Source organism: Umezawaea sp. (assembly GCF_036375055.1).
Lineage (GTDB): Bacteria > Actinomycetota > Actinomycetes > Mycobacteriales > Pseudonocardiaceae > Umezawaea.
Map to the genome: position 1 here is coordinate 1 of NZ_DASUSQ010000064.1, position 56,181 is coordinate 56,181.

At 71.8% G+C, this 56,181-nt stretch carries 55 protein-coding genes and 1 riboswitch (1 of these 56 only partly in view); of the genes, 32 read left to right on the top strand and 23 right to left on the bottom strand.

What is annotated here, in order from left to right:
- Positions 1-36: 36 nt before the first annotated feature.
- Positions 37-1,155: a hypothetical protein gene (locus VFZ92_RS17810; protein ID WP_330877066.1), complete on the bottom strand. Its 1,119-nt coding sequence runs from the start codon at positions 1,153-1,155 to the stop codon at positions 37-39.
- Between the two features lie 676 nt (positions 1,156-1,831).
- Between VFZ92_RS17810 and VFZ92_RS17815 the strand changes: the two genes are divergently transcribed.
- Together VFZ92_RS17815 and VFZ92_RS17820 are read left to right on the top strand one after the other, a co-directional pair.
- Entirely contained in the window at positions 1,832-3,151 is a 1,320-nt protein-coding gene (locus tag VFZ92_RS17815; RefSeq protein WP_330877067.1) for a cytochrome D1 domain-containing protein, read from the top strand.
- Between the two features lie 149 nt (positions 3,152-3,300).
- Positions 3,301-4,614: a UDP-glucose/GDP-mannose dehydrogenase family protein gene (locus VFZ92_RS17820; RefSeq protein ID WP_330877068.1), complete on the top strand. Its 1,314-nt coding sequence runs from the start codon at positions 3,301-3,303 to the stop codon at positions 4,612-4,614.
- A 144-nt stretch (positions 4,615-4,758) separates the two neighbouring features.
- Here the strand turns inward: VFZ92_RS17820 and VFZ92_RS17825 are convergent, their stop codons facing one another.
- Positions 4,759-5,940: a sugar efflux transporter gene (locus VFZ92_RS17825; protein WP_330877069.1), complete on the bottom strand. Its 1,182-nt coding sequence runs from the start codon at positions 5,938-5,940 to the stop codon at positions 4,759-4,761.
- Between the two features lie 230 nt (positions 5,941-6,170).
- Between VFZ92_RS17825 and VFZ92_RS17830 the strand changes: the two genes are divergently transcribed.
- On the top strand, positions 6,171-7,796 hold the full coding sequence (locus VFZ92_RS17830) for a serine/threonine-protein kinase (protein WP_330877070.1): 1,626 nt from the start codon (positions 6,171-6,173) through the stop codon (positions 7,794-7,796).
- Between the two features lie 30 nt (positions 7,797-7,826).
- On the opposite strand, the gene VFZ92_RS17835 is transcribed toward VFZ92_RS17830, so the two are convergent.
- A complete protein-coding gene (locus VFZ92_RS17835) occupies positions 7,827-8,600 on the bottom strand; it encodes an enoyl-CoA hydratase/isomerase family protein (RefSeq protein ID WP_414719925.1) in 774 nt (257 codons plus the stop codon).
- Positions 8,601-8,692: 92 nt separating this feature from the next.
- Between VFZ92_RS17835 and VFZ92_RS17840 the strand changes: the two genes are divergently transcribed.
- From VFZ92_RS17840 to VFZ92_RS17865, 6 genes are all read left to right on the top strand, one after another.
- A complete protein-coding gene (locus tag VFZ92_RS17840; RefSeq protein WP_330877071.1) occupies positions 8,693-9,454 on the top strand; it encodes a DeoR/GlpR family DNA-binding transcription regulator in 762 nt (253 codons plus the stop codon).
- A gap of 142 nt (positions 9,455-9,596) precedes the next feature.
- Entirely contained in the window at positions 9,597-10,547 is a 951-nt protein-coding gene (gene pfkB, locus VFZ92_RS17845; RefSeq protein WP_330877072.1) for a 1-phosphofructokinase, read from the top strand.
- Positions 10,532-10,984 carry a fructose PTS transporter subunit IIA gene (locus VFZ92_RS17850; protein ID WP_330877073.1) on the top strand — a complete coding sequence of 151 codons (453 nt, stop codon included), beginning with the start codon at positions 10,532-10,534 and terminating at the stop codon, positions 10,982-10,984. Before pfkB ends, VFZ92_RS17850 begins: the two co-directional genes overlap by 16 nt.
- Positions 10,981-12,432, top strand: coding sequence for a fructose-specific PTS transporter subunit EIIC (locus tag VFZ92_RS17855; RefSeq protein WP_330877075.1), 1,452 nt, complete (start codon positions 10,981-10,983; stop codon positions 12,430-12,432). Before VFZ92_RS17850 ends, VFZ92_RS17855 begins: the two co-directional genes overlap by 4 nt.
- A gap of 186 nt (positions 12,433-12,618) precedes the next feature.
- Positions 12,619-13,161, top strand: coding sequence for a helix-turn-helix transcriptional regulator (locus tag VFZ92_RS17860; protein WP_330877076.1), 543 nt, complete (start codon positions 12,619-12,621; stop codon positions 13,159-13,161).
- Positions 13,162-13,332: 171 nt separating this feature from the next.
- The gene (locus VFZ92_RS17865) at positions 13,333-14,559 is read left to right on the top strand and encodes an ABC transporter substrate-binding protein (protein WP_330877077.1); all 1,227 of its coding nucleotides are present in this window, start codon (positions 13,333-13,335) and stop codon (positions 14,557-14,559) included.
- Positions 14,560-14,599: 40 nt separating this feature from the next.
- Here the strand turns inward: VFZ92_RS17865 and VFZ92_RS17870 are convergent, their stop codons facing one another.
- The gene (locus VFZ92_RS17870; RefSeq protein ID WP_330877078.1) at positions 14,600-16,933 is read right to left on the bottom strand and encodes a Tex family protein; all 2,334 of its coding nucleotides are present in this window, start codon (positions 16,931-16,933) and stop codon (positions 14,600-14,602) included.
- Between the two features lie 191 nt (positions 16,934-17,124).
- Between VFZ92_RS17870 and VFZ92_RS17875 the strand changes: the two genes are divergently transcribed.
- The 3 genes from VFZ92_RS17875 (at position 17,125) to VFZ92_RS17885 (ending at position 20,382) form a co-directional block, all read left to right on the top strand.
- Positions 17,125-18,537 carry a hypothetical protein gene (locus tag VFZ92_RS17875; RefSeq protein WP_330877079.1) on the top strand — a complete coding sequence of 471 codons (1,413 nt, stop codon included), beginning with the start codon at positions 17,125-17,127 and terminating at the stop codon, positions 18,535-18,537.
- The gene (locus tag VFZ92_RS17880; protein ID WP_330877080.1) at positions 18,534-19,406 is read left to right on the top strand and encodes a patatin-like phospholipase family protein; all 873 of its coding nucleotides are present in this window, start codon (positions 18,534-18,536) and stop codon (positions 19,404-19,406) included. Before VFZ92_RS17875 ends, VFZ92_RS17880 begins: the two co-directional genes overlap by 4 nt.
- Before the next feature lie 67 nt (positions 19,407-19,473).
- Positions 19,474-20,382: an alpha/beta hydrolase gene (locus tag VFZ92_RS17885; RefSeq protein WP_330877081.1), complete on the top strand. Its 909-nt coding sequence runs from the start codon at positions 19,474-19,476 to the stop codon at positions 20,380-20,382.
- Here VFZ92_RS17885 and VFZ92_RS17890 read toward each other — a convergent pair.
- Positions 20,374-20,943 (bottom strand): hypothetical protein, encoded by a 570-nt coding sequence (locus tag VFZ92_RS17890; protein ID WP_330877082.1) that lies wholly within the window; start codon positions 20,941-20,943, stop codon positions 20,374-20,376. The genes VFZ92_RS17885 and VFZ92_RS17890 overlap by 9 nt on opposite strands.
- Positions 20,940-22,328, bottom strand: a complete 1,389-nt coding sequence (locus VFZ92_RS17895; RefSeq protein WP_330877083.1) for a wax ester/triacylglycerol synthase family O-acyltransferase — start codon at positions 22,326-22,328, stop codon at positions 20,940-20,942. The genes VFZ92_RS17890 and VFZ92_RS17895 overlap by 4 nt, the downstream gene beginning before the upstream one ends.
- 163 nt (positions 22,329-22,491) lie before the next feature.
- On the opposite strand from VFZ92_RS17895, the gene VFZ92_RS17900 reads away from it, so the two are divergent.
- The 7 genes from VFZ92_RS17900 to VFZ92_RS17930 all read left to right on the top strand — a co-directional run bounded on the left by VFZ92_RS17900 (position 22,492) and on the right by VFZ92_RS17930 (position 26,507).
- A complete protein-coding gene (locus tag VFZ92_RS17900; protein ID WP_330877084.1) occupies positions 22,492-23,304 on the top strand; it encodes an esterase/lipase family protein in 813 nt (270 codons plus the stop codon).
- Between the two features lie 93 nt (positions 23,305-23,397).
- Positions 23,398-24,075 (top strand): Crp/Fnr family transcriptional regulator, encoded by a 678-nt coding sequence (locus VFZ92_RS17905; protein ID WP_330877085.1) that lies wholly within the window; start codon positions 23,398-23,400, stop codon positions 24,073-24,075.
- A gap of 17 nt (positions 24,076-24,092) precedes the next feature.
- Positions 24,093-24,410, top strand: a complete 318-nt coding sequence (locus VFZ92_RS17910) for a hypothetical protein (RefSeq protein WP_330877086.1) — start codon at positions 24,093-24,095, stop codon at positions 24,408-24,410.
- Between the two features lie 2 nt (positions 24,411-24,412).
- Positions 24,413-24,841, top strand: coding sequence for a hypothetical protein (locus VFZ92_RS17915; RefSeq protein ID WP_330877087.1), 429 nt, complete (start codon positions 24,413-24,415; stop codon positions 24,839-24,841).
- Between the two features lie 60 nt (positions 24,842-24,901).
- Positions 24,902-25,330 (top strand): hypothetical protein, encoded by a 429-nt coding sequence (locus tag VFZ92_RS17920; protein WP_330877088.1) that lies wholly within the window; start codon positions 24,902-24,904, stop codon positions 25,328-25,330.
- Positions 25,324-25,551, top strand: a complete 228-nt coding sequence (locus VFZ92_RS17925) for a helix-turn-helix transcriptional regulator (protein WP_330877089.1) — start codon at positions 25,324-25,326, stop codon at positions 25,549-25,551. The genes VFZ92_RS17920 and VFZ92_RS17925 overlap by 7 nt, the downstream gene beginning before the upstream one ends.
- Entirely contained in the window at positions 25,548-26,507 is a 960-nt protein-coding gene (locus tag VFZ92_RS17930; protein WP_330877090.1) for an NAD(P)-dependent alcohol dehydrogenase, read from the top strand. The genes VFZ92_RS17925 and VFZ92_RS17930 overlap by 4 nt, the downstream gene beginning before the upstream one ends.
- Here the strand turns inward: VFZ92_RS17930 and VFZ92_RS17935 are convergent.
- A complete protein-coding gene (locus tag VFZ92_RS17935; RefSeq protein WP_330877091.1) occupies positions 26,497-26,721 on the bottom strand; it encodes a hypothetical protein in 225 nt (74 codons plus the stop codon). The genes VFZ92_RS17930 and VFZ92_RS17935 overlap by 11 nt on opposite strands.
- Before the next feature lie 370 nt (positions 26,722-27,091).
- Here VFZ92_RS17935 and VFZ92_RS17940 point away from each other — a divergent pair, with 370 nt between their 5' ends.
- Entirely contained in the window at positions 27,092-27,859 is a 768-nt protein-coding gene (locus tag VFZ92_RS17940; RefSeq protein ID WP_330877092.1) for an enoyl-CoA hydratase/isomerase family protein, read from the top strand.
- Positions 27,860-27,866: 7 nt separating this feature from the next.
- On the opposite strand, the gene VFZ92_RS17945 is transcribed toward VFZ92_RS17940, so the two are convergent.
- From VFZ92_RS17945 to VFZ92_RS17970, 6 genes are all read right to left on the bottom strand, one after another.
- Positions 27,867-28,466: an MBL fold metallo-hydrolase gene (locus VFZ92_RS17945; protein ID WP_330877093.1), complete on the bottom strand. Its 600-nt coding sequence runs from the start codon at positions 28,464-28,466 to the stop codon at positions 27,867-27,869.
- The gene (locus VFZ92_RS17950) at positions 28,466-29,551 is read right to left on the bottom strand and encodes an S-(hydroxymethyl)mycothiol dehydrogenase (protein ID WP_330877094.1); all 1,086 of its coding nucleotides are present in this window, start codon (positions 29,549-29,551) and stop codon (positions 28,466-28,468) included. The genes VFZ92_RS17945 and VFZ92_RS17950 overlap by 1 nt, the downstream gene beginning before the upstream one ends.
- A 43-nt stretch (positions 29,552-29,594) precedes the next feature.
- The gene (locus tag VFZ92_RS17955; protein WP_330877095.1) at positions 29,595-30,113 is read right to left on the bottom strand and encodes a VOC family protein; all 519 of its coding nucleotides are present in this window, start codon (positions 30,111-30,113) and stop codon (positions 29,595-29,597) included.
- A gap of 233 nt (positions 30,114-30,346) precedes the next feature.
- Positions 30,347-30,625 (bottom strand): DUF4235 domain-containing protein, encoded by a 279-nt coding sequence (locus VFZ92_RS17960; protein WP_330877096.1) that lies wholly within the window; start codon positions 30,623-30,625, stop codon positions 30,347-30,349.
- A complete protein-coding gene (locus VFZ92_RS17965) occupies positions 30,625-31,176 on the bottom strand; it encodes a DUF3618 domain-containing protein (protein ID WP_330877097.1) in 552 nt (183 codons plus the stop codon). Before VFZ92_RS17965 ends, VFZ92_RS17960 begins: the two co-directional genes overlap by 1 nt.
- Positions 31,173-31,571 carry a phage holin family protein gene (locus tag VFZ92_RS17970; protein ID WP_330877098.1) on the bottom strand — a complete coding sequence of 133 codons (399 nt, stop codon included), beginning with the start codon at positions 31,569-31,571 and terminating at the stop codon, positions 31,173-31,175. Before VFZ92_RS17970 ends, VFZ92_RS17965 begins: the two co-directional genes overlap by 4 nt.
- A 92-nt stretch (positions 31,572-31,663) precedes the next feature.
- Here VFZ92_RS17970 and VFZ92_RS17975 point away from each other — a divergent pair, with 92 nt between their 5' ends.
- Positions 31,664-32,620, top strand: a complete 957-nt coding sequence (locus VFZ92_RS17975; RefSeq protein ID WP_330877099.1) for a YihY/virulence factor BrkB family protein — start codon at positions 31,664-31,666, stop codon at positions 32,618-32,620.
- Between the two features lie 21 nt (positions 32,621-32,641).
- Here VFZ92_RS17975 and trxA read toward each other — a convergent pair whose 3' ends face one another.
- Positions 32,642-33,013, bottom strand: coding sequence for a thioredoxin (gene trxA / locus VFZ92_RS17980; protein WP_330877100.1), 372 nt, complete (start codon positions 33,011-33,013; stop codon positions 32,642-32,644).
- 140 nt (positions 33,014-33,153) lie between these two features.
- Here trxA and VFZ92_RS17985 point away from each other — a divergent pair, with 140 nt between their 5' ends.
- The 4 genes from VFZ92_RS17985 to VFZ92_RS18000 are packed head-to-tail and all read left to right on the top strand — an operon-like array spanning position 33,154 to position 37,386.
- Complete coding sequence (locus VFZ92_RS17985; RefSeq protein WP_414719928.1) at positions 33,154-34,074, top strand: ABC transporter substrate-binding protein; 921 nt, start codon at positions 33,154-33,156, stop codon at positions 34,072-34,074.
- Positions 34,064-34,894 carry an amino acid ABC transporter permease gene (locus tag VFZ92_RS17990; protein WP_330877101.1) on the top strand — a complete coding sequence of 277 codons (831 nt, stop codon included), beginning with the start codon at positions 34,064-34,066 and terminating at the stop codon, positions 34,892-34,894. Before VFZ92_RS17985 ends, VFZ92_RS17990 begins: the two co-directional genes overlap by 11 nt.
- The gene (locus VFZ92_RS17995; RefSeq protein ID WP_330877102.1) at positions 34,891-35,649 is read left to right on the top strand and encodes an amino acid ABC transporter ATP-binding protein; all 759 of its coding nucleotides are present in this window, start codon (positions 34,891-34,893) and stop codon (positions 35,647-35,649) included. The genes VFZ92_RS17990 and VFZ92_RS17995 overlap by 4 nt, the downstream gene beginning before the upstream one ends.
- Positions 35,650-37,386, top strand: coding sequence for an aminotransferase class V-fold PLP-dependent enzyme (locus VFZ92_RS18000; protein ID WP_330877103.1), 1,737 nt, complete (start codon positions 35,650-35,652; stop codon positions 37,384-37,386).
- On the opposite strand, the gene VFZ92_RS18005 is transcribed toward VFZ92_RS18000, so the two are convergent.
- Entirely contained in the window at positions 37,349-38,176 is an 828-nt protein-coding gene (locus VFZ92_RS18005; protein ID WP_330877104.1) for an AfsR/SARP family transcriptional regulator, read from the bottom strand. The genes VFZ92_RS18000 and VFZ92_RS18005 overlap by 38 nt on opposite strands.
- A gap of 287 nt (positions 38,177-38,463) precedes the next feature.
- On the bottom strand, positions 38,464-38,931 hold the full coding sequence (locus tag VFZ92_RS18010; protein ID WP_330877105.1) for a hypothetical protein: 468 nt from the start codon (positions 38,929-38,931) through the stop codon (positions 38,464-38,466).
- 479 nt (positions 38,932-39,410) lie between these two features.
- Here VFZ92_RS18010 and VFZ92_RS18015 point away from each other — a divergent pair, with 479 nt between their 5' ends.
- Positions 39,411-40,250 (top strand): hypothetical protein, encoded by an 840-nt coding sequence (locus VFZ92_RS18015; protein WP_330877106.1) that lies wholly within the window; start codon positions 39,411-39,413, stop codon positions 40,248-40,250.
- 54 nt (positions 40,251-40,304) lie between these two features.
- Here the strand turns inward: VFZ92_RS18015 and VFZ92_RS18020 are convergent, their stop codons facing one another.
- The gene (locus tag VFZ92_RS18020; protein ID WP_330877107.1) at positions 40,305-41,360 is read right to left on the bottom strand and encodes a hypothetical protein; all 1,056 of its coding nucleotides are present in this window, start codon (positions 41,358-41,360) and stop codon (positions 40,305-40,307) included.
- A gap of 178 nt (positions 41,361-41,538) precedes the next feature.
- On the opposite strand from VFZ92_RS18020, the gene VFZ92_RS18025 reads away from it, so the two are divergent.
- From VFZ92_RS18025 to cobM, 3 genes are read left to right on the top strand one after another with little or no spacing between them, the layout of a single operon-like run.
- On the top strand, positions 41,539-41,931 hold the full coding sequence (locus VFZ92_RS18025) for a pyridoxamine 5'-phosphate oxidase family protein (RefSeq protein ID WP_330877108.1): 393 nt from the start codon (positions 41,539-41,541) through the stop codon (positions 41,929-41,931).
- A complete protein-coding gene (cbiE, locus tag VFZ92_RS18030) occupies positions 41,928-43,094 on the top strand; it encodes a precorrin-6y C5,15-methyltransferase (decarboxylating) subunit CbiE (protein WP_330877109.1) in 1,167 nt (388 codons plus the stop codon). The genes VFZ92_RS18025 and cbiE overlap by 4 nt, the downstream gene beginning before the upstream one ends.
- Positions 43,091-43,834, top strand: a complete 744-nt coding sequence (gene cobM / locus VFZ92_RS18035; RefSeq protein ID WP_330877110.1) for a precorrin-4 C(11)-methyltransferase — start codon at positions 43,091-43,093, stop codon at positions 43,832-43,834. Before cbiE ends, cobM begins: the two co-directional genes overlap by 4 nt.
- 586 nt (positions 43,835-44,420) lie before the next feature.
- Here the strand turns inward: cobM and VFZ92_RS18040 are convergent.
- A complete protein-coding gene (locus tag VFZ92_RS18040; RefSeq protein ID WP_330877111.1) occupies positions 44,421-44,741 on the bottom strand; it encodes an SH3 domain-containing protein in 321 nt (106 codons plus the stop codon).
- Between the two features lie 230 nt (positions 44,742-44,971).
- On the opposite strand from VFZ92_RS18040, the gene VFZ92_RS18045 reads away from it, so the two are divergent.
- Positions 44,972-45,682, top strand: coding sequence for a cobalt-precorrin-6A reductase (locus tag VFZ92_RS18045; RefSeq protein WP_330877168.1), 711 nt, complete (start codon positions 44,972-44,974; stop codon positions 45,680-45,682).
- Here the strand turns inward: VFZ92_RS18045 and VFZ92_RS18050 are convergent.
- The 3 genes from VFZ92_RS18050 to VFZ92_RS18060 are packed head-to-tail and all read right to left on the bottom strand — an operon-like array spanning position 45,657 to position 48,771.
- A complete protein-coding gene (locus tag VFZ92_RS18050; RefSeq protein ID WP_330877112.1) occupies positions 45,657-47,120 on the bottom strand; it encodes a precorrin-2 C(20)-methyltransferase in 1,464 nt (487 codons plus the stop codon). The genes VFZ92_RS18045 and VFZ92_RS18050 overlap by 26 nt on opposite strands.
- Positions 47,117-47,743, bottom strand: coding sequence for a precorrin-8X methylmutase (locus VFZ92_RS18055; protein WP_330877113.1), 627 nt, complete (start codon positions 47,741-47,743; stop codon positions 47,117-47,119). Before VFZ92_RS18055 ends, VFZ92_RS18050 begins: the two co-directional genes overlap by 4 nt.
- Entirely contained in the window at positions 47,740-48,771 is a 1,032-nt protein-coding gene (locus VFZ92_RS18060; RefSeq protein ID WP_330877114.1) for a hypothetical protein, read from the bottom strand. The genes VFZ92_RS18055 and VFZ92_RS18060 overlap by 4 nt, the downstream gene beginning before the upstream one ends.
- 119 nt (positions 48,772-48,890) lie before the next feature.
- Positions 48,891-48,958: riboswitch (cobalamin riboswitch) on the top strand.
- 54 nt (positions 48,959-49,012) lie between these two features.
- Here VFZ92_RS18060 and cobN point away from each other — a divergent pair.
- Both cobN and VFZ92_RS18070 read left to right on the top strand, forming a co-directional pair.
- Positions 49,013-52,588 (top strand): cobaltochelatase subunit CobN, encoded by a 3,576-nt coding sequence (gene cobN, locus VFZ92_RS18065; RefSeq protein ID WP_330877115.1) that lies wholly within the window; start codon positions 49,013-49,015, stop codon positions 52,586-52,588.
- A gap of 428 nt (positions 52,589-53,016) precedes the next feature.
- Positions 53,017-54,039, top strand: coding sequence for a LacI family DNA-binding transcriptional regulator (locus VFZ92_RS18070; RefSeq protein WP_330877116.1), 1,023 nt, complete (start codon positions 53,017-53,019; stop codon positions 54,037-54,039).
- Positions 54,040-54,166: 127 nt separating this feature from the next.
- Here VFZ92_RS18070 and VFZ92_RS18075 read toward each other — a convergent pair whose 3' ends face one another.
- Together VFZ92_RS18075 and VFZ92_RS18080 are read right to left on the bottom strand one after the other, a co-directional pair.
- Positions 54,167-54,586, bottom strand: a complete 420-nt coding sequence (locus VFZ92_RS18075; RefSeq protein WP_414719930.1) for a LapA family protein — start codon at positions 54,584-54,586, stop codon at positions 54,167-54,169.
- 42 nt (positions 54,587-54,628) lie between these two features.
- A protein-coding gene (locus tag VFZ92_RS18080) for an XRE family transcriptional regulator (protein ID WP_330877117.1) crosses the window boundary here: on the bottom strand, positions 54,629-56,181 show its 3' portion. It continues 1,192 nt past the right edge of the window; only the last 1,553 of its 2,745 coding nucleotides appear in the window; its start codon lies beyond the right edge, outside the window; its stop codon occupies positions 54,629-54,631.

The window sequence follows — 56,181 nt, forward strand, 5'->3', positions numbered from 1 at the left end:
CCGGCGCCGGGTGCGGGCCCGTCGCGCGAGCAGCGGTCAGGGGGAGACGGCCTGGCCCTCGTTCTCGGCGACGCCGGGGTTGTTCGCGAAGTTGTCGCGCCACTCGGCCCACTTGTAGCCGAGGCCCTTGTCGGTCACGTACGACGCGCCCCAGCCGGTGCTGTTGAACCGGTTGTCGACGGCCCGCATGTTGCGGCCGTACTTGTTGCCGAAGCCCGCTTCCAGGCCGAGATTGTAGCCGCCGCCCTCCAGCAGGTTGCCCTCCAGGGTGACGTTGTCGATGTCGCCGCCGTAGGTCTGGATGAACATGGCGCCGGTGTCGTTCCCGGTGGAGCAGTCGATCCGGTTGTTGCGGAAGACCAGCCGGCGCTCGGGGTTCGAGCCGGTGGGGAAGTCGCGGACCGTGGCGCCGTCGTTGTGCGAGTCGCCGCCCGCGCGCAGCTTGGTCACGTAGTTGCCCTCGGCGACCGCGTCGAGCGTCTTGCCGGTGTTGAAGAAGCAGATGCCGGAGCCCATGCCGTGCACGTAGTTGCGCTGGAGCGTGGCGACGCCGAGGAACGCGCACGACTTCGCGATCGTCGTGGCGGACAGCTTCGAGCCGTCGATCTCGGAGTCGCGGATGGTGACGGGGCTGCCGGTGACCTGGCAGCTGTCCTCGCACGGCCCGTTGGTCGTGACGATGTGGGAGCCCTCGTTGAGCTGGTTCGGTCGGACGCAGGACTTCTCGATCGTGATGTCGCCCGCGAACAGGGTCAGCGACGTCTCGATCCGGACGCCGGAGATGACCGCGCCCGCCGGGGGAGCGTCACCGCCCTTGTAGAGCGGGAGGGAGTCGCACGAGAGCCCGTGGGCCGCGAGGCCGGTGTTGCCCGCCGTCAGCAGCCAGCCGGGGGTTCCGGCGGGGGCGGGGGTCCCGGTGGCCGGTGGGGGCTGCACGGCCGGGGGCTTCACGAGCGAGGTCGGCTGGGGGGTGGTGGGGGGTGCGGCGGAGCTGGGACCCGGTTCGGAGCCGCTCGACGACGCGCTGGTTGATGTGCTGGTCGAGGGCGCGCCGGAATCGCCCGCGACCAGGCTGGGTCTGGCACCGTGCCCCGGCGAGCACGCCGCCAGGACCACCGCACCTCCGGACAACAGCACGGCAAGTCTCTTCTTCACTGCTCTGGACCTCCAGGCGCGTTCCCGTCGGAGTAGTTCGTGGAGCGCGCTCACGTGTATTCCGGCGACCCGCTGCAATGCCTCGCGGAACTCGGGACGTCCGCGTACACGGGTCGTTCACCGGGCCACACACTGCACGCAGGGCAGGCGCCCGTCAAGCCGTGACCACCCGGTTTCCGTTGTGGGACAACGTCATGATCGTGTTCGCGCGGGTGTGAATCCCGAGGTGGGCAGCCATATCACGGAACAATCAAGGCCGGTGCGGGATTGTGGCGCGACTTCGGATTCGGAAGATCGGTGCCCGATGAATCCCGGTAGGCGGGAACACTGCGTGAACAGCGGTTTCACGGCGAGTGGCAATTCCACGTGACGACAAAGCGCACCGACGCCGATTCGAGGTGGGGTGATGACCGTCGGGACCGTCGATTCCGCCCCGGTGCCCGCCGATCCGCTCCCGCTGTTCCCGCGCCGTTCTCCCCGGTGATCGGCCGCCGTTCCCGAGCGGTCGCGGAGTTCGTACACGATCGGCGCGGACAAGGTCGGGTCGCCACGCAGCGTGACGAGATCGGCGGTCCCGGTCGGCCGGGAGGTGGACGACGGCCGGACGGGCTAACGCCGCTCCGCCCGCGCGCGATGTCCGCTCTGGGTCGGGTTCTCGCGCCAGGAGGCAGCACACATGCAGCTACTCGATCGACTTCGTCCACAGTCGACGGTCGTCGGCGTCGCCGCGCTCGCCGCGGCGCTGCTCGTCGCACCCGTCACGGCGTCCGCCGCGCCCGCGGGCCGGGTGCTCGGCTACGTCGCCAACAACGGCGGCGGCGTGTCCGTCATCGACACGGCCACCAACGAGGTGACCACGACGGTCGCCGACGGCGGCGGTGGTTCGCCCTACACGGTCGACGTCGCGTTCGACGGCACGCGCGGGTACGTGACCAACGTCCGGGACAACACCCTGACGGTCGTCGACGCGCCGACCAACACCGTCGACGCGACCGTCGCGGTCGGGGCGCACCCCGCGGGCGTCGCGGTCTCACCGGACGGCGGCCACGTCTACGTCACCAACTACGGCGACGGCACCGTCTCGGTCGTGGACGTCGCGACGCTCACCGTCGCCGCCACCATCGCGGTGGGCCCCAACCCCGACGGCGTCACCTTCACGCCCAACGGCAGGACCGCCTACGTGGCGCACGACGTCGCCGGGCCGGGCACCGTGTCCGTCATCGACACCGCCACGAACACCGTCGTCGCGAGCATCGCCACGGGCAGCACCCCGACGGCCGTGGACGTCACGCCCGACGGCACCCGGCTGGTCGTCGTCAACAAGGCGTCCGACAACGTCGCCGTCGTCGACACGGCGACCAACGCGGTGCTGGGCACCGTCGCCGTCGGCTTCACCCCGCACGGCGTGTCCATCACGCCGGACGGCGCGCGGGCCTACGTGACCAACAGCGAGTTCGACACGGTGTCCGTTGTGGACGTCGCGGCGCGCGTGCTCGTCGGCTCGGTGCCGGTGGGCGACCGGCCGATCGGCGTATCGCTCACCCCCGACGGCACCAGGGCCTACGTGACCAACAACGGCAGCGGCACGGTGTCGGTGATCGACACCGCGACCCTCGCCGTCACCGCCACGATCCCCGTCGGCGCTCGGCCGGTGGGCGTCGACGTCCACCGCGTGCCGCCCGCGGGCAGCACGCTCAGGGCGGGCTCGGCCACGCTGACGCTCCGGATCCTCGGCTTCACCGTGCGCAGCCTCGACGCGAAGCTCACCCAGACCCGCACCGGTGCCCCGGTGGCGGGCCGCAAGATCGTGTTCCGCACCGTCGGCGGCCTGCTGCTGTGCGGCGCCACCACCGATTCGACGGGCGTGGCGAAGTGCGACGCCTCGGTGTACCCGCTGGTCGGGGTCGGTGTGCTGCTCCAGGGCTACACGGCGAGCTTCGCCGGTGACGACGAGCTGGCGACGGCGGCCTCGCACGGCGCCATCACGCTGCTCTAGCGGGCTGGTCGCCCCGGTCCCGGCCGGGGCGACGAAGTTCACCGTCCGACCGCGTAACGGTTTCCCCGTGGTCGGACGACAAGGAGGTGTCGGCTCGATACGCGGCGGCGGTCGGCGCGCCCGGCCATCGGACAGGGGAGTGTCGCAAGGTGTTCATCCGACGGATCGCAGTGATCGGGACGGGCTACGTCGGTCTCACCACGGGCGCCTGCCTGGCTTCCCTCGGTCACCGCGTGGTGTGCGCCGACGTGGACGTGGAGAAGGTCGAGCGGCTCACGCGCGGCGAGGTCGACATCCTCGAACCCGGACTGCCCGAGCTGGTCGCCGAGGGCATCGCGTCGGGCCGCCTGTCGTTCGTGGTGGGCGCGTCCACCGCGGTGGTGGCGCACGACGGCGGTGCGGAGGTCGTGTTCCTCTGCGTCCCCACGCCGATGGGCGTCGGCGGGCTGGCCGACCTGAAGGCCGTCGAGTCCGTCGTGGACGAATGCCGCTCGCTGTTCGCCGAGGGCTGCGTCATCGTGAACAAGTCCACCGTGCCGGTCGGCACGACGGTCCTCACCTCGGAGCTGTTGGGACGTCCGGACATCTCGGTCGTCTCGAACCCGGAGTTCCTCCGCGAGGGCTCCGCCGTCAAGGACTTCCTGAACCCCGACCGGATCGTGGTCGGCTGCGACGACCAGGACGCGGCCGAGCGGGTCGCCGCGCTGTACTCCCGGCTCGGAGCGCCGACGGTGCTCACCGACGCGGCGAGCGCCGAGATGGTCAAGTACGCGGCGAACTGCTTCCTCGCGATGAAGCTGTCCTACGTCAACGCGGTCGCCGAGCTGTGCGAGCGCCTGGGTGCCAACATCTCCGACGTGACCGAGGGCATGGGCTACGACCGCCGCATCGGCCAGTCGTTCCTGTCGCCCGGTCCCGGCTGGGGCGGTTCCTGCCTGCCGAAGGACACCCACGCGATGCTCCAGGTGGCGGACGCGGCCGACTTCGAGTTCCGGCTGCTGCGCGCCACGATCGACACCAACGACCGGCAGCGCCAGCGCATGGTGGACAAGATCCGGCTCGCCGTCACGGGCAAGCGCACGGGATCGCTGTCGCACGTGCGGATCGGCGTGCTGGGCCTGACGTTCAAGGCGGGCACGGACGACCTGCGCGACTCGCCTGCCCTCGCGGTGGCCGCGCTGCTCAAGCAGGCGGGCGCCGAACTGGTCGGCTACGACCCGGCGATGGGCGCAGGCTCCTCGGTCGCGGTGGGCATGGACGTCGTGGACGACCCGTACCTGGCGGCCAAGGACGTCGAGGCGCTGGTCGTGCTCACCGAGTGGCCGGAGTTCCGCACGCTCGACTGGGCGAGGGTCGCCGGGCTGGTGCGCAAGCCGGTCGTCGTCGACACCCGCAACCTGCTCGACCCGGACGTGCTCAGCCGGGCGGGCCTGAAGTGGACCGGACTGGGCGGTCACCGCTAGGTCCCACCGAACTCGGAGGGGTTCGCGCCGCGGCAGGGGTGGCGTGAGTCCCACCGATATCCGGAGGGGGTTTTCGTCGCGGCAGGGGCGACGGAAACCCCCTCCGACCCCTTGAGGCCCTCCCGCGACGACGCGGACCCGGTGTCAGTCCGCGCGGGGGCGGACCGCCAGCAGCAGCGCGAGGCCGAGCACGGACATCACCAGGCTCATGCCGTAGGCCGTGCGGTAGGTCAGCACCTGCGCGAGGGCGAGCAGCGGGCCCGCGAGCATGGTGGCGACCGTGGCCGAGTTGGTGAACATCGTCGTGGCGTGGCCGGGCCGCTCCGGCGACAGGCTCTGGAAGTACGAGATGCCGATGCCCATCACCGCCGAGATGACGACGGCGCTGAGCACCTGGGCCGCGGCGACGTGCCACGTGCTGCCGGTCAGCAGCATCGCGGCGTGGTAGCCCACGCCGACGACGGCGCCGGCGAGCACCAGCGTGCGCTGGTCCACCCGCGTGGCCAGGACGCCGAAGCCGATCATCAGCGGGATCTCCAGCGCGGCGCACAGGCCCATGATCAGGCCGACGTCGGTCGTCGTGCCGCCCAGCTGCTCGGTGACGAACAGCGGCAGCGTGACCACGCCGAGGGAGATCGCGCCCTGGAGGAGCACGAAGGCGAGCACGGGCAGGGCGAAGCGCGGCGGCGGGCCGGGCACGACCGGCTCGGCGTCCTCCTCGACCGGCGGCGCCGCGGCGACCTCCGGCAGGCGGAGGGCGAGCAGCGCGACCACGGCGAACACCAGCCCGGTCGCGGCGAACAGGCCGGTGAACCCGGTCCGCGCGACGAGCAGCGCGGCCAGCGGCGGACCCGCGACCCAGGCCAGCGAGATCAGCGTGCGCAGGCCGGTGATGATCAGCGGTGCCCTGGTCGAGCCGCCGCGCTCCAGCACCTGGCGGGCGTAGGCGAACATCTGCGGCAGCAGCGACGACGCCACGGCCACCAGAGTCGCCGACACCGCCAGCAGCACCCAGTAGTTCCGCAGCACCGCGAACAGGCCGTACCCGACCGCACCCGTGACCGCGCCGACGATCAGCAGGGTGCGGCGCACCGCCCGAGCGTCGGACAGGCGGCCGAGCAGCGTGCTGGCCACCAGCGACGCCAGCGGCGTGACCAGCAGGAACGTGCCGAGCGCGAGCGGGCTCGCGCCGACCTCCTGGCTGAGGAACACCGACATGAAGGGGAACGCGAGCGCGGCGCCCAGACCGACGGCCGCGCTGACGAGGGACAGGGGGACGAGCGACCGCACCCGGAAGGGCGCGGGACGCTCGGTCGTGACAGCCACCCGTCCATCCTCCCAACCCTCACGGCCCTGGTGAAATCGATTTAGCCCAGGACGTGAGCCATCTCTCGCACTTGATCACTATAACTTCAGTGTTGACCGAAATAAGTGCTCACAGCCGTGGTCACGTGCGTGAACGGTCACCGAACGATCGCGGAAAGTCGCAGGTCACCACGAACAGGTGGTCGATCCCTCTACTCTGGAAGGGCCGACGGCATGAGGAGGAAGTACAGGTGCAGCCACTGCCCGTGGACGGGCCGCAGCGCATCGGTGACTACGTGCTGCTCAGAGGGTTGGGCAAGGGCGCGATGGGGGCCGTGTACCTCGGTCGCTCGCGCGGCGGGCGTCCGGTCGCGGTGAAGGTGGCCCGCGCCGAACTCGCCGAGAGCCCGGCCTTCCGCGAGCGCTTCCGCCGCGAGGTGGACATGGCGCGGTCGGTCGGCGGCTTCTGGACCGCCGCCGTCGTGGACGCCGACCCGGACGCCGACCGCCCGTGGATGGCCACGGAGTACGTGGTCGGACCGAACCTCCAGCAGGCCGTCGAGACGCACGGGCCGCTGCCCGAGCAGTCGGTGCGCAGGCTGGCCGCCGGACTGGCCGAGGCGCTGGTCGCGATCCACGGCGCAGGCCTGGTGCACCGCGACCTCAAGCCGTCCAACGTGCTGCTCGCCTCCGACGGTCCCCGTGTGATCGACTTCGGCATCGCGCGGGCGCTGGAGCACTCCGCCCTGACCGAGGCGGGCGTCGTGTTCGGCACCCCCGGCTTCCTGTCGCCCGAACAGGTCACCGGCACCCGGATCGGTCCGCAGAGCGACGTGTTCGCGCTCGGCGCCGTGCTGGTCTACGCCGCGACCGGCCGAGGCCCGTTCGGCGACGGCTCCACGGCCTCGCTGGTCTACCGCGTGGTGCACCAGGAACCCGACCTGGCGCACGTGCCGCCCGCGCTCGTGCCGCTGATCGTGCCCTGCCTCGTCCGCGACCCGGACCACCGCCCGACCCCGGCCAGGCTGCTCGCCACGATCGACGTGCCGCACCTGGACGACACGTGGCTGCCCGCGCCCGTGCGGACGCTCGTGGAGCAGCGGCACACCGAGCTGAGCGCCCTGCCCGTGCCGAACGGCGCACCGCCGCCGAGCGGCAAGCCCGCGACGCGGATGATGGCCGAGGCCGCGCCGGTGATCGCGGGCGCCGCCGCCAAGCAGGTGCAGCGGGCCGTGCAGGCGGTCGTGGACAAGGCCAAGGCCATCGAGGCGAAGGCCGTGGTGGCCAAGGCGATGGAGCCCAGGGCCGTCGACCGGGCGCCGAAGGTCGAGAAGAAGGCCAAGCCCGCGCCGGTCGCGCAGCCGAAGAAGCCCGTCGGCGTCCGGTTCAAGGAGTCGCGGACGTCGGACATCGGGTGGGGGCTGGTGACCGGGTTCATCACCCTGGTCGCGCTCGCCTTCCAGGGGTCCGGCCAGGTGCAGCAGGACGTCCAGTACGTCGCGCTGATCACCGCGCTGGTGTTCTCGCTGTGGTCGATCAGGATGCTCGTCGGCGCGCTGCGCCCGCGCCTCGGCCTGGAGGTGGGGCCGGACGGGCTCACCGTGTCGAGCGGCAGCCAGGAGCGGAAGCTGCCCTGGTACGCGATCTCCAGGGTCAAGGTCGTGTACCGGCGCGGCAAGCCGTGGCTGGTCGTGTGGCTCGTCAGCGCGGCGGCTGAACCGGCGACGGTGGGGCACGGGACGTTCAAGCCGTACAAGGGCGGCTACCGCGCCTACCCGATCTCCCACGAGAAGGCCAAGACGAGGCAGGGGCAGGACGTGGGCGAGCTGCGCTCCGCGCTGGCCTGGTACGCGGCGTCGTCGTTCGACCCCCGCTAGAGCCGGGCCCGCTGCCCGGTCCTGCCCGGTTCAGCGGCCGGTGAAGGTGGCCTTGCCCGGACCGTCGGCGAGGAACGAGCGGACCGCGTTCGGCAGGTCCTCGGTGGCGAAGAGGGCGGCGGCGATCGTGGTGACGTGGGCGTTCGCCTCGGGCACGCCGCCGTTCTCGAAGTGCGCCAGCACCTCCTTGGTCGCCGCGTGCGCCCGCGTCGGGCCCGCGGCGAGGGTCGCGGCGAACTGGCGGGCCGCGTCGTCGAAGCCGTCGTCGGCCAGGACGCGGTTGACCACGTTCCACCGCTCCAGCGTCGCCGCGTCGTAGCGCTCGCCGGTCATCACGAACTCCTTGGCGCGGCCCACGCCCGCGCGGGCCGCCAGGCGCTGGGTGCCGCCCATCGTGGGGGTGAGGCCGATGACCTTCTCGACCAGGCCGAACTTCGCGCGTGCGGCGGCGAGGATGATGTCGCACGCCACCGCGACCTCGAACGCCCAGGTCAGCGTGAGGCCGTGCGCGGCGAACACGGTCGGGAACGGCAGGGCGGCGATCCGGTCCGGCAGGTCGAGCATCCGGTCGAACAGCACCTTGGCCTCGGCGGGCCCGTTCTGCGCCGAGAACAGCGACACGTCGACGCCACCGCTCACGACCTTCCCCTCGGCGCGGACCAGCAGTGCGCGGGGTGCGTCGTCCTCGACCTCGGAGATCGCCGAGATGAGCTGTTCGTGCAGCTCGGCGGTGTAGAGGTTCAGCGGGGGAGCGTCGATGGTCAGGACGGCCACGCCTGCCGCGTCGCGTTCGAGTTTCACCACCTCGCCACCCTCTCACGGCAATAGGGTCTTGACACTGTCGCAACAACGGTCACAATCGGTTCTCAACGGGCAGCAACCGGAGGGAACCGGGCATGTACGCGGCGGAACGGCACCAACTCCTGGCGCAGAGGTCCCGCCGCGACGGCCGGATCGACGTCGGCGACATGGCCGCGGAACTCGGCGTCGCCCCCGAGACGATCCGCCGCGACCTCGGGGTGCTGGAACGCCAGGGCATCGTCCGCCGCGTGTACGGCGGCGCGGTCACCGTCGAACGCCTCGACTTCGAACCCGGTGTGGCGCAGCGGGACCAGACCAACGCCGCCGAGAAGGACCGGATCGCCCGCGCGGCGCTCGACGAGATCCCCGAACGCGGCACGGTGCTCATCGACGCGGGCACCACCACCGCCCGCCTGGCCACGCTGCTCCCGGCCGACCGCGAGCTGACCGTCATCACCAACTCCGTGCCGGTCGCCGCGATCGTCGCGTCCAGGACCGCCATCACCCTGCACCTGCTGGGCGGACGGGTCCGCGGCACCACCCTCGCGGCCGTCGAGTCGTGGACGCTGAACGCCCTGGACGGCCTGCTGGTGGACGTCGCGTTCCTCGGTGCCAACGGCTTCTCCGCCACCCGCGGCTGCACCACCCCGGACATCGCGGAGGCGGCGGTGAAGGCGGCGATGGTGACGGCCGCCCGCCGCCGCGTCGTGCTCGCCGATTCGAGCAAGCACGGCGCCGACCAGCTGAGCCGCTTCGCCGCGTGGGCGGACATCGACGTGCTGATCACCGACACCGGCCTGGACGCCACGGCGATCCCGGAGCTGGAGGACGCCGGACCGCGGGTGGTGCTGACGTGACCGCCCGGAACTGCCGGACCACCGGCCCGGCCTGTCGATCCCTGGCCTGCCGGATCCGCCCGTTCGGGCCTCGGCGGTCCCGAACCCGGCGAACTCGCCTCCCCCGAACCCGCCCACCCCGCACCCGCGGGGCGGTGACCCGGTGATCGTCACCGTCACCCCCAACCCGAGCGTCGACCGGACCGCCACCCTGGAGCACTTCCGGCGCGGCGACGTCCTGCGGGCCACCTCCACGCGGCTCGACCCCGGCGGCAAGGGGGTCAACGTCGCCCGTGCCCTCGCCGCCGCGGGCACGCCCACCGTCGCCCTCCTCCCCGCGGGTGGTCCCGAGGGCGACCGGTTGGCGGCGCTCCTGGCCCCCGAGGGGGTTCCGGTGGTCGCGGTGCCGATCGCCGGGGCGACGCGGAGCAACATCGCGCTGGTCGAGCCGGACGGCACGACCACGAAGGTCAACGAGCCCGGCCCCGAGCTGTCGTCGTTCGAACTGGCGGCGCTGGAGGCCCGTGCGGCGCTCCTGGCCGCGCGCGCCGAGTGGCTGGTCTGCTGCGGCAGCCTCCCCCTCGGGGTGCCGTCGGACTTCTACGCGCGGCTGGTCCGGGTGGCCCGCGAGGCAGGGGCGAAGGTCGCGGTCGACGCGTCCGGGGAGGCCCTCGCGGCGGCGTGCGCGGCGGGGCCGGACCTGGTGAAGCCGAACCTGGACGAGCTGGTCGAGCTGGCCGGGCACCCGCTGCCGAGGCTGGGTGACGTGCTCGACTTCTGCCGCGCGCTGGTCGGCGGCGGGGTCGGCGCGGTGCTGGTCAGCCTGGGCGCCGACGGGGCGCTGCTGGTCGACCAGGTCGACGCGTGGCACGCGCGGGCCGAGCCGACCGAGGTCCGCAGCACCGTCGGCGCGGGGGACGCGGCGCTGGCCGGGTTCCTGCACGCCGGGGCGTGCGGGGAACGGGCGTTGCTGGCGGCGGTCGCGTTCGGGGCGGCGGCCGTGGCGCTGGAGGGCAGCCGGATGCCGAAGGACGTGCGGACCGACGGGGTGCGCCGCACCGACGTCGACGAATCACTCAACCTCAGTGGAGCCGCGGCATGGACGCCGAACTGATCACCACGGAACTGGTCGACCTCGACCTGGCCGAACGCGACCGCCGGGCCGCCGTGCGGTCCCTCGCCCAGCGGCTCGTGGACGCGGGCCGGGTGACCGACCTGGAGCTGTTCCTCGCCGACGTCGAGAAGCGCGAGGCGCGGATGGCGACCGGCCTCGAAGGCGGGATCGGCATCCCGCACTGCCGCTCCGCCGCGGTCACCGCGCCCACGCTGGCGTTCGGGCGCAGCACCGGCGGCGTCGACTTCGGCGCGGACGACGGGCCCGCGACGCTGATCTTCCTGATCGCCGCGCCGGAGGGCGGCGGCGCGGAGCACATGACGATCCTCGCCGCGCTGGCCCGCAGGCTCGTGCGGGCCGAGTTCAAGCAGACCCTGACCGCCGCGACCGACCCTGCCCTCGTCGCCGCGTACGTCCGCCAGGAGGTGGCCCCGTGAAGTTCGTCGCCGTCACCGCGTGCCCCACGGGCATCGCGCACACGTACATGGCCGCCGAGTCGCTGGAGCAGGCGGCGAGGGCCGGCGGGGACACCATCGAGGTGGAGACCCAGGGCTCGGCCGGATCGGCCCCGCTCGACCCGGCGGTCATCGCCGACGCCGACGCGGTGATCTTCGCCGTGGACGTGGCCGTGCGGGGCCGGGAGCGGTTCGAGGGCAAGCCGGTCGTCGAGGTCGGCGTGAAGCAGGCGATCAACGGCGCCGCGGCGCTGTTCGAGCAGGCCAAGGCAGCCGTGGCGGCCGGGCCGCCCAAGACCGGTGCCCCCGTGCCGACCTCCAGGGTCGGCGCGAGCGACCGCACCGGCGCGAAGGTCCGGCAGTGGTTGATGACCGGCGTCAGCTACCTGATCCCGTTCGTCGCCGCGGGCGGTCTGCTCATCGCGCTGAGCTTCGCGCTCGGCGGCTACGAGATCGTCGACGCCCCGAAGGTGACCGACCAGTTCGACGCGCTCTCGGTGCGGGGCTGGGCCGCGCTGATGTTCCAGATCGGGTCGGCGGCGTTCGGGTTCCTGGTGCCGGTGCTGGCGGGGTTCACCGCGTTCGCCATCGCCGACCGGCCCGCCATCGCGCCGGGGTTCGTCGGCGGCGCCATCGCCGTCACGGTCGGCGCGGGCTTCCTGGGCGGCCTGGTCGCGGGCCTGCTCGCGGGCGGGGTCGTCAGCGCGCTGACGCGGGTGAGGGTGCCGCGCTCGGTCGCGGGGATCATGCCGGTGGTGGTCTACCCGCTCCTCGGGTCGGTCGTGGTCGGCGTGCTGATGTACGTCGTGGTCGGCAAGCCCATCGCCGCCGCCACGACCGGGCTGACGAACTGGCTCAACGGGCTGAGCGGGACGAGCGCCCTGCTGCTGGGCGCGCTGCTCGGGCTGATGATGGCGTTCGACATGGGCGGGCCGGTCAACAAGGCGGCGTACGCGTTCGCCGTCGGCGGCCTCACCACCGGCACCGGGACCTCGCTCCAGATCATGGCCGCGGTGATGGCGGCGGGCATGGTGCCGCCGCTCGCGCTCGCGCTGGCGTCGACCGTTCGCAAGGCGTTGTTCACCGACGTGGAACGGGAGAACGGGCGGGCAGCGTGGTTGCTCGGCGCCTCGTTCATCACCGAGGGCGCGATTCCGTCCGCCGCGGCCGATCCGCTGCGGGTCATCCCCTCCATCATGCTCGGCTCGGCCACGACGGGCGCGTTGTCGATGGTGTTCGGAGTGACCCTGCGCGCGCCGCACGGCGGTATCTTCGTGCTGCCCCTGATCGGGAAACCGCTGCTGTTCGTGGTCGCGCTGGTGATCGGAACGGTGATCTCCGCGGTCGCCGTGATCGTGCTGAAACATCTGAAGGCCGGCGCTCCCCGCGGTGCCGAGCCGGTGGTGAGCACCAGCGCCGCGAGCGCGTGATTGCCTGATCGGGAAGAGGGTCCGGCCGCCGATGATTAGTTCTCGCGGACCTACACCGACGCCATTGCTATAAGAGTCATATGGGTTTGGTATATGTCATGTGATCTGCATCACTTGACTAGACAAAATCACCACAGTTAAGTAGGGGAGTAGTTATCGGCCGCTGAATGAAATGGGGATCAACCAGTGGCTTTCATCATTGAGATGATTTTCCGAGACGCTGGCGACGTGCGCAGATCGATTCACGTGGCACATCGTGATTACTGGAAGCGTCTTGCCGATCAGGGAGTCCTGATCGGCGGCGGGTTGGTGGGTGACGGTTCGGCGGCGATGCTGCTGTGCCAGGCCGCGGACGAGCAGGCGGTCCGCGAGCTCATCCGAGCCGACCCGTACATCAGGTCGCACGTGATCGCGGAGCTGCGCGTTCGCCAGTGGCACGTCCTCATGGGCGTCCCGCAGGTGGAACGTCCGGAGCCCGCGTTGGTGCGCCCGCGTGACGGGCAGGCGGTCGACGCGATCGACCACGACCCGCTCACGCCGCACGAGCGGCGGATCGCGCTGATGATGTTGGAGGGCAAGACCAACCGGCAGATCGCCGAGCACTTCTCGGTGTCCACCCGTGCGGTCGAACTCCACATCACCCGCATCTACCGCAAACTGGAGATCGGTCGCCGCGCGCAGCTCGCCGCGGCGATGTCCTGGGGGCAGGGTCAACGGTCCTACCTGTAGGCACGACGGCGTCCTTCGCTCTGGAAGGGCGCCGTTCGGCCATTCCGCGCGGGGTACGGGCGGGCACGTCAATGGTTCACGCCGGTGGGTCATGTCACAGTGGGCCCCACTGTCGCCATATGAGATGAATAGACTGCTACCAGTTGGTAACTTCTCTGGTAGGAGCCTGTCGTGCGCCGTCCTGTCCTGGCCGCGGTCCTCTCGGCCGCCCTGGCCGCGTCGGCCTGCGCCTCCACCGGGTCAACCGCCGTGAAGTCCGGTCCGGGGGTCACCGAGGACGCGATCTCGTTGGGCGTCCTGACGGACATGAGCGGTCCGTTCGCGCCGACCGCGCTCGTCCGGATCAAGGGCTACGAGCTGTTCATCGGGGAGCTGAACGCCCGCGGCGGCATCTGCGGCCGCCAGGTGCGGCTGACGACGAAGGACCACGGGTTCACCGTCCAGCGCGCCCTCGACGGCTACTTCGAGCTGGAGCCGGAGGTCCTCGGCTTCCTCGACATCACCGGCGCCGCCATGACCGCCGCCATCGCCCCCGACCTGATCCAGACCCGCGCGCTCGCCGCCCCGGTCTCCTGGTCGGCGGCACTGCTGGGCAACCCGCACATGATGATCGTCGGCGGCACGTACGACATCGACGTGATGAACGGCCTCGACCACCTCAAGCGCACCGGTGTGATCGCCGACGGCGACACCATCGGGCACGTCCACGTCGAGGGGGACTTCGGCAAGAACGCGCTGGAGGGCAGCACGTTCGCCGCCCAGCAGTGGGGCATGACCCTGGTCGAGAAGCCCGTCGCGGAGTCGGCGGGCGACCTGGGCACCCAGATCGCCGCGCTGAGGGCGCAGGGCGCCAAGGCCGTCGTGCTCAGCACCAGCCCGGCGCAGACGGCGCTGGCCGTCGCCGCCGCGGCCGGACTCGGCTGGAAGGTCCCGTTCCTGGTCAACGTCGCGGGCTTCGACCCGGCGATCCTCAAGTCGCCCGCCGCCGAGGCCGTGGTGGAGCAGGTGCGGGTCGTCTCGCCCATCGCGCCCTACGGCGCCGACGCGGCAGGGCCGCAGGCCGTGGCCAGGGCGTTCGAGGCCGAGAACCCCGGCATGGAGGCCAACGGCGCGGTGAACCACGGCTACGCGGTCGCCATGGCGTTCGCCGCGGTGCTGGAGAAGGCCTGCGCGGACAAGGACCTGACCCGCGACGGCGTGCTGCGCGCGTTCCAGGACACCAACGGCGTCGAGACCAGCGGCCTCACCGGCCAGCTGCGGTTCTCCCTGGCCGGCAGGCCGTCGGCGACGCAGTCCTACGTCGCCCGCCCCGACGCGAGCGTGAAGGGCGGCCTCGCGGTGAGCGAGAAGCTGTTCGAGTCCGACCTGGTGAAGGCCAAGGGCACGCGCGCCAAGTAGCGACCGCGCGGCGGGCCCGCCGGGCCCGCCGCGACCGCTCCTACTTGCCGAGCCCGGCGCGGCGCAGCGCGTCGGCCATCGCGCCACCAGCGGGAGCGCGGTCCTGGCGCTGCTTCTGCTGCCCGCCACCGCCGCCGCGCTGGCCCTGCCCGCCGCCGCGCTGGCCCTGCGGCCTGCCGCCACCGCCGCCGCGGTTCTGCTCCTTGGGCTTGCCAGGCTCGTCCTGCAACCTCAGCGTGAGGCCGATCCGCTTGCGCGGGATGTCGACCTCCATGACCTTCACCTTCACCACGTCACCGGACTTCACGACGTCGCGCGGGTCCTTCACGTAGTCGTTGGACAGGGCGGAGATGTGCACCAGGCCGTCCTGGTGCACGCCGATGTCGACGAACGCGCCGAACGCGGCCACGTTCGTCACGACGCCCTCCAGCACCATGCCGGGCTTGAGGTCGCCGAGCTTCTCGACGCCGTCGGCGAAGGTCGCGGTCTTGAACGCCGGACGCGGGTCGCGGCCCGGCTTCTCCAGCTCCCGCAGGATGTCCGAGATCGTGGGCAGGCCGAACTTGTCGTCCACGAACTCCTCCGGCCGCAACGACTTCAGCAGCGCCACGTTGCCCACGACGGACTCGCCGCCGACGGACTCCTGCATCCGCCGCACCACCGGGTACGCCTCGGGGTGCACGGTCGAGCCGTCCAGCGGGTCGTCGGCGTTCGGGATGCGCAGGAAGCCCGCGCACTGCTCGAAGGCCTTGGGGCCCAACCGGGCCACGTCCTTGAGCGCCTTGCGCGAGCGGAACGGGCCGTTGGAGTCGCGGTGCAGCACGATGTTCTCCGCCAGCCCGGACGTGATGCCCGAGACGCGGGTCAGCAGCGGCGCGGACGCGGTGTTCAGGTCGACGCCGACCGCGTTCACGCAGTCCTCGACCACCGCGTCGAGCGACTTCGACAGCTTCGTCTCCGCCAGGTCGTGCTGGTACTGGCCGACGCCGATGGACTTCGGGTCGATCTTCACCAGCTCCGCCAACGGGTCCTGCAACCGGCGGGCGATGGAGACCGCGCCGCGGATCGACACGTCCAGGCCGGGCAGCTCCTGCGAGGCGAACGCCGACGCGGAGTACACCGACGCGCCCGCCTCGGACACCATCACCTTGGTGAGCTTGAGGTCCGGGTGCCGGGAGATCAGGTCGGCGGCCAGCTTGTCGGTCTCGCGCGAGGCGGTGCCGTTGCCGATCGCGATCAGCTCGACGTCGTGCTTCCTCGCCAGCCCCGCGAGGGTGTGGATCGACTGGTCCCACTTGTTCGCGGGCACGTGCGGGTAGATCGTCTCGTGCGCCACGACCTTGCCGGTCGCGTCGACCACGGCGACCTTCACACCGGTGCGGAAACCGGGGTCCAGGCCCATCGTGGCGCGGGTGCCCGCCGGGGCGGCCAGCAGCAGGTCGCGCAGGTTCGACGCGAACACGCGCACGGCCTCGTCCTCGGCGAACTGGCGCAGCCGCGACCGCAGGTCGATGCCGAGGTGGACGAGGATGCGGGTCCGCCACGCCCAGCGCACGGTGTCGTTCAGCCAGCGGTCGGCGGGACGGCCGCGGTCCGCGACGCCGAAGCGCTGCGCGATGGCGGTCTCGTAGCTGCTCGGGCCCTCCTCCGGTGCCTCCTCCGGCTCCAGCACCAGGTCGAGCACCTCCTCCTTCTCGCCGCGGAACATCGCGAGGATCCGGTGCGACGGCAGCTTCGTGAACGGCTCGGAGAAGTCGAAGTAGTCGGAGAACTTCGAGCCGTCCTCCTCCTTGCCGTCGCGCAGCTTCGAGACCAGGCGCCCGCGCGACCACATCCGCTCGCGCAGCTCGCCGATCAGGTCGCCGTCCTCGCCGAACCGCTCGACCAGGATCGCCCGCGCGCCCGCCAGCGCCGCCGCCGCGTCCGCGACCTCCTCGGTCACGAAGCCCGCCGCCAGCTCCTGCGGGTTGTGCGACGGGTCGCCGATCAGCTGGTCCGCCAGCGGTTCGAGGCCCTGCTCGCGCGCGATCTGCGCCTTCGTGCGCCGCTTCGGCTTGAACGGCAGGTAGAGGTCCTCCAGCCGCGCCTTGGAGTCCGCGGCGAGCAGCTGCGCGTGCAGCGCGTCGTCCAGCTTGCCCTGGGTGCGGACCGAGTCGATGACCGCGGCCCGCCGCTCCTCCAGCTCGCGCAGGTAGCCGAGGCGCTCCTCCAGCGTGCGCAGCTGGGTGTCGTCGAGCGTCCCGGTCACCTCCTTGCGGTAGCGGGCGATGAACGGCACGGTGGCTCCGCCGTCGAGCAGCTCGACGGCCGCTGTGACCTGCCCCGCGCGTACCCCGAGCTCGTCGGCGATCCTCTGGTCAATGGAAGTCGTCACGGTCAGGCATTGTGCCCGGCTTCACGCCCCCGCGGTCGTGCGGGTGCCGCGACCCGCGCGTCGTCCCGCTGGGCCGTTGGGCCCAATCGGTACCGCCGTCGGGCGACCCCGGACGCCAGGAGTTGACGGAACGCCGCACCAGGCCCCATAACCGGAGTCGTTCTCACGTTCATTCATCCGAGGAGTCGCGCGTGCCGTCCACATCCGCCCGGAAGTTCGCCGAGATCAGCACCCCGCACCCGCCCGCCCGCACGGACGTGGTGGTGCGGAGGGCCGTCGTGCTCGGCGCGAGCATCGCGGGGCTGCTGGCGGCGCGGGTGCTCAGCGACCACGCCGAGGAGGTCCTGGTCGTCGAGCGCGACGCGGGCGGCGCCGACGGCGAGCCGCGCGCGGGCGTCCCGCAGGGCGGCCACGTGCACGCCCTCCTCGCCGCGGGCAACGTGCAGCTCGACCGCTGGTTCCCCGGCTTCACCGAGGCCGCCGTCGCACTGGGCGCGGTGCTGCCGCCCCGCGACGGCGTGAGGTTCTACCGCAACGGCGCGCTCCGGCTCGGTCCGCCGCCCGCGCACGCCCCGGCGCTGGTCAGCACCCGCCCGTTCCTCGAACGGCTGGTGCGCGAGCGGACCGCGGCCGTGAGCGGCGTCGAGTTCGCCACGGGGCGCGCGAGCGGCCTGGTGTTCGACGGCGACCGGGTCGCGGGCGTCCGCTACGTGCCGGAGGGCTCCACCGAGGAGGTGGTGGCGACCGCGGACCTCGTGGTCGACGGGATGGGCCGGTCCAGCAAGCTCGGCGACTGGCTGGCGGAGGGCGGCTGGCAGCGCCCGCCGATGCGGCGGATGCCCATCAGGCTCAACTACGCCACGGCGCTGTTCCGGCGCGACGAGGCGGTCAGCGACACCTGCGTGGCCGTGTCCACGTCGGACTCCGCGCCGAGGGAGGGGAGGGTGGCGCGGATCGCGGGCATCAACAGCGTCGAGGGCGACCGGTGGATCATGCTGATCTCCGGCTACGACGACGACCGCCCGACCCGCGACCCCGAGGACTTCCGGACCCGCTGCCGCCGCGACTTCCCCGTGCCCTTCGGCGACATCGCCGAGCGCTGCGAGATGATCGGCGACGTCGCCACCTACCACCAGGCCGACAGCAGGCGCCGCGACTACCACCTCCTGGACCGCCTGCCCGCGGGCGTCGTGGCCGCGGGCGACGCCGTCGCGTCGTTCAACCCGGTCTACGGTCAGGGCATGGCGTCAGCGGCCCTGCACGCCTCCTGCCTCTCCGCCTACCTGCGCTCCGGCCCTGACCCGTGCGCACCCGCGAGGTCCTACTTCGACGACGTGAAGGTCGTCGTGGACGCGGCCTGGCGGGTCTCCACCCTCGCCGACCTCTCCCTCCCGCACGTGGACGGCCCGTACCCGCGCGGCTACCCCGTCATCAAGCGGGTGGCCGACCTGGTGTTCGAGGCCTCCGCCACCGACCCGGTGGTAGCCGCACGGATGTCCGAGGTCACCGCGATGCTCACCCCGCCGTCAGCACTGGCCAGTCCCGGCACGCTCCTGCGGGCGGTCCGGGTCGCCCTGCGCCCCGGAAAGCCCACCGCGCCGTGATCGCGCTCCCCGGCCCCGTCGGCTTCGTCCTCGGTGGCGGCGGCAGCCTCGGTGCCGGCCAGGTCGGCATGCTGACGGCGTTGGCCGAGCACGACATCGTCCCCGACCTCGTGGTCGGCACGTCGGTCGGCTCGGTCAACGGCTCGCTGCTCGCCCTCGACCCGGAGGGGGCGCCCGAACGGCTGGCGCTGATCTGGGCGCACATGACCCGTCCGCGCGTGTTCCCCGGCGGCCCGATCGCCCAGTTGCGGACGTTGCGCGCCCACAAGAAGTTCCTGTTCCCCAACACCGGTCTCGCCACCGTGGTCGAGCAGGGGTTGGGCGGTGCCGCCGACTTCACCGACCTGCGCCTGCCGTTCGGCGCGGTCGCGGTCGACTCCCTGACCGGCCAACCCGTGCTCATCCGCACCGGGCCGCTCGTCCCCGCGATCCTGGCCAGCAGCGCCATCCCCGGCGTCTACCCGCCGGTGCGCCTGGACGGCCGCGTCCTCTACGACGGCGGTGTCCTGGCCAACGTGCCGATCCGCCAGGCGCTCGCGATGGGCGCGAAGTCGTTGGTGGTGCTGGACTGCGCGTTCCCCGGCCACCTGCCCACGGTCCCGGAGACCCTCGCCGAGACGCTGCTGTTCTGGGCCACCCTGAGCATGCGCAACCAGGCCGTCCTGGAGGTCGAGCTGGCCTCCGCGGAGGTCCCGGTGCTCTACCTGCCCGGCCCGCCGGTCCAGCCGGTGACACCGCTCGACTTCAGCCACACGGCCGAGCTGATCGCCAGCTCGTACACGGCGTCGACCGCGTTCCTGGACACGGTGGCGGTCGACGGGCCGGGTCTGTACGGCGCTCCCGGCGGGCCGCCGGTGGAGACGGTCTAGGGGTTCCGCCGCCACTGTGCGCCAGCTCCACTACCGATCGGTAGCCTCAAGCGACATACTGGTCGGTATGACTGCGATGAGCGTGGCGAACTGGGGCGGGACCAGCCGTTATGCCGATCTCGACGGCCCGGTGCACTACGTCGACTTCGGTGGGCCGGACGACCGGGACGCCCCGACCGTCGTCCTGGTGCACGGGCTCGGCGGGTCGCACCTGAACTGGTGCCTGCTCGCGCCCCGGCTGGTCGAGCACGCCCACGTCGTGGCCGTGGACCTGGCCGGGTTCGGGCTCACGCACCCCGAGGGGCGGCGCACGACGGTCGCGGCGAACGCCCGGCTGCTCGACCGGTTCCTGCGCGAGGTCGTGGGGAAGCCGGTCGTGCTGGTCGGCAACTCGATGGGCGGGATGATCTCGATCCTGCACACCGCGGCCAACCCGGACACGGTGACCGCGCTGGCGCTGGTCGACCCGGCCCTGCCGCTGGTCTTCGGCGTGCGGCCGGACCCGCTGGTCGTGTCGACGTTCTTCCTCTACGCCCTGCCGGGGCTGGGGGAGCGGGTGCTGGCGAGGGCCAGGTCCGGCCAGACGCCGCGCCAGCAGGTGAAGCAGGTGATGAACCTGGTGTGCGCCGACTCGAAGGTCGTGCCGGAGGAGCTGGTCCTGGCGTCCATGAGCCTGATCGAGCAGCGCGCCGAGGTGCCCGGCCTCGACGAGGCGTTCCTCGCGGCGGCCAAGTCGATCGTCCTCGTCAACGCCCGCCGCGGCGGCTACTGGCGCGCGATGAGGAACATCCGGGTGCCCGTCTTCCTGATGTCGGGCGACAAGGACCGGCTGGTCCCCGTCGGATCGGCGAGGGCCACCGCGGCGCGCAACCCGAGCTGGCGGTTCGACGTGTTCGAGGGCGTCGGGCACGTGCCGCAGATCGAGGTCCCGGACGTCGTCGCGGACCGGCTGCTGGACTGGCTCGGCTCACGCTGAGCGCAGCAGCCGCGCCAGCCTGCTGAGCGGAACCCGTTCCCGCCACTGCTCGGACCGGGCCGTGACCACGACCTCGCCCGGCGCCGTCCCGACCCCGGTCAGCCGCAGACCGCCGGGCAGGTCGGGCACCGGGACCTGCCTGCGCAGCGGCAGGAACCCGGTGCGGACCCACAGCTCGCCGTCCCGCACGGACGGCACCAGCGGCACGACACCCCACCGCAGCACGCCGTCCGCGTCGACGTCGAGCCTGCCGATGTCCTGCGCGCCCAGCACCAGCTCGACGTCGACCGGTGCCGCCACCAGCGTCGGACCGGGGTTGACGTGGACGTTCGCGCAGCTCACGGCGACCTTCCTGGCGGTCCGCGCACCCCACTCGACGTCCTCCACGACGACCCGCACGTCGTCGAACCGGCCGAGCGCCACCCCGAGCGCGCCCAGCGTGCAGTCGACGTCGACGACCGTCATGGTCGCGTCGGCCTCGCCCACCCGAACGGTGACCCTCCGGTCCGTCAGGGGTCGGGTGGCGAGCTGGAGGACGGACTGGACCAGACCGGGGATCACCCTGCGGGCGTCGCCGCGACGGCCAGCAGCTCGTCGAAGCCCGCCCTGATGCCGTCGGCCAGCACCTGCACGTCCGGCACGCCGTCGAAGTCCGCGTTGATGCCGAACGTGATCCGGTCGAGGTAGGAGAAGATGCCGATGGAGATCCGCATCGTGCTGGCGATCGGCACGTAGGGGTAGATCTCCTTCAACGCCCGGCCGAGCATGAACAGCGGCACGCGCGGGCCGGGCACGTTCGTCGTCACGGTCTGGAGGAGCTGCTGCGGGAACCGCATCGCGGTGCGCGACCCCAGCGCCAGCAGCGTCGGCGCGGCGAAGTTGCCCGCCTTCGTCAGCACGTCCGCGCCCGCCGCCTGGCGGCTGCCCTTCAGGTCGTCCATCTGCTCGCGGATCGACGCCAGCCGCTCCAGCGGCCCCAGCGAGCTGACCGGCAGGTTCACCAGCACCGCGCTGACCCGGTTGTCCAGCCGGTCGTGCTCGTCCGCCGCGCGCATCGACACCGGCACCATCGTCCGCACGACCTGGCCGTCGACGAGTTCACCGCGCTTCGCCAGCAGCTCGTGGAAACCGTGCGTGATCGCCGTCAGGATGACGTCGTTGACCGTGCCGCCGACCGCCTTGCGGATCTGCTTGACCTCCGCGAGGTCCGCCTTCGCCCACACCCAGCGGCGGTGGGGGCCGATCGGGCCGTTCAGCGAGCCCGCCGTCGACGAGGTCAGCCGCTTCGCCGTGCCCGGCAGGCTGCCGAGGACCGCGCGGCCGATGTCCAGCAGCTCCGACCCGCTGCGCAGACCCCTGGCGAACGCCGGGATCGCGGCCAGGTGCTTGACCGGCGTCAGCACCGCGTCGCGCACGCCGTCCACCACGAGGTCGAGCTGCGACGGGCTGGGCTGCGGCGTCCACGCCTTCGGCTCCGGCAGCTCGGTCCTCTCGCGCCAGTCGAGCAGCAGCTGCATCAGGTCCGTGCCCGCCACGCCGTCGATCATGCAGTGGTGGACCTTGGAGATGATCGCCCAGCGCCCGTCCTCCAGGCCCTCGACCAGCCAGACCTCCCACAGCGGCTTGCTCAGGTCGAGCCGCTGCGCGAACAGCCTGCCCGCCAGGTTGCGGAGCTGGTCGTCGCCGCCGGGAGAGGGCACGGCGGTGTGGCGCACGTGGTAGAGGATCTGGAAGTGGTCGTCGTCGACCCAGACGGGGCGGCCGACGTGCAGCGGGAGGCTCCTCACGCGCTGCCGGTAGCGCGGCACGCTGTCCATCTTCGAGAGGAAGAGCCTGATCACGTCGCCGTACGACGGTGCGGGGCCCTCGAACACGAGCACCGATCCGACGTGCATCGGCACGTTCTCGTCCTCGATGAAGTAGAAGCTTGCGTCCATCGCGCTCATCCGGTCCACAGTGGAGACCGTAGGACTCGCGGTCCGGCGGAGTCCAGGACCACTGGGGTGAGAGCGCGCCCAACCGAGACGTTCTAGGGGTGGCGCAATTCACTTTCAGGAAACATCATGGACACATGCAGTGACGGATTTGCCGACGGAACGGGGGATGGCGATGACAGCCGTACCTTCAGACGCCTACTCCCCGCTGCCGGACGAGCCTCCTCTTCCCCTCGTCGAGGGTCAAGCCCCCGGTCTGCTCTGGTACCTGACGGAACCGACGAGGGCGGCCGTGGACATGGGCCAGTTCGCCGCCACCCGGCAGCTCCTGCGCGCCGCGCCGAGCGGCGACGGCCACCCCGTGATGGTGCTGCCCGGCCTCGGCGCCTCCGACGGCTCGACGTCCGTGCTCCGCCGCTTCCTCGCCAAGCTCGGCTACGACGTCCACGGCTGGGGTCTCGGCCGCAACATCGGCCCGACCGTCCCCGCCGTCCAGGGCATCCGCGCCCAGTTGCGCGCGCTCGGCAAGGTCGACAAGGTCAGCATCGTCGGCTGGAGCCTGGGCGGCATCTTCGCCCGCGAGATCGCGCGGGAGCACCCGGACCTGGTCCGCCAGGTCATCACGATGGGTAGCCCCTACGCGATGACCGACATGCGGCAGACCAGGGCGAACCCCGCCTACCAGCTGCTGTCCCGCTTCTACACCGCGGGCGCCGAGCACCCGCCGCCCGAGCGCGGCCGCCCGGCGTTCCCGGTGCCCGCGACGTCGATCTACTCCAAGACCGACGGCATCGTCCCGTGGCAGGGCTGCGTGTCCGACCCCGGTCCGAGGGCGGAGAACGTGGCGGTCTCGTGCAGCCACCTCGGGTTCGGCTACAACCCGTCCGTCATGTGGGTGGTGGCCGACCGCCTCTCCCAGCCCTACGGCTACTGGCGTCCGTTCACGCCCCCGCCGGGGATGGCGGGCATGTACCCCAGGGCCGCGTAGTCCCCACGACGAAGAAGCCTGCCCCGATCTGTCGGGACGGGCTTCTTCGTCGTGGGCCTTGCCCGCAGTTGAGTGTATCTTTACACTCAGGTCATGGCTGAATTATCCTCTTCTCCGGGTGATCCCCTCCTCACCGAGGAGGAGCTGCTGGCGCTCCGGTCGGTCGGCCGGGTCATCCACCGGCAGGAGGGGCACGTCTTCATCAGCCAGGGCGAGGAGACGGACTTCGCGCTCCTCATCCTGAAGGGGCACGTCAAGATCGTCGTCGGCAAGCCGCCGAGGATCGTCGCCATCCGCGGGCCCGGCGAGATCGTCGGGGAGATGGCCGCCATCCGGCAGAAGCCGCGGTCGGCCAGCATCATCGCGCTCGACGAGGTCGAGGTGCTCCACCTGCCCGCGACCGAATGGCTGAAGTTCCTCTACGACCACCCCCGCGCGATGCACGCGCAGCTCTACGCCGCCGACGAACGGCTGGAGCAGGCGACGCGCAAGATCGTGGAGTCGGACCTGGCCGTCGAGCAGCGCCTGGCGAAGGCCATCGTGGAACTGGTCGACAGCGGGGTCGGCACGCCGGGTGAGGGGGGCACGCTCCTGCGCTTCAGCCAGCAGGACCTGGCCACCCTGACCGGGGCCTCGCTCGACTCGGTCAAGAAGATCATCCGGACCTTCCGGGACGAGCGGCTGGTCGACACCGGGCGTCAGACCCTGCTGATCCGCGGGATCGGCGACCTGGCCCAGATCGCCGACGGCAACCGCACCGCTCTGCTGTGACCGCGGGGAGGTCGTCGATGATCGCGAACCTGCTGCTCGGGCCCGCGTCCGTGATCGCGTCCGTGGTCCTGGCCGTCGCGTCCGCCACGTGGGCGCTGGCGTCGGTGTGCAAGACGGTGGTGCGGGAGAGGTCGCGCACGGCCCGCTTCACCGTCGCGCTCAAGGACAGCGCGCCGGGGGAGCGGGCCGCGATCCTGCGCGCCTGGGTCCAGGTGGAGTCGGGGCGCGCCGACGACCCCGCCGAGGACGAGGAGCCGTCGCCCGACGGGACGCGGCTCGCGTGGGTCAGACGGCTGCTGCCGGGTGGACGCGGGACCGAACCGGGCAAGGAGTAGGGGTGCCGCGGCACGGCCCGGTGGCCGACCTCCTCGACCACCCCCTCATCGCCCGGCTCGTCGCCTTCGGCCTCGACCGCGACGACTTCGTGCTGTTCGGCAGCGCGCCCCTGCTGGCGAACGGCTTGCGCACCGAGATCCGCGACCTCGACGTGGTGGCGCGCGGCGACGCCTGGCGGTACGCGTGGCAGCACGGCTTCCGGGGCGTCGGGGGCATCAGCGGCGACGACGTCGCCCAGTTCTGGGGCGGGCGCATCCAGTTCTCCCGCCGGTGGATGTCGCCCGCCAGGGGGCCGGACGAGCTGATCGACACCGCGCAGGTCGTCGACGGGCTCCGGTTCGCCCTGCTGGAGGACGTCCTCGCCTACAAGCGGCTCCTGCTCAGGCCCAAGGACGTGGCGGACATCGGCGTGATCTCCAGCCTGTCGTAGCGCGGCCTTCGATGTAAAGCATGTTTGACACGATGTCAGCCTTGCTTTACTTTTCTCGGCATGGCCTTCGAGGAAAAGCGCGCGTGGATGATGGGGGCGGTGACGGTGATCGCCTACGCGGTCTACGTCGCCGTCGTCCTGGGCCGTTGGGAGGGCGGGCCGCTCGTCGACGTGCCCTACGTCGGACCGGTGCTGTGGACCATCGGCGGCGCGATCGCGACGACCGTCGTGCTGCACACCGCCATCGCGACGCTCTCGCCCGAGGACGCCGACGTGAAGGACCAGCGGGACCGGGAGATCACCCGGTTCGGCGAGCACTCGGGGCGCTCGCTGGTCGTCGTCGGCGGGACGGCGGCGTTCGTGCTGGCGCTGCTCGACGTCGACCAGTTCTGGATCGCGAACGCCCTCTACCTCGCCTTCGCGCTGTCCGCCGTGGCGGAGTCCGTGGCGAAGGTCGCCGCCTACCGCGGGGGCTTCTGGCCGTGGTGAGGGCGACTCGGGTCACGAACTCGATCAGGGCACTGCGGTTCGCGCACGGGGAGATGACGCAGGCCGAACTGGCCACCGCCATCGGGGTCAGCAGGCAGACCGTGATCGCCATCGAGCAGGGGCGGTACTCGCCCTCGCTGGAGATGGCCTTCCAGATCGCCGAGGCCTTCGGCGTTCCGCTCGACGACGTGTTCCAGTACACCAAGGAGGAGAAGCCGTGAAGGCGATCGTGCAGGACGAGTACGGACCGGCCGACGTGCTGGGGTTCCGGGACGTCGACAGACCCGCGGCGGGTGACGGCGAGGTGCTCCTGCGGGTGCGGGCGGCGGGCGTCGACCCCGGCGTGTGGCACCTGACCAGGGGGCTGCCGTACCCGGTGCGGCTGGTGTCCGGGCTGCGGAGGCCGAAGGCGAAGGTGCCGGGCCTGGACGTGGCCGGGGTGGTGGAGGAGGTCGGGGCGGGCGTGACGCGCCTCGCCGTCGGCGACGAGGTGTTCGGGACGTGCGACGGGGCGTTCGCCGAGTACGCCGTGGCCCGTGAGGACCGGTTCGCGCCGAAGCCCGCCAACCTGTCGTTCGAGCAGGCGGCGGCGGTGCCGGTGTCGGCGTGCACGGCGCTCCAGTCGTTGCGCGACACGGGGAAGGTCGCCGCGGGGCAGCGGGTGCTGATCATCGGTGCGGGCGGTGGCATCGGGGTGTACGCCGTGCAGCTCGCCGCGGTGTTCGGGGCCGAGGTCACCGGCGTGTGCTCGACCGGGAAGGTCGAGCTGGTCCGGTCGCTGGGCGCGGACCACGTCGTCGACTACACGCGCGAGGACTTCGCGGGCGGCTTCGACCTGATCCTCGACATCGCGGGCAACCGGCCGCTGTCCCGGCTGCGGCGCGCGCTCACACCGAGCGGCACGCTGGTGATCGTGGGCGGCGAGGGCGGCGGGAAGCTGTTGCAGGGCACCGACCGCCAGCTCCGGGCGCTGGCCCTGTCGCCGTTCATCCGGCAGCGGCTGTGCACGCTCGTCTCGTCGCAGCCCCTGGCGGACCTGGAACTGCTCGCCGACCTCCTGGCGGCGGGCACCGTGAAGCCGGTCGTCGACCGGACGTTCCCGCTCAGCGGGGCCGCCGACGCCGTGCGGTACCTGGAACTCGGGCACAGCACCGGCAAGTCCGTCCTCACGGTGTGAGGGCCAGGTCTCGGCACCGCGCTCTCAGCACTCCGTCGAACGGGCCCGCGCACCGCACGTCGGTGACCCGGCCGAGGTACGCGTGCGGCACGGTGGCCCGCGGGTAGGCGCAGGTGGCGATCCGGTCGGCCGCCAGGGCGCAGGAGGTCGTGCCGACCACGTCGGCGAAGTCCGCCGCGTGCGGGCCGTGGTGCTCGGTCCGGTGGCCGCGCACCACCACGACCGGCCGGTCCGGGAACAGCGCGGTCAGCGCGGCGCGACGACCAGGACGCCGTCCGGGAACGCCGACCCGGCCGCCTTCGGCACGGCGGTCGGCGTGGCGCCCGCGCCCACGTGCGGCCCCGTCCGTCGCCGATCACCTCGCGCACCCGCGCCGCGTCCCACCGGGCGACCGAGCCGGCAGCCGCACCACCGGGTCGGCCCGCACCAGCGCGGTGATCTCCTCCGGGGGCGGCACGGTCGCGTCGCCCGGCCCACCGGCCGACCTCTCCCCGACCGGGTCGGCCGACGGCGGGGAAAGCGCAGCTCCGGGCCGCCGCGGCCGAGGGGGATCGGGCGGCGCGCCCGGCTTGTAGGCTCGGCTGGTGAGTGAGCACCTGATCCTCGACACGGCCGGCCACGTCGCCACCCTGACGATCGACCGGCCCGCCAAGCGCAACGCGATGAGCTACGAGATGTGGTCCGCGCTGCCCGGCCTGCTCGACCTCGTCCGGCACGACGACGAGATCAGGGTGCTGGTCCTGCGGGGCGGGGAGAACTTCTCGGCGGGCGCGGACATCAGCGAGTTCTCGACGCTGCGCAACGGCGCCGAGGGCGCGGCGAAGTACAACCGGGCGGTGCTCGCGGGGGAGAGGGCCATCGCGGGGCTCGGCAAGCCGACGATCGCCGCGATCACCGGGTTCTGCGTCGGCGGCGGCTGCGAGCTGGCCCTGGCGTGCGACGTGCGGATCGCCGAGTCGGGTGCGCGGTTCGGCATCACACCCGCCAAGCTCGGCATCGTCTACAACTTCACGTCCACCAAGCAGCTCGTCGACGTGGTCGGCCCGTCGTGGGCCAAGCAGATCCTGTTCAGCGGCGAACTGGTCGACGCGGCGACGGCGCTGCGCATCGGGCTGGTCAACGAGGTCCACGAGCCCGGCGCGCTCCAGGCGCGGGTGCGGGAGCTGGCCGGGACGATCGCGTCACGGGCGCAGGTGAGCCTGCGCGGGGCGAAGACGATCGTCACCCTCATCACCGAGGGCCAGCACGAGGAGGACGGCGCTGTGCACGCCCTCTACGAGGAGGCCGTGCACAGCGCCGAGTACGCCGAGGGCGTCGCGGCGTTCCTGGAGAAGCGAGCGCCGAACTTCTAGGGCCGCGCTAGACGTTCGCCGTCTCGGCGGCGATCGTCGTGCTGTCGCCGTGTCCGGTGTGGACGATCGTCTCCGGGGGCAGCGGCAGCAGGCGCGCCCTGATCGACGCGACGATGGTGTCGAAATCCGAATAGGACCGACCGGTGGCGCCGGGACCGCCCTGGAACAGCGTGTCGCCGGTGAAGACGACCCCCAGCGACGGCACGTGGAAGCACACGGCGCCCGGCGCGTGGCCGGGCGTGTGCAGCACGTGGACCTCGCCGCCGCCGACGGTGATGACCTGGCCGTCGGCCAGGTCGCCGTCGGGGGCGCGGTCCGGGTGGGTCAGGTCCCACACGACCCGGTCCGCCGGGTGCAGCAGCACCGGGGCGCCGGTCGCCTCGGACAGCGCCGGGGCGACCCGCACGTGGTCGTCGTGCGCGTGCGTGGCCAGGATCGCGACGACCTCGCGGCCGTTCACCACCTCGAGGATCGCGTCCACGTCGTGCGGCGCGTCGATCACCGCGCACTCCTCGTCGTCGCCCAGCACCCAGACGTTGTTGTCCACGTCGAAGGTCTGGCCGTCCAGCGAGAAGGTGCCGGAGGTGACGCCGTGGTCGATCCGCATCAGAAGACCACCACCGAGCGCAGGACGTCGCCCTTGTGCATCTTCTCGAACGCGGCCTCGACGCCGTCGAGCGGGATCTCCTCGCTGACGAACGCGTCGAGGTCGAGCCTGCCCTGCTGGTAGAGGTCGACGAGCATCGGGAAGTCGCGGCTGGGCAGGCAGTCGCCGTACCAGCTCGACTTGAGCGAGCCGCCGTGGCCGAAGAAGTCGATCAGCGGCATCTCGATCTTCATGTCCGGCGTCGGCACGCCGACCAGGACGACCGTGCCCGCCAGGTCGCGGGCGTGGAACGCCTGCTTCCACGTCTCCGGCCTGCCGACGGCGTCGATCACGACGTCCGCGCCGAAGCCGTCGGTCAGCTCCTTGATGGCCTCGACCGCGTCCACCTCGCGGGCGTTGACGAAGTGCGTGGCGCCGAAGCCCTTGGCCCACTCCAGCTTCCGCGGGTCGGTGTCCACGGCGATGATCTTCGCCGCGCCCGCGAGCCTGGCACCCGCCACCGCGCCGTCGCCCACACCGCCGCAGCCGATGATCGCGACCGAGTCGCCGCGGCCGACGCCACCGGTGTTCATGGCCGCGCCGATGCCCGCCATCACGCCGCAGCCGAGCAGGCCGACGGCGGCGGGGCGTGCGGTCGGGTCGACCTTGGTGCACTGGCCCGCGTGCACGAGGGTCTTCTCCGCGAACGCGCCGATGCCGAGCGCGGGGGACAGCGCGGTGCCGTCCTCCAGCGTCATCGGCTGGGCGGCGTTGTGGGTGTTGAAGCAGTACCAGGGCTTGCCGCGCTTGCACGCCCGGCACGAACCGCAGACCGCGCGCCAGTTCAGCACGACGAAGTCACCGGGCTCGACCTCCGTGACGCCCTCGCCGACCTGCTCCACGATGCCCGCGGCCTCGTGGCCCAGCAGGAACGGGAACTCGTCGTTGATGCCGCCCTCGCGGTAGTGCAGGTCGGTGTGGCAGACACCGCAGGCCTGCACGCGCACCACCGCCTCGCCGGGGCCGGGGTCGGGGATCACGATGGTCGTCAACTCGACCTGCTGCCCCTTGCCCCGAGCGATCACGCCGCTGACTTCCTGCGCCACGTCGTCCTCCGTTTTCGCCGCACGTCGTCGTACTTGAAGTCGATCAGTCAACCAGGCGTTCGCCGTCGAAGACACCCAGGTCCTCGCGGTAGAACTCGATGCCCACGCCGTTCGGGTCGCGGAAGTACAGGCTGTCGTCCACGCCGCGGTCCGGACCCAGGTACTCCACGCCCTCGGCGTCCAGGGTGGCCTTCGCCGCGGCGAACTGCTCCGCGGACACCGACAGCGCCAGGTGCTGCACGGCGCCGATGGTCTCGCTGAAGTCGGGGTGGTCGTGGCCGGGGAAGTCGAAGAACCCCAGCAGGTTGCGGTGGCCGATGTCGAAGAAGAAGTGGCTGGAGCCCGCGTAGTCGCGGTTCTCCACCAGCTCCACCAGCGGGAACCCGAGGAACTCCTGGTAGAACTTGATCGTCGTCTCGACGTCGCGGCAGATCAGCGCGATGTGGTGCACGCCCCTGGTGGGCGAGGGCCCGCGGTCGGCGAGCGGCGTGAGGTACTTGGTCCGCAGCTCGTCCCGACGGGCGCGGACGGCGTCGAGTTCGGCGCCCTCTGGCTGTGGCATGAGGTGCTCCTCCGGTCGCTGGTGGTGCTGCCAACGGCAATGGTAGTTGCGCGTTCAATTTCTTGCCCGGTCATCGGTCGTTGCGCAGCACGCACAGCGTTCCGTCACACGCAACAACCTGCGCCCACGGCGGCGTCCTGTCAAGACGTCCGACCGGGTACTCCCCGTGGACGACGAGGAGCGCCCGCTCCGCGAGGCGGAACGGGCGCTCCCAGTGGTGGTGGTGTGGTCGGTCAGTCCATGTCGCGCTTGTCGCCGGGCCACTCGCCGGTCAGCTTGTCGTACCCGGTGGCGCCACCGCGGTCGATGGCGGCCTTGACGAGCCCGAAGATCGCGCCCTGCACGGTCGCGGCGAGCAGCACCTCGGTCCACGACCGGTCCTGCTGGGTCGGGGTCGGCGCTTCCCTGTCCCCGGAGATGAGCTTCCAGACCTGCCCGAACGCCTTGCCCGCCAGCACACCGCCGAGCACGCTCACCGCCATGCCGAGCGGGCGGTAGAGGATCTTGTTCATCACGCCCTCCCGCGGGTGAGCTTCCACAGCACGAACAGCACCGCGGCGATGATCCCGGCCGTGGCGACCGGGTGCTTGCGGGCCTGGGCGGCGACGGGCTCGGGCAGCGCGCCCACGGCCTGGTCGGCCTTCGCCTTCACCTGCGGCGGGATCGCGTCGACCACGTGCGCCGCGGCCTCGGACGCCTTGGCCCTCGCCTCGTCCGCCTTGACGCGGACCTGCGGCGGGATGGCGTCCACGGCCTGCGCGGTGACCGTCGCGGCCTTGGCCTTCACCTGCTGCGCGGTCTCGGCGGCCCTGTCACCCACCTGCGAGGCCGTCTCGGCGGCCTTGGCGGTGGCCTCCCTGCTCTTCACCTTCACCTGCTGCGCGGTCTCGGCCGCCTTGTCGCCGACCTGCGCCGCGGTCTCCCTACCCTTGGCCTTCACCCGCGCGGGCACGTCGGCCTTGTGCGCCAACGCTTCCACGGTGTCGCCGAGTTCCCTGCGCGTCTTCTCGATGTCGGCGCGCAACTCCGCCGGGTCGGTGGGGACTTCCTTCTGGCCGCTCATCGGTGTGCCCTCTCGCTTACCGTGGCGATGTCCTGCTTCACGCCCTCGATCGCCTGTTCAGGAACGGGTGGTGTGCCCTTGTCGATCTGCTTCTTGCCGATCAGCGCCACGATCCCCGCGACGGCGAAGACGCCGAGCGCGACGACGAAGGCGGCCAGCCACGGAGCCATCACCGTGGCCAGGAGGAGCACGAGCCCGGCGATCAGGGACATCACGCCGAACCACGCGAGGACGCCCGCGCCGCCGAACAGCCCGGCACCGACGCCGACCTTCTTGCCCTTGGCCTGCACCTCCGCGACCGCGAGCTTGATCTCTTCCCTGGCCAGCCTGCTGACCTGTTCCGTCAGCCGGCCGACGAGCTGCGCCGTCGACGCCTCACGCACTGTGCTGTCCATGACCGCCTCCTCTCTCTGAAGGGCGGTTACCCCGATGCGCCGATGTCAACCACCTGGTGTGGTGAATCCGTCCGGTGGTTACCCCTCCGGCCATGACCGACAAGGCCACAGAGCGGATGCCCGCCGCGCCAACGGACCTCCCGAAGCGATCGTGGTGGGAGGTGCTCAAGCGGACGGTCAAGGAGTTCAACCGCGACAACCTCACCGACTGGGCGGCGGCGCTCACCTACTACGGGGTGCTGTCGCTGTTCCCCGGACTGCTGGTGCTCACGGCCGCGCTGGGCCTGATGGGTCCGTCGGCGACGCAGTCGCTCGTCGACAGCGTGAACAGCCTCGGTCCGGGGCAGGCGCGCGACATCATCGTCGGCGGGATCGAGGAGCTCCAGAGGACGAAGTCGTTCGCGGGTCCCCTGGCGGTCATCGGTCTGCTGGCCGCGCTGTGGTCGGCGTCGGGGTACATCGGCGCGTTCATGCGCGCCTCGAACTCGATCTACGACGTCGAGGAGGGGCGCCCCTTCTGGAAGGTGATCCCGCTGCGGCTCGGCCTGACCCTGGGCGTGGTGGTGCTGCTGGTGATCACCGCGGCGGGCATCGGGCTCAGCGGCGGCGTGGCCGAGGAGGTGGGCCGGTTCCTGGGACTCGGCTCGACCGCCGTCACGGTCTGGGACATCGCGAAGTGGCCGGTGCTCCTGGTGCTCGCGAGCCTCGCGATCGGCCTGCTGTTCTGGGCGTCGCCCAACGTGCGCCAGCCGAGCTTCCTGTGGATCACCCCCGGCGGCGCGCTCGCGGTCGTCGTCTGGATCATCGCCTCGCTGGGGTTCGCCTTCTACGTCGCGAACTTCAGCTCGTACAACAAGACCTACGGCGCTCTCGCGGGCGTGATCGTCTTCCTGGTGTGGCTGTGGATCTCGAACCTGGCCCTGCTGCTCGGCGCGGAACTCGACGCCGAGCTGGAGCGGGGTCGCCGGATCGAGGCGGGGCAGTCGCCGGAGCACGACCCGGTGGCCCCGCCCCGTGACACCAGGGCGATGGACGGCGACCGGGCGTAGACCCGGCCGCCTCCCGCACGGCTACTCGGCCGCGCCCTGCTGCGCTTCGGCTTCCTTGCGCACCTCGTCCATGTCGACCTTGCGGGCCTGGTCGATCAGGTCCTCCAGCGCCGCCTCGGGCAGCGCGCCCGGCTGCGCGTAGAGCACGATCCCGTCGCGGACGATCATCAGGGTCGGGATGGACCGCACCTGGAACGTGGCGGCCAGCTCCTGCTGGGCTTCCGTGTCGACCTTGCCGAAGACGATGTCCCCGTGCTTCTCGGACGACTTGTCGTAGACCGGCGCGAACTGGCGGCACGGACCGCACCACGAGGCCCAGAAGTCCACCAGGACCATGTCAGAACCACCGACGACCTCGTCGAAGTTCTTCGTGGTCAGCTCCACCGTGGCCATTCGTCCTCCTAGCTCGACTTGCAGTCCTTGCGCCCCGTCCAACGCGCGGGCGACCTCCAGGATTCCCCAGGGAATTTCAACTCGCTGTGGACATCTTCAACAACGAGTTGTAGCTTTTCGCCACCACACCTGGAGGCGCCGTGCTGATCCGAAGGCTTGCCGTTACCGCCCTAGTCCTGTCCACGCTGGTGGCCTGCGGGAACGACGACGGGGCCGCACCGGCCGCGTCCGGAGGGCCGCAGCCGTCCACCGAGTCGATCGTCTCGTCCGTGAAGAAGGACGACGCGCTCGCCGCGGGCCTGCCGCCCGCCATCGCGTCCGCGGGCAAGCTGCGGATCGGCTCGAACATCCAGAACCCGCCGAACAACTTCTACGCGGAGGACGGCAAGACGGCGAAGGGCTCCGAGGTCGACCTCGCCAAGGCCGTCGCCGCGAAGCTCGGCCTCCAGGTCGAGTACAGCGACATGGCGTTCAGCTCGCTGATCACCAGCCTCCAGTCCGGCCGGATCGACCTGACGATGGCGGCGATGAACGACACCCCCGAGCGCCGGCAGGCGATCGACTTCGTCGACTACTTCACCTCCGGCATCACGATCATGGTGCAGAAGGGCAACCCCAGCTCCGTCAAGGGGCCGGACGACCTCTGCGGCAAGGGCGTCGCGGTCAACCTGGGCACCAGCCAGGAGGCCTACGCCAAGGAGCAGAGCACGAAGTGCGTCGCCGCGGGCAAGGGCGAGGTGACCGTGACCTCGACCGACAGCGACACGCAGAACCAGAACCAGCTGCGCACCGGCCGCGTCGCCGCGATCCTCAACGACCTGCCGACCGCCGTGTACGTGGCGCAGACGGCGGGCAAGGGTGAGTACTTCGAGGTCGTCAAGGCCGACCCGATCAACGGCGGGCCGTACGGCATCGGCGTGAACAAGTCGAACCCGGAGCTGACCAAGTCGGTCCAGGCCGCGCTCCAGGCGCTGGTGGACGACGGCACCTACGGCAAGATCCTGGCCGAGTGGGACGTCGCCCAGGGCGCGATCGCGAAGGTGACCGTCAATGGCGGGTGAGGACCTCCAGGTCGTCCCGATCCGGCACTGGGGCCGCTGGGTCGTCGGGGCGCTGATCCTGGGGCTGCTCGCGGCGCTCGGGTTCGCGCTGGCCGACGCGCGGATCCTCTACGAGGACGTGCCGGGCTTCTTCACCCACGAGATCATGATCAGCGGTCTGGTCAACACCGTCGTCCTCGCGGTGTGCGCCCAGGCCGGGGCGGTCGTGCTGGGCGTGGTGCTCGCGCTGCTGCGCCGGTCGCCCAACCCGGTGGCCCGCTGGTTCGCCTGGGGCTACATCTGGCTGTTCCGCGGCCTGCCGGTGCTGCTCCAGATCCTGCTGTGGTTCAACCTCGCGCTGGTGTTCGAGTTCATCTCCGTCCCGGTGCCGTTCACCGACGCGTTCCTGCTGCACGAGCCGACGAACGTGCTCATCACGGCGTTCGTGGCGGCGCTGCTGGGGCTGGGGCTCAACGAGAGCGCGTACATGGCGGAGATCGTCCGGGCGGGCCTGAACAGCGTCGACCCCGGCCAGATCGAGGCCGCGAAGGCCATCGGCATGACGCCGGGGAAGACGTTCCGGCGGGTGGTACTGCCGCAGGCGATGCGGGTGATCATCCCGCCCACCGGCAACAACTTCATCAACATGCTCAAGGGCACGTCGATGGCGTCGGTGATCGGGTTCCTGGAGCTGATCCACGCGGCCAACCGGATCTCCTCGGGCAACCTGGAGATCATGGAGACGCTGATCGCCGCCGCCCTGTGGTACCTGATCGTGGTGAGCGTGGCCAACGTCGGGCAGTACTACCTGGAACGCGCCTACGGGAAGGGTGTCCGGTGACTCTCGTTCGTGCGCACGGGGTGCGGAAGTCCTACGGGTCCACCGAGGTCCTCAAGGGCGTCGACCTGACCGTCGACGAGGGCCAGGTCGTGTGCCTGCTCGGGCCGTCCGGCGCGGGCAAGAGCACGTTCCTGCGGTGCGTGAACCACCTGGAGACGATCGACGCCGGTCGGATCTGGGTCGCGGGGCACCCCGTCGGGTTCGTGCTCAAGGGCGGGAAGCTGCACGAGCTGCCCGAGCGCGAGGTGGCCACGCAGCGGCGGGACATCGGCATGGTGTTCCAGCGGTTCAACCTGTTCCCGCACCGCACCGCGCTGGAGAACGTGACCGAGGGGCCGATCCAGGTCCTGGGCCGTCCGCGCAAGGAGGCCGAGCGGGAGGCGCTGGAGCTGCTGACCCGCGTCGGGCTCGGCGACCGCGGCGGCGCGTACCCGCGCGAGCTGTCCGGCGGGCAGCAGCAGCGGGTCGCCATCGCCCGTGCGCTGGCGATGAAGCCGAAGGTCATGCTGTTCGACGAGCCGACCTCGGCGCTGGACCCCGAGCTGGTGGGGGAGGTGCTCGACGTGATGGTGGCGCTGGCCCGCGACGGGATGACCATGATCGTGGTGACCCACGAGGTGGGGTTCGCCCGCGAGGTCGCCGACCACGTCGCCTTCATGGTGGACGGCGCGATCGTCGAATCCGGGACGGCTCGGGAGGTGTTGGACAATCCGCGACATCAACGCACGCGCCAGTTCCTCGCAAAGGTGCTCTAGGTGACTACTCGGCTCCCCGCCTCCTACCTGGTCCAGTTCCACGAGCCGGAGGGGTACCTGGACTTCGGGCGGTTCGGGCCGCCCTCGCACGCCGTGGTCGACACCTCCACGCGGTTGCTGGAGGCGTCCGCCTCGGCCGGTCCATCCACTGTGGACGATCTGATGCGGCAGGAGCTGCGGGCCAAGGCGGCCGCGGCCCGGCTGTGCCGCAGCGACACCGACCACGTGACGCTGCTGCCCAACACCAGCACCGGCCTGTTCCAGGTCGCCCTCGGGGTGACCGGTCAGGTCGTGGTGTCCGCGGCGGAGTTCCCGGCCAACACCTACCCGTGGCAGCGGGCCTGCCGCGCCGAGGTGCGGTGGATGCGGCCTCCGCGCGGCTGGGTGACGCCCTCCGCCGTGCGCGACGCGCTGACCCCGGAGACCACCGCCGTGTCGGTGAGCGCGGTGGACTTCCGCACCGGCTACCGGGCCGATCTCGCCGCGCTGCGCGAGGTGGTCGGGGACCGGCTGCTGGTCGTGGACGGCATCCAGGGCTTCGGCGTCGTCGACGAACCGTGGGAGGTCGCCGACGTGCTCGTCGTCGGCGGGCAGAAGTGGCTGCGCGCCGGGTGGTCCACCGGGTTCATGGTGCTGTCGGACCGGGCGCTGGAGCGGCTGGTCCCGACGGTGTCCGGGTGGACCGGGGCGTTGGACGCCGGGCTGTTCGACGACGACGTGCACCCGGTGGCCGAGGGAGCCGCCGGGTGGTCGATCACGAACCTCAGCCCGATCGCCGCCGGTGCCCTGGGGCACGCGCTGGAACTGGTGGAACTCGGCGGCGTGCAGGCCATCGGCGCCCGGATCGCGGAGCGGTTGGACGAGGTGACCGAGGCCGTTCACGCGGCGGGAGGCGAGGTCGTGTCGGCGCGGGACCGCCGCGCCGGGATCCTGGCCTTCACCGTGCCGGAGCACCCCGCCTCCGTCGTCGGCGCGGCGCTGGTCGACGCCGGGGTCACCGCCACCGTGCGGCCGGAGCACGTGCGGATCACCCCGCACGCGTCCACGACACCGGAGACGATCGCCCGGTTCACCGCCGCGCTGCGCGGTGTCCGGCGGCCGGTGCCGCCGATCGCCCACGCGGTCGAGCAGGTGTCCGGCGGGTCGGACGTGCTGGCCGCGCTGGTGCCCACCGTCAACAGCCTCGCCGCCGCGCTGGGGGCCGGGACCGAGGTCGTGCTGCACGACCTCGGCGCGCTGCCCAACTCGATCGTGGCCATCGCCGGTGACCTGACCGGGCGCGAGGTCGGCGGACCGATGACCGACCTGCTGCTGGGTCTGGTGCGCCGGGGGACCACCCAGGACCTGACGAACTACGAGACCTACGCGCCGGACGGGCGGGTGATCCGGTCGTCCACGGTGTTCCTGCGAGACTCGGACGGCGTGGCCGTCGGGTGCCTGTGCGTGAACAGCGACCAGGCCGTCGCCGGTCGCGTCGAGCGGGTGGTGGAGACGTTCCCCGGTGACGTGGACACGTTGCAGCGCCTGCTGGTCGAGCGCGCGGTGGCCGACGTGGACGTGCCGGTGCCGCTGATGAAGAAGGTGCACAAGTCGACCGTGGTGCGGGTGCTGGACGACGCCGGGTACTTCCTCATCAAGGACTCCGTCGACCACCTGGCCGGGGCGCTGGACGTCACCCGGTACACGATCTACAACTACCTCAACGAGATCCGGGGTACCGCGAAGGCGGGCGGGTGAGCACGGGGCCGGGCGCTCCGACGCCCGGCCCCGCACGGCCCTCGACCAGGGAGCGGAGCCCCGGAGTGGGCGCCAGACCCAGGTTCGCGCGGAGGAGGCGGCTGAACCGGGTGAACGCGTGCACCGCCTCGGACTGGTTGCCCTCCGCCAGGTGGACGCGGATGAGGGCCGCGTGAGCGCTCTCCCGCAACGGGTCGGCCCGCACCACGGCGCCCGCCGCGGCCGTGGCGTCACCGAAGCGCCTCGCCTCGACCAGGCCGTCCACCACCGCTTCCAGCGCGTGGAGCCGGAGTTGGCGCCAGTCCTCGGCTTCGACGAGGACCCACTCGTCGTACCAGAGCGGGAGCAACTCCGACGACAGGGTGGCGACCGCCTCCACACCCAGGTCCGCCGCCGCGTGCGGGCCCGCGTCGAGCAGGCGGTGGGCGAGCGCCCGCGCGTCGTGCAGGTCGACCGTGACCCCTGGGGCGAGTTCCAGGCTCGACGGGGTGATCAGCAGCGTCCGCCTGCCCGCGTCGTTCATCCGGATCAACGTCGACCTCAGGGCGGCGTAGGCGTGCCCCTCGGACGAGTTCGTCCACAGCGAACCCGCCACGAGCAGCCTCCCCACCGCTCGGTGGTGCAACGCCGTGAACGCGAGCAGGCGCTCCGCTCCTCCGGAGACGGGAACGGCCCCGGTGCTCCCGGTGAGCTGGAACCCGTCGAGGAGGGTGACGCGCAAGCCCGTCGCGGTGGGTGGGTTCGGCGCCGACACCGGTGTGGTGTCGAGCAGATCCGAAAGGATGATCACGGGAGAGCCCTTCGACTTCGCCCCGCACGTCCTGCGCACCCGCTGCCGAAGTCGGAGCCTGCTGGGACCGGACCGCCTGATGGCCTCTTCCGATCACGCTACCAGCCTGGGTGTGGTGGGCGACCTCGGTTCACGAAAGCCTTGCCAGCTCTCGAATCCGGCACGCGTGGTGGTCGGGTGCGCGCCGTTCAAACCACTCGTTCAGGGGTCCGCTCCGCCACCCCGTGGTAAGGGGTGGCGGAGCGGATCCGCCTTCCGAGGTCTGGTCGTCCTCGCGCGGGCGGGCGCTACGACTCGCAGCTGTCGCGAAGGTCCGGGGGCACGCCGACGGGGCCGCAGGAGTCGGTGTCGACACCGCCGTTGAGGGTGTCCTCGGCGGAGTCGGTGCCGGGGCCCCTGAGCCTGTCGTTGCCCGCGGAGCCGGACAGGGTGTCGATCCCGAGGCCGCCGTTGAGGATGTCGTCGCCCACCCCGCCGGTGAGCGTGTCGTTGCCGTCGCCGCCGTGGATCGTGTCGGCCGAGGACGTTCCGGTCACGGTGTCGTTGCCGCCGTAGCCGTAGACGGTCTTCCCGGGGCTGGCACCCGTGCAGTCGATCGTGTCGTTCCCGCCGGAGCCGTGCACGGTGGTGTCCGTCTGCGTCACGCCCGGACCGATCACGCACGGGGAGGCCGCCGATGCGCTGCCCGCTCCCGCGACACCGCCCAGCACGATGACTCCGGCGGCCAGGATCGGGTAGAGCTGTCGAATTCGCACTGTGGTTCTCCGTTTCGAGTTCGGAATTTCGGATGAGCACATCGTGCGATACGTGGCGTTACCGGTGCGTGACGCGGTGTGGTTGCCGTGGGACGAGGGGTGGGTTTTCCGCTTACCTGAATTCGATTCGCTCTTTTCGGGGTGGTCGAAATCGAATTCCCGGCGCGGGTCGACCGCGGTCCGAGTGGTCGGGTATGGCGGCTGACGTGCGGTGGGGCCATGAGGGAGCGGCCCTGGTAGGTGCGGCCATTTGGGCTACAAACGCCCCGATCAATTCATCGCGGGTATAGCGTGGAATGTGTTCCCGAACCCCGGTGGCGCGCTACTCCCGCACTAGCTCACCAGCTCGTTCGAATTGTGCTGGTGCATGCGCGCGCTATCCGCGTTCACGCAGTCTGTGCGCCGCACAGACCATCCTCAACCGTGCTCCAGGAAATGAAGCCGTCATGCGTCGAATCCGTACAGTTCTGCTCCGGGCAATGTTCGGCACGACCGTCGTGGTGGGGGGACTGGTCGCCTTGCCCCAGGCGGCGCAGGCCGTCACGATCCCGGTGGCGTGCAGCGAGAACGCGCTGGTCGCAGCCGTCACCCTGGCCAACTCCACCCCCGCCGCGGACACCCTCGTCCTCGCCGGGGGCTGCACCTACGGCATGACCACCAGCCACGGCGGCGCCGCGAACGCGTTGCCGGTCATCACCACCCCGATCGAGATGGTCGGGCCCGCCACCGTCACGAACGCCTCACTGCTGCGCCTCGGGTTGTTCCGGATCGCCGAGGTCGGCCCGACCGGCAGCCTCACCCTCACCACCGGGGTCGCGTTCACCAACGGCAACGTGCTCGGCGACGGCGGCGGCATCCTCAACCACGGTGCCGTCACCCTCACCGGGAGCACCTTGACCGGCAACACCGCGTTGGGCGACGGCGGCGGACTCGCCAACGCGGACACCCCGTCCGGCACCGCGCCCGCCGCGACGTTCACCAACAGCCCGGTGTCCGGCAACACCACCCTGCTCGGCGACGGCGGAGGCATCTACAACGGCCTCCGCGGCACGCTGACCGTCACCGGGGTCGCGGGCAGCCCCCTGTTCATCACCGGCAACACGGCGGGCAGGGGCGGCGGCATCTCCGCGATCAACTCCACCGCGACGACCCTGACCCAGACCGCCGTGACCAGCAACCACGCGCTGCTGCTCGTGGGCGCCTCCGGCGGCGTCCACCGCCAGGGCGGCACGATGACCACCACCGACACCCCCATCACCGCCAACACCCCGAACAACTGCGTCGGCAGCACCCCGGCCGTCCCCAACTGCACCGGCTGACCCCGCGCCGCTGTGCCGGCCCCGACCGGCACAGCGGCGTTCGTCGGTGTCGGGTCAGCGGGTCGTCCAGTGGCCTGCCGTGCCCCGGTGCACCGCCTCGTGGACGGCGTCCCTGGCCCGGTTCGCCTCGTCGTCGGACAGCGTGCGGCTCAGGTCTCGGAGGACGATCCTCAGCAGCACGTTCTTCTGACCCGGTAGCGCCCCCAACCTCGCCGCGGCCGACGGCGGCAACTCCTCGACCGGGGTCTCCGACAGCACCTCGATCTCCTCCGCCAGATCGCCGATGGCCGTGCGCACCTGGTCGCCGAGGGTCTCGTCATCCGCCTGCTCGTCCACCGCGACGGACAGGTCCCGCACCACCGGTGGGTGCCTGGAGACCTGGCGGTACGGGGTGAGGTCCAGCATCTGGTCGGCGATCCTCGGGTCGGTCGCCGAGAGCAGCCTGATGTCGGTGATGCCCTTGCGGAGCATCAGGAGCCGGTCCAGGCCAAGGCCCAGCGCGATGCCCGTGACGGTGGTCGGCAGGCCCGCCCCGTCCAGTACGTGCCTCGCCGCGAGACCGCACTCGGCCACCTCCAGCCACCGGCCGTCCAGGAGGACGTCCACCTGGCTGCCGTTCTCGGTGTACGGGTGGGTGGCCGGGACCAGGCGCAGGGTGGCGTCGGGCAGCGCGCCCCTGATCGCGGTGACGACCAGGTCGTCCAGGTCCCGCGGTGTGCGGCTGATGCGCCACAGGTCGAGCTGGTGCGGGGTGCCGGTGTGCAGGCGGTCCACCGCGTCCCTGCGGTAGACCGCGCCCACGCACGCCAGGAGGACGTCGTCCCAGGTGTCGCCTTCGGCCGCCAGTCGCCTGAGCGACGAGGGGATCATGGCGCTGGCGTGGCTGCGGAGCACCCGTTCGGCGTCGACGTACCTGGTGTAGCGCGCGTCCCTGGTGATGGCGTCCGGCGGGTAGCCGAGGTTGGTGTAGTTGTCGGCGATCGTGGTGACCGGGTCTTCGCGGACCACGCGCAGGTCGGCGGTGGTCCTGGTCGCCGCGAGGACGTCGTCCACGATCAGTTGGACGGCGTGCTCGCCCTGTGCGGGGTCGCTGAGGTCGCGAGGGAGCATGGTGGGTCCTGTTCGGTGGGGTGGACGGGCGGGGGACTCCCCTCGGCCGGTCCGTCACCGGGTACGTGTCAGCGCGCGCTGAGGACCCCGGCGACCGGTGCTACCGGCCGGGGGTGGGTAAATCGGCGCGTCACGTGCACGTGCCAACCGTAGCAGCGGGATCAAGCATGATGTGCGCATGCTGACGAACAAGGGCGCCGACTTCGAGGAGTTCTGGGCCGAGCGCCACCTGTGCACGCTGACCACCGTGCGCGCCGACGGGACGCCGCACGTCGTGCCCGTGGGGGTGACGGTGGACGCGGAGGCCGGTGTGGCGCGGGTCATCACCTCCGGTGCCTCGCACAAGGTCCGGCACGTCCTCGCCGGTGGCGAGGCGGGCGTTCCGGCCGCCGTGTGCCAGGTGGACGGTCGTCGGTGGTCGACGTTGGAGGGGCGTGCCGTGGTTCGGCACGAACCCGAGGTGGTGGCCGACGCCGAACGGCGCTACGCGGCCCGCTACCGGACGCCGCGGGTGAACCCGCAGCGCGTGGTGATCGAGATCAAGGTCACCCGAGCGCTGGGGACCGTGTGATCGCGGTCGTCGGCATCGGCGTCGACGGGTGGGAAGGGCTGTCGCCCGCCGCCCGTGACGAGATTGAGGCCGCACAGGTGCTGATGGGCGACGCCCGGCAGTTGGAGATGGTGCCGGGCGACTTCGAGCGGGTCACGTGGCCGTCGCCGATGCTGCCCGCGCTGCCGGGGCTGTTCGAGGCGCACCGGCACCGGACGGTGTGCGTGCTGGCCAGCGGTGATCCGCTGCACCACGGGATCGGGTCGACGTTGATCCGCTTGCTGGGCGCCGACCGGGTGCGCATCGTGCCGCACCCGTCGTCCGTCTCGCTGGCGTGCGCCCGGCTCGGGTGGGCCGTCGACGACGTCGAGGTGGTCAGCACGGTCGGCAAGCCGGTCGAACTGCTGCACCCCGTGCTGCACCCCGGTCGCCGGGTGCTCGTGCTGGGGTCCACGCCATCGGCGGTCGCCGACCTGCTCGCGGCTCGCGGCTACGGCGACAGCGTCGTCACGGTGCTGGAACGCCTTGGCGGGCCTCGGGAACGGGTTCACCACGATCTGTCCTCTGTGGACTCACTGCACGTGCTGGCGATCGAGGTCGTCGGTACCGCCGTCCAGCCGCGGGTGCCGGGACTGCCCGAGTCCGCCTACGAGCACGACGGCCAGATCACCAAGCGCGAGGTGCGGGCCGTGACGCTGGCGCAGCTCGCCCCGGTGCCCGGTCAGCTCCTGTGGGACGTCGGAGCGGGCGCGGGCAGCATCGCGGTCGAGTGGGCCCGCGTGCACCCCGCGTGCCGGGCGATCGGGATCGAGCACCACCCCGAGCGGGCCGAGCGGATCGGCCGCAACGCGCGGAACCTGGGCGTGCCGGGCGTGCGCGTCGTCGTCGGCAAGGCCCCGGAGGCGCTGGTGGGCTTGGAACGCCCGTCCGCGGTGTTCATCGGTGGAGGTCTCACCGTGCCCGGTGTCGTGGAGGCGTGCTGGGAGGCCCTGCTGCCGGGTGGCAGGCTCGTGGTCAACGCCGTGACGATGGAGTCCGAGGCCGTTGTCGCCGCGTGGCACCCGAGGCTGGGCGGCGACCTGACCCGGATCGCGATCAACCGGGGCTCGCCGGTCGGCGGGTTCACCGGCTGGCGCCCGCACATGCCGGTCACCACGTGGGCCGTGACGAAGGAGACCGAGTGACCGTCCACTTCATCGGTGCCGGACCCGGTGCCGCCGACCTGATCACCTTGCGCGGAGCCACGTTGATCGGCTCCTCACCGGTCTGCCTGTACGCGGGCGCCCTGGTGCCGGTCGAACTGCTGGACCACTGCCCCCCGGACGCACGGCTCGTCGACACGGCGAACCTGACGCTGGACCAGATCGTGGCGGAACTGGTGGCAGCCCACCGGGCAGGCCAGGACGTGGCCCGCCTGCACTCCGGCGACCCGTCGGTGTTCAGCGCCATGGCCGAACAGATGCGCAGACTGGACGCCGAGGGCGTGCCGTACGACGTGACGCCGGGTGTACCCGCCTTCGCCGCGGCGGCGGCATCGCTGAAGCGCGAACTGACCGTGCCGGGCGTCGGTCAGACGGTCGTGCTGACCCGAACCTCGGCCCGCGCCACCCCCATGCCACCCGGCGAGGACTTGACGACGCTGGGCGCACCGGGCGCGACGATGGTGCTGCACCTGGCCGTGCAGCGCATCGAGGAAGTGGTGGCGGAACTGGTGCCGAACTACGGCGCGGACTGCCCGGTAGCCGTGGTGGCCCGAGCGAGCAGGGACGACGAGATCGTCATTCGCGGAATACTTTCGGATATCGCAAAAAAAGTGATCGAAGCAGAAGTAAAACGCACGGCGGTCATCGTGGTGGGCCGAGTCCTGGGCGCCACCCAATTCCTGGACAGCCACCTTTATTCAGCAGAACGCTGCCGCCCATGACAAGAAATCCGAACACCATTCCGGAAGCGCCGCCCTAACCGAACTAGCTGCGGACCAGCGAGGCAGTGCCCGGTCGGGACCCACGCAGCCGGGCTGTCCCTGACCCGGCTCCTGGGCTGGCCGGCCTGGTCTTCGCCGGGATGGAGGGGTGGTGCCTTGTCTGGACTGGCTGAACCGGGCTCTCTCCGGCCCGGCCCTCGGACCGGCTGGCCTGGTCTTTCCCTGGACCGGCGGGGCACTGCCTTGTCTGGACCCACTGTGCCGGGCTTTCCCCGACCCGGCTCCGGACTGGCCGGCCTGGTCTTCGCCGGGACTGGAGGGGCACTGCCCTGTCCGGACCCACTGAATCCGGCCCTCCCCAACCCGGCCCCCGGACCGGCTGGCCTGCTCTTCCTCGACCTGCCCCCCGAACCGGCTGGCCTGCTCTTCCCCAACCTGCCCCCGGACCGGCTGACCTGGTCTTTCCCCCCCCGTCCGCTGAACCCGGCCCTCCCCCGACCCACTGAACCCACCCCGGCCCCCAGGCCCCACCAGAACCGCCCCAACCGGACCCGCACGTCCCCGCGCGAGCCCGGCCGGGCAGCGATCAGCAGTGGAAGATCGAGCCACCGTTGACGAGCAGGCTGTCCTTGATCCAGCCCTGCTTGCCCGTCACCGTGTTCCTGATGTGGGACCACGTCCCGCCGTCGCCCTCGGTGTAGCAGTGCAGGTCCAGCACGTGCGATGCCTGCGCCTGGCCCACCGAGGTGCAGTTCGTGCCCGTCCCGGTGCGGGTGTTCGCCGCACCGGTGCTCTGGTCGGTGCCGCCGTCCTTGTCGCTCCAGTTGTTGTTCGGGCAGGCGGCCCGGACCGACACCCCCGCCCCCGGCTCGTCCGGCGCGGCGAGCGCCGATGGTGCGAGGGACACGAGCGCCCCCACGAGGACAGCGGTGGCAGCGGCAATGGATGTGATGGTGTTACGCATAACATTCCTCCCCTAGACCCCAGTTTCCGAGGAGGCTTTGTGATCATTTATCGCGAATCCCCCGATTCGCTCCTCCCCAGGTGATAAAGACGGTATCCGTCGGTGTTTATTGGTGTCAATCACTCGATAGTGCGGTGCCGGAGTTCGACGAATACCATGAACGCGTGATCCTGATTCTCGGCGGCACCGGTGAGGCGCGGCGCCTGGCGGCCCGCCTCCCCGGTCGGGTGGTCTCCTCGCTGGCCGGTCGGGTCACCGATCCCCGGCTGCCCGAGGGCGAGGTGCGGATCGGGGGGTTCGGCGGGGTCGGCGGGCTGGTGGAGTGGTTGCGCGTCAACGACGTCACGGCCGTCGTCGACGCCACGCACCCGTTCGCCGCGACCATGACCGCGCACGCCGTCGAGGCCACCGCGCTCGCCGGGGTGCCGCTGCTGGTGCTGCGCCGCCCCGGCTGGACGGCGCGACCCGGTGACGACTGGCGGTGGGTGGACTCGCTGGAGGAGGCCGCCGCGACCCTGCCGGGCGAACGGGTGTTCCTCACGACCGGGCGTCAGGACATCGGGGTGTTCGCCGGGGTCGACCGCTGGTTCCTCGCCCGCTCGGTCGAACCACCGGAACCCCCTGTGCCGCACCGGCTTCACGTCCTGCTCGACCGAGGCCCGTTCACCGTGGACGGTGAGGTCGCCCTGATGCGGCGGCACGCGGTCGACGTGCTCGTCACCAAGGACAGCGGTGGGGACCAGACGGCAGCGAAGCTGGTCGCCGCACGACGGCTGGGCATCCCCGTGGTGGTCGTGCGCCGCCCGCCGCCGCCCGCCGCGCCGACCGTGGACTCGGTCGACGCGGCGGTGGAGTGGGTCAGGCGGGGTAGCGGCGGGGCGTGAAGACCTGGCCGCTGCCGGTGGTCCTCGTCGTCGTGGAGCCGATCAGCAGCAGGCAGCGCATGTCCACCTCGGTCGGGTCCAGGTCGGCCAGGCGCACGACCCGGACGTCCTCCTGCTGCCCGCCGACGTCCCGGCCGATCACCACGGGGGTGTCGGGGGAGCGGTGGGCCAGCAGGAGGTCCCTGGCCGCCTCCACCTGCCACGTGCGGGTGCGCGACGCGGGGTTGTAGACCGCCAGCACGAGGTCCGCCCTCGCGGCGGCCTCCAGCCTGCCCGCGATGACCTCCCACGGCTTGAGCCGGTCCGACAGGGACAGCACGCAGTAGTCGTGGCCCAGCGGCGCGCCGACCCGGCTGGCCACGGCGTGCGCGGCCGTCAGACCGGGCAGCACGCGCACCGGCACCGAGGAGAACTGCTCCTCGTCACCGACCTCCAGGACGGCGCTCGCCATCGCGAACACACCGGGGTCGCCGGAGGACACGACGACGACCCGCGACCCGGACTTGGCCAGGTCCAGCGCGAACGCGGCGCGCTCGGCCTCCACCCTGTTGTCCGACGGGTGCTTGCGCTGGTGCGGGTTCGGCGGCACGCGGTCCAGGTACGGCCCGTAGCCGATCAGGTCGTCGGCCGACGCCAGCGCGGTGCGCGCCTCCGGGGTCAGCCACTCCGGCCCGGCCGGACCGAGACCCACCACGACGACCTCGCCGACCGCGGCGCGCTCGCGGTGCGGGACCCTGCTCGGCAGCACGGCGAGCGAGAAGTACGGCACGGTGTCCGGGTCCACTTCGGACAGTGCCGCGGTCCGCTCCCGGCCGGTGGTGGCGCGCTCGACGTACCAGGCGTCGTCCAGCCGCCCGGCCGACTCCAGAGCCGTGCGCACGTTCTTGAACGTGCGGCCCAGCTTCATGACCGCCGCCGAGTCCGTGTGGGCCAAGCGGTCGGCGAGCACCTCCGCGGGCAGCGTGCCGGGCAGGATCGTCAGCACCTCGTCGCGCTCCACCAGCGGCCTGCCGAGCACCGCCGACCCCGCGCTGACCGACGTCACGCCGGGCACCACCTCGGTCGGGTACCGGTCGGCCAACCGCTTGTGCAGGTGCATGTAGGAGCCGTAGAAGAACGGGTCGCCCGCCGCCAGCACGACCACGTCGCGGCCCGCGTCCAGGTGGGCGGCCAGCCGCGCGGCGCACTCCGCGTAGAACTGGTCTATCTCGCCCTGGTAGTCGTCGGTGTCCTCGGTGGTGACCGGGTACACCAGCTGCTCCTCGATCTGGTCGCCGCGCAGGTAGGGCGCGGCGGTCGACCTGGCGATGCTGCGGCCGTGCCGCGCGCTGTGGAACACGACCACGTCGGCCGCGCCGATCAGCCTGGCCGCCTTGACCGTGACCAGTTCCGGGTCGCCGGGGCCGACCCCGACGCCGTACAGCCTGCCCGTCGTCATTCTTCCTCGCTCGCGATCGCGTTGACGGCCGCGGCGGTGATGGCGCTGCCGCCCCGCCGCCCGCGCACGACCAGGTACTCCAGGCCCAGCTCGTTGGCGGCCAGCGCGTCCTTCGACTCGACGGCCCCGATGAAGCCCACCGGGATGCCGAGCACGGCCGCGGGTTTCGGCGCTCCCGCCTCGATCATCTCCAGCAGCCGGAACAGCGACGTCGGCGCGTTGCCGATGGCGACGACCGAGCCTTCGAGGTGGTCGCGCCACAGCTCCATCGCCGCCGCGCTGCGCGTGGTCTCCAGCCGGGCGGCCAGGTGCGGCACGCGGGCGTCGCCGAGCGTGCACAGCACCTCGTTGTCCGCGGGCAGCCGCCGCCGGGTGATGCCCGCCGCGACCATCGTGGCGTCGCACAGCACCGGGGCGCCCGCCAGCAGCGCGGCACGGGCGTCCGCGACGACGTTCGGCGAGTAGCCGATGTCGCCGACCAGGTCGACCATGCCGCAGGCGTGGATCATCCGGACCGCCACGCGCGAGACGTCCGCCGGTAACCCGCCGAGGTCCGCCTCGGCGCGGATCGTGGCGAACGACCGGCGGTAGATCTCGGCGCCGTCCTGGATGTAGCTCGTCAACTCGTCTCCTCGTAGCCGTCGCCGGTCGCGACGAACTCGATCACGTCTCCGGACGGTCGTCCGCAGCGTCGTGCGCAGCCCGCCCAGTGCACCGGTCGGGTGTGGGGCGTGCCGAGCCAGTCCCGCGCGTCGGCGCGGACGTCGGCCAGCGACTTCGCGCAGCCCGGCCGCCCCGTGCAGGCCGTCACGCCGTGCCAGGGCGAATCGGGCTCGGTGATCAGCCCGAGCCCGGTGAGGTCGGGTGCGCCGGGCAGCACCAGGCCGCGCCACGGCGTGAGCCGGACCCCCGTGCCGAGGTCTGCGAGGGCGGCTGCCTGGTGGGCGTCGAGGCGGCCGAGCGGAGCGCCCACGACGAACCGGTCGCCCGCGGGGCCGGGGAGCGGGGGAGCCGTCGTGATCGTGAGGCGCTCATCGGTCGGGGTGCCGAGGGCCGCGACGATGCGGGCCACGAGGTCGGGCACCTCGGCCAGCCGCCACGCGCTGCCGCGGTCGGCGGCGAAGATCCGGGCGGCCTCGACCACGGCGGCCACGGGGTCGGCGGGGCGCAGGCCGGTGTCCTCCCCGGCGAGCAGCAGGGCGTCGTCCACCAGACCCACGTCACCGCCCAGACCGGCCACCTCCGCGCCGACCGTGACCAGGAAGCGGCCGGGGAGCTCGGCGAGTTCCGGAGTGGCGCAGATCGCGCTGTCGAGGCGGTCGACGGTCGGTTGGGTGTCGTCCGAGAGGGGCGCGGCAATGATGTTGCGCACACGTTCGTGGGTCAGGGAGGGCAGCAGGCCCGCCGCGGCCATGCGGTCGCCCAGTTCGAACTGGGCCCCCCGAGCAAGACCGCGGATCTGGAAGTTGGCCCTGGAGGTCAGTTCGAGCTGCCCGTCGCCCAGGTCCGCCGAAGCGGCCACGATGGCCCTGAACTGGCCTTTCGTCAGTGTGCCGCCGGGTACGCGGATGCGCGCGAGGCCGCCGTCCGCCGCGGGGTGCACGTCGATCGCGCCTGGACAGGCGTCGGCGTGGGTTCGCTCCTTCGGCACGCGCCGGATGCTACGGGACGTCCGGGAGGGGGACGTGCGGTGCTTTTTCCCGCACGTTCGTCGACGGGGTGCGGGTGTCCCGCACATCTCTGTACTGTCAGGCCGAACGGCGAAGCAGCGAGGAAGTCGGTGCGAATCCGACGCGGTCCCGCCACTGTCACCGGAGTGATCCGGGAGCCAGGAACTCCGCTCCGCCGTGTGCCGACGACTTGGGGCGAGGACCCCGGAGTGGAGCTTTCGCGTGATCCTGCTGCTGTCGACCTCCGACACCGACCTGCTGTCCGCACGGGCCAGCGGTGCCGACTACCGGCTCGCCAACCCGTCGCGCCTGGGCGTCGAGGACCTGCCCGAGCTGGTCGAGGGCGCCGACGTCGTCGTCGTGCGCATCCTCGGTGGCCGTCGCATGTGGGAGGAGGGCCTGGACGCGGTCCTGGCCGGTCCGCGCCCGGTGGTCGTGCTCGGTGGCGAGCAGAACCCCGACGCGCCGCTGATGGAGCTGTCCACGGTGCCCGGCGGCGTGTGCGCGGAGGCCCACGCGTACCTCGCGCACGGCGGTGCGGCGAACCTCGCGGAGCTGCACAACTTCCTCTCCGACACGATCCTGCTGACCGGCAACGGCTTCGCGCCGCCGGTCCCGGCACCCAACTGGGGGCTGCTCGACCGGCCCGAGCCGACGACGGACGGGCCGACCGTCGCGGTGCTGTACTACCGCGCCCACCACGTGGCCGGGAACGTCGCGTTCGTGCACGCCCTGTGCGACCAGATCGAGGCCAAGGGCGGTCGGGCGCTGCCGGTGTACTGCTCGTCGCTGCGCACGGCCGAGGCCGAGCTGCTGGCCGTGCTGGGCACCGCGGACACGCTGGTCGTCACGGTGCTGGCGGCGGGCGGCAGCAAGCCCGCCACCGTGGGCGCGGGCGGCGAGGACGAGGCGTGGGACGTGGGCGCGCTGGCCGCGCTGGACGTGCCGATCCTCCAGGGCCTGTGCCTCACCAGCAGCCGCGCGGCGTGGGACGAGAACGACGACGGCCTGTCGCCGCTGGACACCGCGACCCAGGTCGCGATCCCGGAGTTCGACGGCCGGATCATCACGGTTCCGTTCTCCTTCAAGGAGGTCGACGAGGACGGCCTGACGGTCTACGTCGCCGACCCGGAGCGCGCGGCGCGGGTCGCCGGTATCGCGCTGGGGCACGCCCGGCTGCGCCACACCCCGCCGTCGGAGCGGAAGATCGCGGTGATGCTGTCGGCGTACCCGACGAAGCACTCGCGCATCGGCAACGCGGTCGGGCTGGACACCCCGGCCAGCGTCGTGCGGCTGCTGACCGCGCTGCGCGAGCGGGGCTACGACATCGGCGCGCCCGGTGAACTCCCCGGCGTGGAGCAGCTCGACGGGGACGCCCTGATCCACGCGCTGATCGCGGCCGGTGGGCAGGACCCGGACTGGCTGACCGAGGAGCAGTTCACCGGCAACCCGGTGCGGATGACCGCGGCGCGGTACCGCGAGTTCTTCGCGACCCTGCCGGAGGACACCCGCGCGGAGGTGGAGCAGCACTGGGGGCAGGCGCCCGGTGAGCTGTTCGTCGACCGCTCGCACGACGCCGACGGGGAGATCGTGCTCGCGGCGCTGCGGGCCGGGAACGTCGTCGTCATGGTCCAGCCGCCGCGCGGCTTCGGGGAGAACCCGATCGCGATCTACCACGACCCCGACCTGCCGCCGAGCCACCACTACCTGGCCGCCTACCGCTGGCTGGCCGACGACTTCGGCGCGCACGCCGTCGTGCACGTCGGCAAGCACGGCAACCTGGAGTGGCTGCCCGGCAAGACCGTGGGCATGTCGGCGGGCTGCGGGACCGACGCGGCCCTGGGCGACCTGCCGCTGATCTACCCGTTCCTGGTGAACGACCCCGGCGAGGGCACGCAGGCCAAGCGCCGCGCCCACGCGACGCTCGTGGACCACATGGTCCCGCCGATGGCGCGCGCCGACAGCTACGGCGACATCGCCCGGCTGGAGCAGCTGCTGGACGAGCACGGCAACATCGCCGCGATGGACCCGGCGAAGCTGCCCGCCATCAGGGCCCAGATCTGGACCCTGATCCAGGCCGCGAAGCTCGACCACGACCTCGGGCTGGAGGACCGCCCGCACGACGCCGAGTTCGACGAGTTCATCCTCCACGTCGACGGCTGGCTGTGCGAGATCAAGGACGTCCAGATCCGCGACGGCCTGCACGTCCTCGGTGAGGCCCCCACCGGGGACGCCCGCGTGGGGCTGGTGCTGGCGATGCTCCAGGCGAAGCAGATGTGGGCCGGGCAGGTGGCCGCGCTGCCGGGGCTGCGGGAGGCGTTGGGGCTCAACGAGGACGGGTCGGAGTCGCGGACCACCACCGACGACGTCGAGACCACCGCGCGGGCGCTCGTGCAGGGCATGGAGGACGCGGGCTGGGCGCGGGAGGCCGCGCGCGGGCTGACGGGGTCCGAGCAGGTGGCCCGGATCCTGGAGTTCGCCGCCGACGAGATCGTGCCCCGGCTGGCGCGCACCACCGACGAGATGACGAACGTCCTGCACGCGCTGGACGGCGGCTACGTGCCCGCGGGCCCGTCGGGGTCGCCGCTGCGCGGCCTGGTCAACGTGCTGCCCACGGGGCGGAACTTCTACTCGGTCGACCCGAAGGCCATCCCGTCGAGGCTGGCGTGGGAGACCGGGCAGGCGATGGCCGAGTCGCTGCTGGCCCGCTACCGCGAGGAGACCGGCGAGTGGCCGCCGTCGGTGGGCCTGTCGGTGTGGGGGACGTCGGCCATGCGCACCTCCGGCGACGACATCGCCGAGGTGTTCGCGCTCATGGGCGTCCGTCCGGTGTGGGACGACCAGTCCCGCCGGGTGACCGGGCTGGAGCCCGTCCCGCTGGAGGAGCTGGACCGGCCGCGCATCGACGTGACGGTCCGGATCAGCGGGTTCTTCCGGGACGCCTTCCCGCACGTCGTGGCCATGCTGGACGACGCGGTGCGGCTGGTGGCGGCGCTGGACGAGCCCGCAGAGGCCAACTTCGTCCGCGCCCACGCCCAGGCCGACCTCGCCGAGCACGGCGACGCGCGCCGGGCCACCATGCGGATCTTCGGGAGCAAGCCGGGCGCGTACGGGGCCGGGCTGCTGCCGTTGATCGACAGCCGGAACTGGCGCGACGACGCCGATCTGGCCGAGGTGTACGCGGTGTGGGGCGGGTACGCGTACGGGCGCGAGCTGGACGGCGTCCAGGCCCGGCCCGACATGGAGTCGGCCTACAAGCGGATCGCCGTGGCGGCCAAGAACATCGACACGCGCGAGCACGACATCGCCGACTCCGACGACTACTTCCAGTACCACGGCGGGATGGTCGCGACGGTGCGGGCGTTGACCGGCAAGGCGCCCGCCGCGTACGTCGGCGACAGCACCCGACCGGACGCGGTGCGCACGAGGACGTTGAACGAGGAGACCACGAGGATCTTCCGGGCACGGGTGGTGAACCCCCGGTGGCTGTCGGCCATGCGGAAGCACGGGTACAAGGGTGCGTTCGAACTGGCGGCCACTGTGGACTACCTGTTCGGGTACGACGCCACGACCGGTGTGGTGGCGGACTGGATGTACGAGAAGCTGGCCGAGACGTACGTGATGGACCCGGAGAACCAGAAGTTCATGACGGAGTCCAACCCCTGGGCCCTGCACGGGATTTCGGAGCGGTTGCTGGAGGCGGCTGATCGGGGGATGTGGGAGCACCCCAACCCCGAGACGGTGGCGGCGCTCCAGGCCGTGTACCTCCAGACCGAGGGGGATCTGGAGGATCGGTGACGGTGTTCCGGGGGCCAGCGGTGGGGGTTCGTGGTGGGTCGGCGGTCGCCGGGCCTGTCGGGTAGCTGTCGGCCCCGTCGGACCGGGTAGCCGCGAGTTCAGGGGGATCGGGCTGCCGCCGGCCCCGGTGGTGCGGTCGACGTGACCAGGGGCCCCCTCGATCCGACCCCGTGGTCGGGCTGGGGGCAGGTGGTGACACCGGGGTGGGGGTCACATCCCCCGAGCAGATCGGCCGTGGTTCGGGGAAGGCCCCGGCTGCCTGTTCGTCGCCTGGTCGGCTCACCCGTGGTTGGTGCTCAAAGGGGGCAAACCAGGCGTGGGCTGGGGTTTGGGTGCGCCAGTCGGGTGCCGTGCGCTCGACTTGGGTCTGTGAAGACCTAAGATGTCGCCCATGACTCATGGGGCGCTGGTGTTCGGTTGGGTTTCGCGTGACTGACGCGGCCCGTGGTCGACGCCTGGGCGCTCGCATCGAGGAGGTCGCCCGTGAGGCGGGCGTCTCGAAGTCGACCGTTTCCCGGGTCATCAACGGTGAGCAGTACGTCAGCTCCAGGGCTCGCGAAGCCGTGCACGCGGCCATCTCCAGCCTCGGGTACAGCCCGAACCAGGCTGCTCGGACGTTGGCAGGCAGTCGGACCAACTGCATCGCGCTCGTCGTGTCGGAGCAGGGTAGTCGGGTGCTGTCCGATCCGTTCTTCGCCGGTGTCCTCCGCGGTGTGCACGCCGAGCTGACCGGGCACCGGGTGCAGCTGGTGCTGATGATGAGCCAGCAGGACGACGAGAAGGACCTCGTCGGCTACCTGTGCGGCGGGCACGTCGACGGTGCCCTGGTGGTGAGCCTGCACGGGCAGGACCCGTTGCCGCGCACGCTCGCCGACGCCGGGTTGCCGATCGTCGTCGGTGGGCGGCCGTTGGGGGCGTCCGGTGTTCCGTACGTGGACGCGGACAACTTCAACGGCGCGCTGGAAGCCGCACGTCACCTGGCTGTGACGGGGCGGCGTCGGATCGCCACCATCGCCGGTCCGAAGGACATGGCCGTGGGCATGGACCGGTTGAGCGGGTGGCGGCGGGGGTTGAGCGAGTCCGGGTTGGAGTCCGACCTGGTCGCGTACGGCGACTTCACGCCCGAGAGCGGTGCGTTGGCGATGGCCGATCTGCTGGCCAGGGAACCGGCCATCGACGGTGTGTTCGTGGCCGCGGACATCATGGCCCTGGGGGCTCTGCAAGCGTTGCACGCCAACGGCAAGCGCGTGCCGGACGACGTGGCCGTGGTCGGGTTCGACGACCTGGCCCTGGCGTCCACCGCCGTGCCGCCGCTGACCACGGTCAAGCAGGACGTGGAGCAGCTCGGTCGCACGATGACGTGGCGGCTGCTCGCCGAGTTGGCGGGCGAGGACGGGTTGCCGCCGTCGTTGCTGCTCCCCACCTCGTTGGTGGTGAGGGCCAGCGCCTGATCCTCCCGCGGGTGCGTGCCGTGGACGTCTCTGTCCACTGTGAACACCCGCCCGAGCCGACGCGCCGGAACTCCCTGCCGCCCAACGCCTCGACCGGGTCGCGTCCGCGCGGACGCGACCCGGTCGCCTAGCGCAGGGCCCGCTTGGTCTGGCGGCGCAGCTGCATGATCCGGGCCGCGCCGACCAGCGCGACCAGCAGCGCCCCACCGATCGAGGCGAACAGCAGGGCCACGCCGAGCGGCAGCGTGAACGCGCCGCCGAGGAAGTGGATCGTCACGTCGGTCAGGTTCTGGAGGATGAACACCAGCAGGAAGATCAGCACGAAGATCGCCACGATGACGGCGACCCACGTCCCGCTGATCCGGGTGGGTTTGATCTTGGCGTGCGACGTCGGCGCCGGGGCCGACGTCGGCTCGACGGGTGCGCTCGGGTCGATCACGGCAGGTGGGTGCGTGATCGACTCGTCCGCGGGCGTCGACGGGTCCGCCGGAGCACCGAGGTCCACCGGGTGGACGTCGGTCGTGCGGTCATCACGGGGAGTGTTCACCCGAACCAGTATCGACCCCTCCGGGTGTTTCCGCAGCGCACGTCATCCGCACGGCGCAGTGAACGGCAGGCCGGGGAAGAACCGGTCCCAGTCCTGGCGGCTCAGGGGCCCGCCCGCGCACAGCCGGGCCACGGCGCCCGCCTCGTCGAAGTCCCAGCGGCGGGACGAGCCGTCACCGCTCGACGTCATCACCACGGCGTTGCGGTCGGACCCGGCGCGCGGCGTGAACTCGATGCTGTGCACGGTGGTCGTCGGGCCCGTGACGGTCGCGGGCGCGCCCGGTCGCCGCCGGTCGGTGATGGTCCAGAGCCGCACGGTGTCGTCGCCCGCCGCGCTCGCGAGGTGCTCGCCGTCCTCGGAGATCGCGAGCGCCTTGATCCCGCCGGACTGCGCCGTCAGCTCGGACAGCTTCTCGGGCCGCAGCGGGTCCGCCAGGTCCCAGAGCCGGATGACGCCGTCCACGCCGCCGGTCGCGAGCAGCCGCCGGTCCCGCGAGAGCGCCACCGTGGAGATGTGCGGGATGCTCCGCAGCTCGCCGAACACGAACGGCCCAGCGGGGGAGTCCAGGCGCCACAGGCCGGTGGTGCTGTCCTCGTCGATCGTCACGAGCACCTGCCCGCTCTGGTCGAACCGCACCTCGCGACCGCGAACCCCCGGCCGGGACAGCGTCGAGACCAGCGCGGGCGCGCTGGGGTCGGCCATGTCCCACAGGCGGACCGACGTGCTGTCGTCGGCGTCGACCGTGGCCATCCGGCTGCCGTCGGGGGACAGCGACGCGGCGATCAGCCGGTTCGGGAACCGGTGCAGGAAGGCGGGTTCCGCCGCGTCGGTGAGGTCCCAGACCTCCTCCAGCGTGGTCGCGAGCACCCGGTCGCGCGAGGTGAACCCGAGCGACCGCACGGCGTCCGGTTCGCTCGACCCGTCCGGCACGGCGGCCTGCCCCCTGCCCCGGACGGGGTTGCCGTCCGGCCCCATCGACGAGTCCGCCCTCGGGATGACCCGGCGCACGAGGTGGTCGCCCCAGGTGGCCGTCGAGGTCGTGAGCAGGCCGTCCACCACGTCCCTGGTGGGTTCCAGCCGGTAGGCGGCGACGCTGAGCTTCTTGGCGAGCGTGGGGTTGCTGTCCCGCATCCGCACGGCCGCGCTCGCGATCTGCTGCGCCACGGCGATGTTGCGCTGCTCGTCCGCCAGAGCCTGCGCCCGGATCGTCTGCACGATCGCCCCGCCCGCGAGCACGAGCAGCACCAGCAGCAGCGCGACGAGCTGCCGCAGCCTGCGCGTGCGGCGCAGCGCGAGGCTCTGCTCCCGGTCGCGGGCGCTCAGGCTCGCGGTGAGGAACTCCCGCTCGCGCGAGCTGAGCCGCACCTCGTCGCGGGCCGCCCACTCGGCGGCGGCGTCCAGCCGGGTGCCCCGGTAGAGCGAGTCGGGGTCGCGGGCCAGCAGGTCCCACGTGGCCGCGGCCTCGGTGAGCTGCCGCCCGGTGCGCAGGCCGTCGCGGTTCTCGTTCAGCCAGCCGCGCAGCCGGGGCCACGCGCGGATCAGCACCTCGTGGGCGATCTCGACGGCGTCCTGGTCCAGCGTCAGCAGCCGGGCGT

What these genes read in the sequence shown, in the direction of transcription:
- VFZ92_RS17885 (WP_330877081.1), top strand. Translation starts at nt 19,474, where the DNA reads ATGACTGCGATGAGCGTGGCGAACTGGGGCGGGACCAGCCGTTATGCC.
- VFZ92_RS18050 (WP_330877112.1), bottom strand. Translation starts at nt 47,120, where the DNA reads ATGACGACGGGCAGGCTGTACGGCGTCGGGGTCGGCCCCGGCGACCCG.
- VFZ92_RS17900 (WP_330877084.1), top strand. Translation starts at nt 22,492, where the DNA reads ATGACAGCCGTACCTTCAGACGCCTACTCCCCGCTGCCGGACGAGCCT.
- VFZ92_RS17920 (WP_330877088.1), top strand. Translation starts at nt 24,902, where the DNA reads ATGGCCTTCGAGGAAAAGCGCGCGTGGATGATGGGGGCGGTGACGGTG.
- VFZ92_RS17945 (WP_330877093.1), bottom strand. Translation starts at nt 28,466, where the DNA reads ATGCGGATCGACCACGGCGTCACCTCCGGCACCTTCTCGCTGGACGGC.
- VFZ92_RS17850 (WP_330877073.1), top strand. Translation starts at nt 10,532, where the DNA reads ATGGACGCCGAACTGATCACCACGGAACTGGTCGACCTCGACCTGGCC.
- VFZ92_RS18025 (WP_330877108.1), top strand. Translation starts at nt 41,539, where the DNA reads ATGCTGACGAACAAGGGCGCCGACTTCGAGGAGTTCTGGGCCGAGCGC.
- VFZ92_RS17955 (WP_330877095.1), bottom strand. Translation starts at nt 30,113, where the DNA reads ATGCCACAGCCAGAGGGCGCCGAACTCGACGCCGTCCGCGCCCGTCGG.
- VFZ92_RS17975 (WP_330877099.1), top strand. Translation starts at nt 31,664, where the DNA reads ATGACCGACAAGGCCACAGAGCGGATGCCCGCCGCGCCAACGGACCTC.
- VFZ92_RS17960 (WP_330877096.1), bottom strand. Translation starts at nt 30,625, where the DNA reads ATGAACAAGATCCTCTACCGCCCGCTCGGCATGGCGGTGAGCGTGCTC.
- VFZ92_RS17990 (WP_330877101.1), top strand. Translation starts at nt 34,064, where the DNA reads ATGGCGGGTGAGGACCTCCAGGTCGTCCCGATCCGGCACTGGGGCCGC.
- VFZ92_RS18020 (WP_330877107.1), bottom strand. Translation starts at nt 41,360, where the DNA reads ATGCTCCCTCGCGACCTCAGCGACCCCGCACAGGGCGAGCACGCCGTC.
- VFZ92_RS17970 (WP_330877098.1), bottom strand. Translation starts at nt 31,571, where the DNA reads ATGGACAGCACAGTGCGTGAGGCGTCGACGGCGCAGCTCGTCGGCCGG.
- VFZ92_RS18015 (WP_330877106.1), top strand. Translation starts at nt 39,411, where the DNA reads ATGTTCGGCACGACCGTCGTGGTGGGGGGACTGGTCGCCTTGCCCCAG.
- trxA (WP_330877100.1), bottom strand. Translation starts at nt 33,013, where the DNA reads ATGGCCACGGTGGAGCTGACCACGAAGAACTTCGACGAGGTCGTCGGT.
- VFZ92_RS17895 (WP_330877083.1), bottom strand. Translation starts at nt 22,328, where the DNA reads ATGAGCGCGATGGACGCAAGCTTCTACTTCATCGAGGACGAGAACGTG.
- VFZ92_RS17840 (WP_330877071.1), top strand. Translation starts at nt 8,693, where the DNA reads ATGTACGCGGCGGAACGGCACCAACTCCTGGCGCAGAGGTCCCGCCGC.
- VFZ92_RS17905 (WP_330877085.1), top strand. Translation starts at nt 23,398, where the DNA reads ATGGCTGAATTATCCTCTTCTCCGGGTGATCCCCTCCTCACCGAGGAG.
- VFZ92_RS17965 (WP_330877097.1), bottom strand. Translation starts at nt 31,176, where the DNA reads ATGAGCGGCCAGAAGGAAGTCCCCACCGACCCGGCGGAGTTGCGCGCC.
- VFZ92_RS17910 (WP_330877086.1), top strand. Translation starts at nt 24,093, where the DNA reads ATGATCGCGAACCTGCTGCTCGGGCCCGCGTCCGTGATCGCGTCCGTG.
- VFZ92_RS17815 (WP_330877067.1), top strand. Translation starts at nt 1,832, where the DNA reads ATGCAGCTACTCGATCGACTTCGTCCACAGTCGACGGTCGTCGGCGTC.